At 41.4% G+C, this 57671-nt stretch carries 58 protein-coding genes and 2 pseudogenes (2 of these 60 cut by a window edge); 49 read left to right on the top strand and 11 right to left on the bottom strand.

What is annotated here, in order from left to right; genetic code table 11:
* The 31 genes and pseudogenes from CYCME_RS06455 to CYCME_RS06320 form a co-directional block, all read left to right on the top strand.
* Nucleotides 1-1921 carry the 3' portion of an efflux RND transporter permease subunit gene (locus CYCME_RS06455; RefSeq protein ID WP_020932501.1) on the top strand. Its footprint begins 1220 nt before the window's first position, so the window shows 1921 of its 3141 coding nt (coding positions 1221-3141); its start codon lies off the left edge, out of view; it ends in the stop codon at nucleotides 1919-1921.
* A gap of 77 nt (nucleotides 1922-1998) precedes the next feature.
* On the top strand, nucleotides 1999-2199 hold the full coding sequence (locus CYCME_RS06450; RefSeq protein ID WP_020932500.1) for a hypothetical protein: 201 nt from the start codon (nucleotides 1999-2001) through the stop codon (nucleotides 2197-2199).
* Between the two features lie 136 nt (nucleotides 2200-2335).
* Nucleotides 2336-2755 (top strand): MerR family transcriptional regulator, encoded by a 420-nt coding sequence (locus tag CYCME_RS06445; protein WP_020932499.1) that lies wholly within the window; start codon nucleotides 2336-2338, stop codon nucleotides 2753-2755.
* Between the two features lie 4 nt (nucleotides 2756-2759).
* Complete coding sequence (locus tag CYCME_RS06440) at nucleotides 2760-5030, top strand: heavy metal translocating P-type ATPase (RefSeq protein ID WP_020932498.1); 2271 nt, start codon at nucleotides 2760-2762, stop codon at nucleotides 5028-5030.
* 15 nt (nucleotides 5031-5045) lie between these two features.
* Complete coding sequence (locus CYCME_RS06435; protein WP_020932497.1) at nucleotides 5046-5399, top strand: cupredoxin domain-containing protein; 354 nt, start codon at nucleotides 5046-5048, stop codon at nucleotides 5397-5399.
* Nucleotides 5400-5561: 162 nt separating this feature from the next.
* Nucleotides 5562-5822: a hypothetical protein gene (locus CYCME_RS06430; protein ID WP_020932496.1), complete on the top strand. Its 261-nt coding sequence runs from the start codon at nucleotides 5562-5564 to the stop codon at nucleotides 5820-5822.
* 274 nt (nucleotides 5823-6096) lie between these two features.
* Nucleotides 6097-6345, top strand: a complete 249-nt coding sequence (locus CYCME_RS06425) for a P-II family nitrogen regulator (RefSeq protein ID WP_020932495.1) — start codon at nucleotides 6097-6099, stop codon at nucleotides 6343-6345.
* A 152-nt stretch (nucleotides 6346-6497) separates the two neighbouring features.
* A pseudogene (locus CYCME_RS13315) lies at nucleotides 6498-6584 on the top strand (DUF2933 domain-containing protein); the annotation flags it as partial.
* Nucleotides 6585-6602: 18 nt separating this feature from the next.
* Nucleotides 6603-6755 carry a hypothetical protein gene (locus CYCME_RS13310; RefSeq protein ID WP_420480302.1) on the top strand — a complete coding sequence of 51 codons (153 nt, stop codon included), beginning with the start codon at nucleotides 6603-6605 and terminating at the stop codon, nucleotides 6753-6755.
* Nucleotides 6745-7395 (top strand): methyltransferase family protein, encoded by a 651-nt coding sequence (locus CYCME_RS06415; protein ID WP_020932493.1) that lies wholly within the window; start codon nucleotides 6745-6747, stop codon nucleotides 7393-7395. Before CYCME_RS13310 ends, CYCME_RS06415 begins: the two co-directional genes overlap by 11 nt.
* Before the next feature lie 9 nt (nucleotides 7396-7404).
* The gene (locus tag CYCME_RS06410; protein ID WP_020932492.1) at nucleotides 7405-7809 is read left to right on the top strand and encodes a hypothetical protein; all 405 of its coding nucleotides are present in this window, start codon (nucleotides 7405-7407) and stop codon (nucleotides 7807-7809) included.
* Nucleotides 7810-7891: 82 nt separating this feature from the next.
* Nucleotides 7892-9124, top strand: a complete 1233-nt coding sequence (locus CYCME_RS06405; protein WP_020932491.1) for a phosphate porin — start codon at nucleotides 7892-7894, stop codon at nucleotides 9122-9124.
* A 20-nt stretch (nucleotides 9125-9144) separates the two neighbouring features.
* Complete coding sequence (locus tag CYCME_RS06400; protein ID WP_020932490.1) at nucleotides 9145-9777, top strand: c-type cytochrome; 633 nt, start codon at nucleotides 9145-9147, stop codon at nucleotides 9775-9777.
* Between the two features lie 118 nt (nucleotides 9778-9895).
* Nucleotides 9896-10048 carry a methyltransferase family protein gene (locus CYCME_RS13040; RefSeq protein ID WP_020932489.1) on the top strand — a complete coding sequence of 51 codons (153 nt, stop codon included), beginning with the start codon at nucleotides 9896-9898 and terminating at the stop codon, nucleotides 10046-10048.
* 109 nt (nucleotides 10049-10157) lie between these two features.
* Nucleotides 10158-10460 (top strand): hypothetical protein, encoded by a 303-nt coding sequence (locus tag CYCME_RS06395; protein WP_020932488.1) that lies wholly within the window; start codon nucleotides 10158-10160, stop codon nucleotides 10458-10460.
* Between the two features lie 99 nt (nucleotides 10461-10559).
* Entirely contained in the window at nucleotides 10560-10772 is a 213-nt protein-coding gene (locus CYCME_RS06390) for an SHOCT domain-containing protein (protein WP_144276106.1), read from the top strand.
* A 10-nt stretch (nucleotides 10773-10782) separates the two neighbouring features.
* Nucleotides 10783-11139 (top strand): hypothetical protein, encoded by a 357-nt coding sequence (locus CYCME_RS06385; RefSeq protein ID WP_020932486.1) that lies wholly within the window; start codon nucleotides 10783-10785, stop codon nucleotides 11137-11139.
* Nucleotides 11140-11226: 87 nt separating this feature from the next.
* Nucleotides 11227-12567: a TolC family protein gene (locus CYCME_RS06380; protein ID WP_020932485.1), complete on the top strand. Its 1341-nt coding sequence runs from the start codon at nucleotides 11227-11229 to the stop codon at nucleotides 12565-12567.
* Nucleotides 12560-13861: an efflux RND transporter periplasmic adaptor subunit gene (locus CYCME_RS06375; RefSeq protein ID WP_020932484.1), complete on the top strand. Its 1302-nt coding sequence runs from the start codon at nucleotides 12560-12562 to the stop codon at nucleotides 13859-13861. The genes CYCME_RS06380 and CYCME_RS06375 overlap by 8 nt, the downstream gene beginning before the upstream one ends.
* A complete protein-coding gene (locus CYCME_RS06370) occupies nucleotides 13854-17030 on the top strand; it encodes an efflux RND transporter permease subunit (RefSeq protein ID WP_020932483.1) in 3177 nt (1058 codons plus the stop codon). The genes CYCME_RS06375 and CYCME_RS06370 overlap by 8 nt, the downstream gene beginning before the upstream one ends.
* Nucleotides 17031-17039: 9 nt before the next feature.
* Nucleotides 17040-17495, top strand: coding sequence for an ion channel (locus CYCME_RS06365; RefSeq protein ID WP_020932482.1), 456 nt, complete (start codon nucleotides 17040-17042; stop codon nucleotides 17493-17495).
* Nucleotides 17496-17502: 7 nt separating this feature from the next.
* Nucleotides 17503-17697, top strand: a complete 195-nt coding sequence (locus tag CYCME_RS06360; RefSeq protein ID WP_020932481.1) for an MBL fold metallo-hydrolase RNA specificity domain-containing protein — start codon at nucleotides 17503-17505, stop codon at nucleotides 17695-17697.
* A gap of 11 nt (nucleotides 17698-17708) precedes the next feature.
* On the top strand, nucleotides 17709-18167 hold the full coding sequence (locus CYCME_RS06355; protein ID WP_020932480.1) for a hypothetical protein: 459 nt from the start codon (nucleotides 17709-17711) through the stop codon (nucleotides 18165-18167).
* Nucleotides 18168-18251: 84 nt separating this feature from the next.
* Nucleotides 18252-18503: a DUF5676 family membrane protein gene (locus tag CYCME_RS06350; RefSeq protein WP_020932479.1), complete on the top strand. Its 252-nt coding sequence runs from the start codon at nucleotides 18252-18254 to the stop codon at nucleotides 18501-18503.
* On the top strand, nucleotides 18500-19132 hold the full coding sequence (locus tag CYCME_RS12810; protein ID WP_020932478.1) for an HPP family protein: 633 nt from the start codon (nucleotides 18500-18502) through the stop codon (nucleotides 19130-19132). Before CYCME_RS06350 ends, CYCME_RS12810 begins: the two co-directional genes overlap by 4 nt.
* Nucleotides 19133-19214: 82 nt before the next feature.
* Nucleotides 19215-21614, top strand: a complete 2400-nt coding sequence (locus CYCME_RS06340; protein WP_020932477.1) for a phosphoketolase — start codon at nucleotides 19215-19217, stop codon at nucleotides 21612-21614.
* Nucleotides 21611-24040 (top strand): fatty acid cis/trans isomerase, encoded by a 2430-nt coding sequence (locus tag CYCME_RS06335; protein ID WP_051184136.1) that lies wholly within the window; start codon nucleotides 21611-21613, stop codon nucleotides 24038-24040. Before CYCME_RS06340 ends, CYCME_RS06335 begins: the two co-directional genes overlap by 4 nt.
* 5 nt (nucleotides 24041-24045) lie before the next feature.
* On the top strand, nucleotides 24046-25257 hold the full coding sequence (locus CYCME_RS06330) for an acetate/propionate family kinase (RefSeq protein ID WP_041932916.1): 1212 nt from the start codon (nucleotides 24046-24048) through the stop codon (nucleotides 25255-25257).
* A gap of 352 nt (nucleotides 25258-25609) precedes the next feature.
* Nucleotides 25610-26260, top strand: coding sequence for a methyltransferase family protein (locus CYCME_RS06325; protein ID WP_020932474.1), 651 nt, complete (start codon nucleotides 25610-25612; stop codon nucleotides 26258-26260).
* Between the two features lie 56 nt (nucleotides 26261-26316).
* Nucleotides 26317-26475 carry a hypothetical protein gene (locus CYCME_RS13085; protein ID WP_020932473.1) on the top strand — a complete coding sequence of 53 codons (159 nt, stop codon included), beginning with the start codon at nucleotides 26317-26319 and terminating at the stop codon, nucleotides 26473-26475.
* A 31-nt stretch (nucleotides 26476-26506) separates the two neighbouring features.
* Nucleotides 26507-27826 carry an APC family permease gene (locus CYCME_RS06320; protein ID WP_020932472.1) on the top strand — a complete coding sequence of 440 codons (1320 nt, stop codon included), beginning with the start codon at nucleotides 26507-26509 and terminating at the stop codon, nucleotides 27824-27826.
* A gap of 63 nt (nucleotides 27827-27889) precedes the next feature.
* Here the strand turns inward: CYCME_RS06320 and CYCME_RS06315 are convergent, their stop codons facing one another.
* The 6 genes from CYCME_RS06315 to CYCME_RS06290 form a co-directional block, all read right to left on the bottom strand.
* Nucleotides 27890-28771, bottom strand: a complete 882-nt coding sequence (locus CYCME_RS06315) for a DMT family transporter (protein ID WP_020932471.1) — start codon at nucleotides 28769-28771, stop codon at nucleotides 27890-27892.
* Between the two features lie 574 nt (nucleotides 28772-29345).
* Complete coding sequence (locus CYCME_RS06310) at nucleotides 29346-29939, bottom strand: cupredoxin domain-containing protein (RefSeq protein ID WP_020932469.1); 594 nt, start codon at nucleotides 29937-29939, stop codon at nucleotides 29346-29348.
* A 53-nt stretch (nucleotides 29940-29992) separates the two neighbouring features.
* Nucleotides 29993-30244 (bottom strand): copper resistance protein B, encoded by a 252-nt coding sequence (locus CYCME_RS06305; RefSeq protein ID WP_020932468.1) that lies wholly within the window; start codon nucleotides 30242-30244, stop codon nucleotides 29993-29995.
* A 91-nt stretch (nucleotides 30245-30335) separates the two neighbouring features.
* A complete protein-coding gene (locus CYCME_RS06300; RefSeq protein ID WP_020932467.1) occupies nucleotides 30336-30704 on the bottom strand; it encodes a hypothetical protein in 369 nt (122 codons plus the stop codon).
* A gap of 209 nt (nucleotides 30705-30913) precedes the next feature.
* Complete coding sequence (locus CYCME_RS06295) at nucleotides 30914-32815, bottom strand: cytochrome c/FTR1 family iron permease (protein ID WP_020932466.1); 1902 nt, start codon at nucleotides 32813-32815, stop codon at nucleotides 30914-30916.
* 212 nt (nucleotides 32816-33027) lie between these two features.
* Complete coding sequence (locus CYCME_RS06290; protein WP_020932465.1) at nucleotides 33028-33363, bottom strand: hypothetical protein; 336 nt, start codon at nucleotides 33361-33363, stop codon at nucleotides 33028-33030.
* Between the two features lie 439 nt (nucleotides 33364-33802).
* On the opposite strand from CYCME_RS06290, the gene fabI reads away from it, so the two are divergent.
* The 14 genes and pseudogenes from fabI to CYCME_RS06220 all read left to right on the top strand — a co-directional run bounded on the left by fabI (nucleotide 33803) and on the right by CYCME_RS06220 (nucleotide 48702).
* Complete coding sequence (gene fabI / locus CYCME_RS06285; protein ID WP_020932463.1) at nucleotides 33803-34573, top strand: enoyl-ACP reductase FabI; 771 nt, start codon at nucleotides 33803-33805, stop codon at nucleotides 34571-34573.
* 144 nt (nucleotides 34574-34717) lie between these two features.
* The gene (locus CYCME_RS06280) at nucleotides 34718-35059 is read left to right on the top strand and encodes a potassium channel family protein (RefSeq protein WP_223253228.1); all 342 of its coding nucleotides are present in this window, start codon (nucleotides 34718-34720) and stop codon (nucleotides 35057-35059) included.
* A gap of 561 nt (nucleotides 35060-35620) precedes the next feature.
* Nucleotides 35621-36535: a TIR domain-containing protein gene (locus CYCME_RS06275; RefSeq protein WP_020932460.1), complete on the top strand. Its 915-nt coding sequence runs from the start codon at nucleotides 35621-35623 to the stop codon at nucleotides 36533-36535.
* A gap of 8 nt (nucleotides 36536-36543) precedes the next feature.
* A complete protein-coding gene (locus CYCME_RS06270) occupies nucleotides 36544-37227 on the top strand; it encodes a hypothetical protein (protein WP_020932459.1) in 684 nt (227 codons plus the stop codon).
* Nucleotides 37224-38969 carry a hypothetical protein gene (locus CYCME_RS06265; RefSeq protein ID WP_020932458.1) on the top strand — a complete coding sequence of 582 codons (1746 nt, stop codon included), beginning with the start codon at nucleotides 37224-37226 and terminating at the stop codon, nucleotides 38967-38969. The genes CYCME_RS06270 and CYCME_RS06265 overlap by 4 nt, the downstream gene beginning before the upstream one ends.
* A gap of 32 nt (nucleotides 38970-39001) precedes the next feature.
* Nucleotides 39002-40086 (top strand): IS3 family transposase gene (locus tag CYCME_RS06255; RefSeq protein WP_144276105.1). Its coding sequence is split into 2 segments (ribosomal slippage): nucleotides 39002-39257 and nucleotides 39257-40086, totalling 1086 coding nucleotides; the frame shifts between segments, so codons are not numbered across the junction.
* A 71-nt stretch (nucleotides 40087-40157) separates the two neighbouring features.
* Nucleotides 40158-40364, top strand: a pseudogene (locus tag CYCME_RS12925) (integrase core domain-containing protein); the annotation flags it as partial.
* Between the two features lie 47 nt (nucleotides 40365-40411).
* The gene (locus tag CYCME_RS06250; protein ID WP_020932455.1) at nucleotides 40412-40810 is read left to right on the top strand and encodes a hypothetical protein; all 399 of its coding nucleotides are present in this window, start codon (nucleotides 40412-40414) and stop codon (nucleotides 40808-40810) included.
* A 1-nt stretch (nucleotide 40811) separates the two neighbouring features.
* Complete coding sequence (locus CYCME_RS06245) at nucleotides 40812-42614, top strand: hypothetical protein (protein WP_020932454.1); 1803 nt, start codon at nucleotides 40812-40814, stop codon at nucleotides 42612-42614.
* A 310-nt stretch (nucleotides 42615-42924) separates the two neighbouring features.
* The gene (locus CYCME_RS06240; RefSeq protein ID WP_020932452.1) at nucleotides 42925-44160 is read left to right on the top strand and encodes a tyrosine-type recombinase/integrase; all 1236 of its coding nucleotides are present in this window, start codon (nucleotides 42925-42927) and stop codon (nucleotides 44158-44160) included.
* A 618-nt stretch (nucleotides 44161-44778) separates the two neighbouring features.
* Nucleotides 44779-45090, top strand: a complete 312-nt coding sequence (locus CYCME_RS06235) for a hypothetical protein (RefSeq protein ID WP_015005961.1) — start codon at nucleotides 44779-44781, stop codon at nucleotides 45088-45090.
* Nucleotides 45091-45265: 175 nt separating this feature from the next.
* Nucleotides 45266-45826 (top strand): CBS domain-containing protein, encoded by a 561-nt coding sequence (locus CYCME_RS06230; RefSeq protein ID WP_016390651.1) that lies wholly within the window; start codon nucleotides 45266-45268, stop codon nucleotides 45824-45826.
* A gap of 149 nt (nucleotides 45827-45975) precedes the next feature.
* Nucleotides 45976-47412: a sodium:proton antiporter NhaD gene (gene nhaD / locus CYCME_RS06225; protein WP_020162169.1), complete on the top strand. Its 1437-nt coding sequence runs from the start codon at nucleotides 45976-45978 to the stop codon at nucleotides 47410-47412.
* A gap of 291 nt (nucleotides 47413-47703) precedes the next feature.
* Nucleotides 47704-48702: a dihydrodipicolinate synthase family protein gene (locus tag CYCME_RS06220; RefSeq protein WP_015005964.1), complete on the top strand. Its 999-nt coding sequence runs from the start codon at nucleotides 47704-47706 to the stop codon at nucleotides 48700-48702.
* A 27-nt stretch (nucleotides 48703-48729) separates the two neighbouring features.
* Here CYCME_RS06220 and CYCME_RS06215 read toward each other — a convergent pair whose 3' ends face one another.
* Nucleotides 48730-49791, bottom strand: coding sequence for an alanine dehydrogenase (locus CYCME_RS06215; protein WP_020932450.1), 1062 nt, complete (start codon nucleotides 49789-49791; stop codon nucleotides 48730-48732).
* A gap of 133 nt (nucleotides 49792-49924) precedes the next feature.
* Between CYCME_RS06215 and trxB the strand changes: the two genes are divergently transcribed.
* The 4 genes from trxB to infA all read left to right on the top strand — a co-directional run bounded on the left by trxB (nucleotide 49925) and on the right by infA (nucleotide 52676).
* Nucleotides 49925-50884, top strand: a complete 960-nt coding sequence (gene trxB / locus CYCME_RS06210; protein WP_015005966.1) for a thioredoxin-disulfide reductase — start codon at nucleotides 49925-49927, stop codon at nucleotides 50882-50884.
* A gap of 16 nt (nucleotides 50885-50900) precedes the next feature.
* On the top strand, nucleotides 50901-51593 hold the full coding sequence (aat, locus tag CYCME_RS06205) for a leucyl/phenylalanyl-tRNA--protein transferase (protein WP_015005967.1): 693 nt from the start codon (nucleotides 50901-50903) through the stop codon (nucleotides 51591-51593).
* Nucleotides 51590-52363, top strand: coding sequence for an arginyltransferase (locus CYCME_RS06200; protein ID WP_015005968.1), 774 nt, complete (start codon nucleotides 51590-51592; stop codon nucleotides 52361-52363). Before aat ends, CYCME_RS06200 begins: the two co-directional genes overlap by 4 nt.
* 94 nt (nucleotides 52364-52457) lie before the next feature.
* A complete protein-coding gene (infA, locus tag CYCME_RS06195) occupies nucleotides 52458-52676 on the top strand; it encodes a translation initiation factor IF-1 (protein ID WP_015005969.1) in 219 nt (72 codons plus the stop codon).
* 83 nt (nucleotides 52677-52759) lie between these two features.
* Here infA and clpA read toward each other — a convergent pair whose 3' ends face one another.
* The 4 genes from clpA to CYCME_RS06175 form a co-directional block, all read right to left on the bottom strand.
* The gene (gene clpA / locus CYCME_RS06190; protein WP_015005970.1) at nucleotides 52760-55024 is read right to left on the bottom strand and encodes an ATP-dependent Clp protease ATP-binding subunit ClpA; all 2265 of its coding nucleotides are present in this window, start codon (nucleotides 55022-55024) and stop codon (nucleotides 52760-52762) included.
* Nucleotides 55025-55027: 3 nt separating this feature from the next.
* A complete protein-coding gene (gene clpS / locus CYCME_RS06185; protein WP_015005971.1) occupies nucleotides 55028-55357 on the bottom strand; it encodes an ATP-dependent Clp protease adapter ClpS in 330 nt (109 codons plus the stop codon).
* A gap of 373 nt (nucleotides 55358-55730) precedes the next feature.
* Nucleotides 55731-56294, bottom strand: coding sequence for a hypothetical protein (locus tag CYCME_RS06180; RefSeq protein WP_015005972.1), 564 nt, complete (start codon nucleotides 56292-56294; stop codon nucleotides 55731-55733).
* Between the two features lie 141 nt (nucleotides 56295-56435).
* A protein-coding gene (locus CYCME_RS06175) for an isocitrate lyase (RefSeq protein WP_015005973.1) crosses the window boundary here: on the bottom strand, nucleotides 56436-57671 show its 3' portion. Its footprint extends 363 nt past the window's final position; only the last 1236 of its 1599 coding nucleotides appear in the window; the start codon falls outside the window, past its right edge; it ends in the stop codon at nucleotides 56436-56438.

Genomic DNA, 57671 nt, shown 5'->3' with positions numbered 1-57671 from the left:
CATTGTGATGATTGAAAACATGCACAAACATATGGAACGAACGCCTATAACTCGGGAAAACCGCTGGCAAATTGTGGCCGAGTCTGCAAGTGAAGTAGGGCCTGCACTATTTTTCAGTTTGCTCATTATTACCGTCAGTTTTGTTCCGGTATTTACCTTGGAGGCTCAGGAAGGACGGATGTTCTCACCGCTTGCGTTTACCAAAACCTATGCAATGGCGGCGTCGGCAGCATTAGCAATAACGCTGGTGCCTGTGCTGATGGGCTATTTCATTCGTGGGAAAGTGTTACCCGAGCACAAAAACCCGGTTAATCGATTGCTGACAGCCGGTTATATGCCGGTTTTGAAGAAAGTTCTCAGTTTCCCCAAAACAACGTTATCGCTGGCCTTGTTGGTGTTTGCAGTTGGCTTGTGGCCGTTGGACAAAATTGGCAGCGAATTCATTCCTCCACTGGATGAAGGTGATTTGATGTATATGCCAACGACTTATCCTGGCATTTCAATTGGCAAGGCACGTGAGTTGTTGCAACAAACCGATAAATTAATCCGCACTGTTCCAGAAGTGAAAACGGTTTTCGGTAAGGTAGGGCGGGCGGAAACGGCGACCGATCCTGCGCCGCTGACCATGATTGAAACCTTTATTCAGTTGAAGCCTAAAGATCAATGGCGCGAAGGCGTAACCTCTGAAAGTCTTAAAAAAGAGCTGGATGCGTTGGTGAAATTGCCCGGTGTTACCAATGCATGGGTAATGCCGATCAAAACCCGTATTGATATGTTGGCTACAGGGATCAAAACACCGGTTGGTATCAAAATATCAGGACCGAAGTTATCTGAGATACAAGCGATAGGCCAACAACTGGAAACCATTCTTGCGGATGTTCCAGGTACTGCCTCGGTGTATTCCGAACGTGTTGCGGGAGGGCGTTATATCAAGGTGGATATACAGCGAGAAAAAGCGGCGCGTTATGGTCTTAATATTGCCGATGTGCAACAGGTTGTTGCTACGGCAATTGGTGGCATGAATGTGTCGCAGAGCGTAGAAGGGCTGGAACGTTATCCGATCAATATTCGTTATCCGCAGGATTATCGAAACTCGCCTGAGCAATTGTCTCTGCTGCCGATAGTGACTCCCAGTGGCCAGCGCATACCCCTAGGAGATGTGGCTAATGTCTTCGTTGAAGACGGCCCTCCGGGGATTAAAAGTGAGAATGCGCGACTTAATGGTTGGTCTTTTATCGACATCGAAGGTGTTGATATTGGCAGCTATGTAGAAAATGCACAAAAAGTAGTCGCAGAGCAACTCAAATTGCCAGCCGGTTACGCCATAAGTTGGTCGGGGCAATACGAATATATGCAGCGTGCCAAGGAAAAGTTGACCTACGTGGTGCCGTTAACTCTGGGCATTATTGTCGTTTTGTTATTCATGAATTTTCGTAACTTCGTTGAAGTGGGGATTATTTTGGGAACATTACCATTAGCAATGGTGGGTAGTATCTGGTTGATGTACATACAGGGTTTTAACTTTTCTGTTGCTGTTGGGGTTGGCTTTATCGCATTGGCCGGTGTGGCAGTAGAGATTGGCGTGATTATGTTGGTGTATCTCAATCAATCCTACGTGCAAATGCTGGAAGAGTGTCAGGAGAAAGGCTCTTCGCCCGATGAAGGAACTTTGCGAAGTGCCGTGTTACACGGTGCAGGTATGCGTATACGCCCAGTGATGATGACTGCTGCCGCTATCGTGGCCGGTTTATTGCCAATTTTATACGGCACTGGCACAGGTTCGGAAGTTATGAGCCGTATAGCTGCGCCCATGGTAGGCGGGATGGTCAGCGCGGTCGTGCTTACGCTTGTCGTTGTTCCAGCTATTTATTATCTATGGCGTAAAACATCAATTGATCAAGTAGTGAAGCAAGCACATTGAAAAGGAAAAATCACTGATTTTGTTAATTGAAAACAGACAATATTTAAACAAACAGATTGATTAAAGGAGATCAAATAATGGCTATTAAATTTATTTTTATCTTGGTACTGCTAAGCGGAGCTATTTCAGTAACAGCTTTTGCTGGTGGAGGCTCTCCCTATGATCATGGAGAGAACCACCGGCATGATTCAGAAGGCAGTGCAGTGGGTAAACCAGCTGCCTGCAATGTACCAGGGCACTTTGAAGCGGGGATGTTCCAGACAGTGGACATTAAGTAATGAAAGAAAACGGCTCTGCTATATATGTGCTTGACCTGTGTCCAAGACACAGGTGTAGGCTATTTTTGAAAGAGGTTTTACTCTCAGGTTTTAAACCTGTGTTTTCTGAAGTATTTCTTCAAACGGAGAGGTTGCAATGAAAGTAAGTGAATTGGTTAAAGAAATGAAAACAACTCCAGACACTGTGCGTTATTACACGCGTGTTGGGCTTTTGTCGCCTGTTAAGAGTGAGACGAATGGCTATAAACACTATGGAGTAGATGACCAACATCGATTGCGTTTCATTCTGAGCGCTAGGAAGTTGGGTTTTTCGGTTAACGATATCGATCAAATACTAACAGAAGCAGCTAAGGGTAAGACCGCTTGTCCTTTAGTCAGGGTGATTTTGGAGAAACGCCTTGAAGAAACAGAGGAGGTTTTTCAGCAAACTCTGGCGCTTAGAATCCGAATGAAGTCAGCGATTGGCGAATGGCAAACCAAGCCAAATAAAGCCCCAACAGGCCATATGATTTGTCACCTGATTGAAGGGTTTAATGCTTCATCTGGAAAGGAGTAACAGTATGCAAGAAACAGAAATGAATGCCGAAAATAACTTAACCTTAAACGAGTTAATCATTGAAGGTGCAAGCTGTGCCAGTTGTGTTGGGAAAATTGAAACAGCGCTGAAACAGGTTTCTGGCGTTAGTGATGCGGTGATGAATTTTGCTCAACGGACTGTAACCGTTGAGGGTAACGTGACGACAGAAGCTCTTGTTAAAGCGGTTGAGGGAGCCGGATACAACGCCAGGATCAGCGAAGCAAACTCAGAAGACGAATTACTGGATCAAAAAGAGCAGGCAGATGAGGCATATTATAAGCGCCTGATGCGTGAAATGACTATTGCACTGGGTCTTGGTATACCGTTAATGATCTACAGTGTGGCCGGTGGTCCTATGACGGTGGATACCACGCTAGAACGTGGTATTTGGTTAGTCATCGGCTTGTTATGCGCAGCTGTTATGTATATTTCAGGCAAGCATTTTTATGTCGGTGCATGGAAATCCTTTGCCAATCACAGCGCTAACATGGATACATTAATTGCCTTGGGTACCGGTACTGCGTGGTTGTATTCAATGGTTGTTGTGTTCTTTCCGCTCGCGCTTCCTGAAATGGCCCGACACGTCTATTTTGAAGCCACTGCCATGATCATTGGTTTGATTGACCTTGGCTTGGCACTTGAGGTGAAGGCGCGAGGTCGCACCAGTGAGGCGATAAAAAGGCTCATCGGTCTGCAGCCAAAAACAGCACGCGTTATTCGTGATAACCAAGATATTGATATTTCGATTGAGCAGGTGCTGTTAAATGACAAAGTACGCGTTCGGCCAGGTGAAAAAATACCTGTCGATGGTGTGGTGGTTTTCGGACAGTCTGCAATTGATGAATCCATGTTGACCGGTGAACCGATGCCGGTTGAGAAGCATGAAGGTGATGAAGTGGTTGCTGGCTCGATCAATAAAAATGGCTCCATTATTTTTAAAGCCACTCATGTTGGTAAGGACACGGCGCTCGCGCAAATTATCAAGATGGTCAAGCGTGCGCAAAATTCAAAACCACCTATTGGCCGATTGGCTGATGTAATCTCCGCTTATTTTGTACCGGTTGTGATGATTGTGGCGGTTGTCAGCGCATTGGTGTGGTTGAACGTTGGGCCTGAACCGGCCGTTGCGTTTGCCATTGTTTCGGCAACTACTGTACTGATTATTGCTTGCCCTTGTGCCCTCGGCTTGGCTACTCCGATGTCAGTGATGGTCGGTGTGGGTAAGGCTGCAGAAGCGGGCGTGCTGATTCGTAATGGAGAAGCGTTGCAAACGGCCTCTAAAATTACCGCGATGATCCTTGATAAAACCGGCACCATTACGCTGGGAGCACCCAAAGTCACCAATATTCATTTAATAAATGGATCTGATGATGAAGATGAGGTGCTTCAACTAGCGGCCAGTCTGGAAGCAGGTTCAGAGCATCCATTAGCCCTATCTATAGTTGAATCAGCCGCCGAACGCGGATTAATGCCTGAGAAAGTTGAAAATTTTGCTGCTATTTCAGGGCATGGTGTGGAAGGGGTGGTAGGAGACCTTTCTTTACTTTTCGGTAATGAAAAGTTGATGCACGATAAAAATATTACCGTTGATGCTGCTGCGGTTGAAATTGCCCAGCAAATGGCAGCGGAGGCCAAAACGCCGATGTACTTTGTAATTGATGGGAGTCTAGCTGCTGTTATCGCGGTGGCAGACCCGATTAAAGAAGACTCAATCTCGGCTATTAAACGATTACAGCAAAACGGTATTCGTGTGGTGATGTTGACGGGTGATAACCGAGCAACAGCAGCAGCGGTGGCAAAAAAGGTAGGGATTACAGAGTTTTTTGCCGAAGTATTGCCAGAAGATAAAGCCAAAAAAGTAGCAGAGTTACAAAAGCAAAATGAAACTGTTGGCATGACTGGCGATGGTATTAACGATGCGCCGGCATTGGCTTTAGCAGATGTTGGCTTTGCCATCGGTACGGGTACCGATGTTGCTATAGAAAGTGCCGATATCACGCTAATGAGAGGCTCCTTACATGGTTTGGCGGATGCGATAGCGGTAAGTAAAGCCACGTTACGCAATATCAAACAGAATTTATTTGGTGCCTTTATCTATAACGTGGCGGGTGTACCTTTCGCAGCAGGTGTGCTTTATCCCATTTTTGGCATTTTATTAAATCCCGTTATTGCCGGTGCAGCGATGGCTTTGTCTTCACTTACCGTGGTGAGTAATGCTAATCGTCTGCGTTTATTTAAACCACAAGAACATTAAAAGGAGTACGTAAATATGTTAATTATTAATACGTTAGGGATTCTACTCATTGCTCTCATTGTGTGGTGGTTTTGGTTATATAAACCCAAAGAAGTGAGTATTTCGGAGCAAGGTATCACCGTGCTCGTTGAGAATGGTACATACCAACCTTCTAGACTAAAGGTTGCATCAGGCCAACAGGTCAATATTCAGTTCTTGCGAAAGGATGCATCGCCTTGTGCAGAAATGGTGTTGTTTCCTGATTTTAATATCAGTGAAGAATTACCACTTAAAAAGATGAAGTCCATCATTTTGCCAGCAATGGATAAAGGTGAATACGCCTTCCACTGCCAGATGCAGATGTATAAGGGCACATTGATAGTAGAGTAGAGTAATGTTTTTTATGTGAGGTTGATAAGAGAAATAAAGGATATATGGATTAATAATGATTTCAAACTCTGGTGATGGATATCGTGATAAAATGAAAGGCGCCCATGAGGGGTGCGGTGGCTTGGAATATAGCCATATTTTAAAAAAAGTAAGGATAAGACAATGAAAAAATTATTTGTGACAATTATAGGCGTGTTTTTAATGAATATTTCTTTGGTGGCCGTTGCTGATAAGATGGATAAGCACGAGGATCAGGAAAACTCTAGCTCTGAACAGGCTGAAGAAGCAAAGGCAGTTTTGCATGATCATAGAAAGCAAAAAGGCTTATCTTCCGCGCCCACTAAAAAAGTTATGCCAACGGGTGAAGACGCAGATGTAGAGAAAAAAGCAGAAGGGCATGACCATAAGGAAGAGCATAAGTAGTAAGTCATTTGGAATTATGTAGGAAAGTGCTTGGTTAATCGCCAAGCATTTTCCAAAGTTTCATTTATACATTTATAAATCTATAAATCTATAAAGGAGAGAGTTGATGAAAACTTATAAATTGAGTGCAAATAATATCAATAGGGCTTTGTAAGCTCGGTGTTGAGTAATATTGCTATAGCTGCACCAAAGACGAATACGCCTTTCACTGCCAGATGCAGATGTACCGTGGCACGTTGTTGGTCGATTAATATATTTTATATAGGAGTTTGATATGCCGATTAAAAAAATAACCGCGATCATTGATGAATTACAGTGGGTTAAGGTTGAAAAAGCACTTGAAGTACACGGTGTAACAGGATTTACCGTACATGCAGTCAAAGGGCGCGGCAACTATAGCAATACGTACTCAAAAGACCATTTAGTTGATCATGTTCAAATTGTGATTTACACCGGTGATAAGCCATGCCCGCCGTATTGCAACATTAATTATGCAGACGGCCGATGTTGGTGCCGAGAGTGAAGGGCTCGTAGAAATCACATCGGTCGATGAGTTGTTCTGGGTACATGAACAATCCCTTGCCGTTGCAAGTGAATTTAAGTACTTCGAGGTGAGTCGTGGCGAATAAACAACGGTCTTTCTGGCTTACATCGAATGGACTTGCATCTATCGTGATGATAGGGGTGGCCAGTTATTTTTTACTGGTGGAACACCGACAACATTTATTCCAGTGGTTGCCGTTTTTGCTTCTAGCGTTATGTCCGCTGATGCATGTGTTTATGCATGGAGGTCATGGCGGACACGGTGGTCATAAACATCGTGATACTGGTGAGTCGAAGGACGCGGAAGAAGAAGCTTATCGTCGGGGTGTTGAGGAAGGTAAGAAACAATCTGATCCGCAACCTCGTAAGGAGAATGACCATGCACGGTGAATCAGGTTATGGGCTTTGGATGTTGGTGTTATTGAACTCTGCGATTTTCATCTTCTTTGCCTTCAGTTTTACTAAGCCGCAGTCCAAATCAGATTGGCGCAGCCTAGGAGCTTTTTCAGCTTTTATTGTTGCTCTATTTACGGAAATGTATGGCTTTCCATTAACGATATATTTTCTATCAGGTTGGTTGGCCGAGACTTTTCCAGAAATCAACTTCATGGCCCACAACAATGGCCATCTACTTCATACCCTGCTGGGATTTGAGGGTAACCCTCATTTTGACCCCTTACATATTGCTAGTAATGTCTTAATTATATTGGGCTTCATTTTGCTGTCGGCCGCCTGGAGTGTATTGCATACCGCGCAACAGTCCCGCTCTTTAGCAACAACGGGCTGGTATGCGCGTTGCCGTCACCCCCAGTATGTTGCTTTTATCATGATTATGTTCGGTTTTTTGTTACAATGGCCAACGATCCCAACACTGGTCATGTTCCCAATTTTAGTCGTTATTTATGTACGACTCGCTAAGCGAGAAGAGCAAATAGCGATATCAGAGTTTGGTGATGAATATCGCCAATATATGGAAGAAATACCCGCATGGGTACCTAGGTTTAAAACAGAACTAACTATAACAACATAAGGAAAAAAGATGAAAAAATTAATAACAGCAATTGCATTAACTGCAGCACTATCAACCCCTGTTTTTGCAGTTGACGCTCATCAGCATAGTAGTAATAAGAGTGGCAATCAAACGCAGGTGCAGATGCATGACCATATGAAAAGCATGCAAAAACTAATGGCAGATATTAAACAAGAAAAGAGCTCTGCTAAACGACACAAAATGATGCAAGATCATATGCAAAGTATGCAAAAAGGTATGAACATGATGGGCAATGGAGATATGTCACCTGTGAAGTTGGATACCCGCGTAGGTATGTTAGAAGAGCGCATCAAAATGATGCAGGCGATGATGGTTCAAATGATGGATTATAGTGCTCAAGCAGAAGATCGTGCCTTTAAAGATTCTATTACTGAAGGTGGTTCAGTTCGTTAATAGAACTTATTGGCTGGACATTATCCATTGTATATTGGCGAACCCAAGTGGGGTTCGCCAATACTAAAAATAGGAACTAATTATGAGAAAATTTTCAAAAATGATATCAATTGGTATCGTAGGTTCTGCGCTGTGCAATACAGCAATAGCGGCACCAAGTGTCGAAGAATTGGCGCAGCGATTAGAGCAGATGCAAATTGAGATGAACAAGCTTAAGAGTCAATTGGCTAATAGTGCAACAAAACAAGAGGTTCGGGTGGTAGAGAACAAAGTTTCAGAGGCCAACGAATGGCGCTCACCTGATACACAGGTTCACTTTGCCGGTTATGCGGATGTTGGGTATTCAGATGCAGAATCAGAAGATGGAAGTTTTAATACGGGTACTTTCGCACCCATATTCCATTTTCAGTACCGTGACTTGGTGATGCTAGAAGCTGAATTGGAATTTGGTGTTGGCGACAATGGTGAGACAGATGTGGCGATGGAATATCTGACTATTGACTGGTTTGTAAATGATTATACGACATTGGTTGCCGGTAAATTTTTGAGCCCAATTGGTCAATTTCGCCAAAACGTACATCCTTCATGGATAAACAAGTTACCTTCAGCACCTCCAGGATTTGGGCATGATGGCGCAGCACCCGTATCGGAAGTAGGTGTGCAATTACGCGGTGGCTTCCCAATCGGGAGTGTGCGAACTAACTACGCTTTTTATGTAGGTAACGGACCTGAGTTAAAAGCAGAGTTTGAAGACGGTGAGTACGAATTAGATGGTGTAGAGGCTGAAGGTTTTGGTAGTGATGGAGATGGAGAAAAGGCCTATGGTGGTCGCATTGGTATATTGCCGTTCGCGGATCTAGAAATTGGGTTTTCTGCTGCAACAGGTAAGGCAACGGTTACCTCTGTTGAAGATGGAGACAGTGATCTGTTAAGCCTTGAAGGTGCGCGTGATTATGATGTGATAGGCGCTGATTTTAATTGGCTACTAGGATCATTCCAGTTACGTGGTGAATATGTCGAAACAAAAGTTGGCTCAGCTACTGAAGGAACTGCTGCATCAACTGGTGCAGTCTGGGAAACATGGTATACGCAAGGTTCTTATAGAGTTAAAAACACCAAATTGGAGCTGGTTACGCGTTATACAGATTTTGACTCACCACACAACAGCCAAGATCAAAGCCAATGGGCACTTGGAACAAACTACCTGTTTACGAATAACTTTATAGGTAAGTTTAGTTATGAATTTAATGATGGAGAAAGCGGGAATCTTTCAGATGATGACCGGTTCCTATTGCAAATGGCATATGGTTTCTAGCTAACTAAGGAGAAGTAAAGATGATTATTTTAAATAAAAAATATACCCATAAAGTTGGTTTTATGGCCTGTTTGATTTTGTTTTTTGGACTGTTGTCCCCTGTCGTGTTTGCGTCAGAAGAGGAGAGTGACCCAAAAGCAGGCGATTTCTCTCGAGGAAGTAAAGCGTGGTCTGAAAACTGTATGCGTTGTCATTCTATGCGTAGTCCGACAGAGCTACGAGATGATCAATGGAAGACCACAGTTTTTCATATGCGGGTACGAGCAGGATTAACCGGGCAAGAAACGCGTGATATTTTGGCTTTTTTACAGGCTTCAAATGCACCCATATCAAGTGCAAATACAACAACTGTTAAGCCCACTATTAAAAAGGTGGCGTCATCGTCTGCGATATCAGGAGAAAAGATATACCAAAGCAATTGTATGGCCTGTCACGGTGCTAATGGGAAGGGGGCGTTACCTGGTGTGCCTGATTTTACAAATAAAATGGGGCCTTTAACGAAAACGGATGCTCAATTGCTCAATAACATAATTAATGGTTTCCAGAGCCCCAATAGCAGCATGCAAATGCCTGCGCGAGGAGGTAATAGCAGCCTTTCTGATGCGGAATTATCAGCAGCGTTAGGCTATATCAGAGAAACTTTTTCTAATTGAATGGACTCAATCAAGGTGCTAGAAAATCAATGATTCGTAAGTACGTTGTTTTTATCATGATCATGATCATGATCATGTTTGGTTTTGGTTGCAGTGGCCAACGATTTCGACATTGATCATGTTACCGATTTTAGTTGCTGTTTACGTTCGACTCGCTAAGCGAGAAGAGCAAATAGCGATATCAGAGTTTGGTGATGAATATCGCCAATACATGGAAGAAGTACCCGCATGGGTACCACGGTTCAATACAGAGCCATTAACCACAAAATGAGGAAATAAAGATTAAAAAATTAATAACAGCAATTGCACTAACCGCAGCTCTATCAGCCCCTGTATATGCTGGAAGTGACCATAAACAAGGTAAACATGGCAGCAGCCAGATGCAAATGCAGATGCATGATCATATGAAGGATATGCAAAAACTAATGGCAGATATTAAACAAGAAAAGAACCCTACTAAACGTCACAAAATGATGAAAGATCATATGCAAAGTATGCAAAAAGGTATGCATATGATTGGCGACGGAGGTAAATCTTCTGTGAACCTGACGACCCGCGTAGGCTTGTTAGAAGAGCGTATCAAGATGATGCAAACAATGATGGTTCAAATGATGGATTACAGTGCTGAAGCACAAGATCTAGCTTTTGAAAACTCTATTACAGAGGGTGGTTCAGGTCGTTAATCGGTCAGAATTAAGAGAAAAGTAATAACGAAAATATTAAGGATGTGAGAGTGAATAGTTGTCGGGCTGTGCACGGCCCGACAGTTTTTCAATGAGGTGATGATGGATGATGAAAACTGGACTGGATGGTTGGCTATCAATCTGCTGCTTTGGTTGCTGCTATTGATCGTTTTAATAGTCACAAATGTGAGGTTGTCATTGCAGGATAAAAGTGAGGGTATACCGGCAAAGAAGATTCTAGATAAACGTTATGCAAACGGTGAAATATGCAAAGAAGAATATGAGGAGATATTAAAGAATTTAGGCTATTAGGAGAGAAACTATGAGTAAAAAAGAGCATAGATTGGGTGTATCAGAAGTTAATTTGGTCGTTCGTCACTTAAAACTTGAAGATACAACACCTAAAAATATCAAGGCGACGATAGAGGAAATTGATCAATTATATGGTTTGGATGGCGTGTCATTTGATGAAAAGTCACAGGTTATAAATTTGGCCTACGATGCATCAAGAGTAGGTATTCAGGGAATTGAAGAGATATTTGAAAAGCACGGAGTGGATATTAGCCACGATTGGTGGACTGACTTAAAAGAAGGTTATTATCGGTTTGTGGATGACAATATAAAAGATAATGCAAAACATAAACCGTGGAGTTGTCATAAACCACCGCCAGGTCGGTGAATTTCTGTAGGTTGCGGGTCTGGAGAATTTTGGCCTCGCATCCATTCTGCATTTAAGCTATATTTAGGGGCATGGTTAGGAATATTTATGAAGTTTGATAATCGTAATTTAAGAGTCAATGGTTTTACGCCCAGACGCTGGGCTAGTAGCATGCTTGTCGTTTTGGTTTCGTTAAACGCCAATATCCTACAGGCAGGGGAGCAGGTAGATGATTTAGTATTAACTGAAATGCAAGCCGTTGCTATAGCAGTAAGAGATAACCCAAATCTTGCTCAGATGAAAGAACGTTATAAGGCTTTTGGCGAAGTGCCATCGCAAGTTGGGTCATTACCAGACCCGACGATTAGTTTTAATGCCATGAATTTTCCAACGGATACCTTCGCTAGAGACCAGGAACCGATGACTCAGGTTCAAATTGGTTTTAGTCAAGAGTTACCTTTTCCTGGAAAACTTGGGCTAAAAGAAGAAGCAGCACAATTTGATGCAATAGGTGCGGGGCATTTGGTTGATGAAGTTAGGCTGCAATTAATAAAAAAAGTGAAAAGTAACTGGTGGCAACTGTATTACTTAGATCGTGCACTGGAAACAATTGAGATTAATAAATCATTATTAAAGCAATTTATTACTATTGCCAAAGTAAAATATGAAACCGGGAAAGGGCTTCAACAAGATGTATTGTTGTCTCAACTGGAGTTATCTAAATTGCTTGATCAAGAAATCAAGGTAAAGGCTATTCGCCGGAACCAAGCTATTCGCCTTAATATTCTGATGGACCAGCCTGCCAAGGATACGTTGCTTTTACCCAATCAAGTATCAAAGAAATTACTGAGCCTTCCTATGGAGCAACAGTTGTATGAGGCGGCTGACTTAAAACGACCTGTGCTAAAACAAGTAAGAGTAAAAATTAAGAGTGCAAAAACACGTTTAGATTTAGCAAATCGTGACTACTACCCAGACTTTAAATTGGGCATGACTTATGGTGATAGAACGGGAGATAACACGCCTTTTGTTGGGGGCTCAAGGTCTAATTTCTTGTCACTGATGGTGGGTATAAAAATTCCTTTTTATGCTGATAGTAAACAGTCTAAAGCGGTCAATCAAAAAAGTTACGAATTACAAAAAATTCGTTACGAATTCACGGATCAAAAGAGCGTCGTTCGCGGAGAGATTAGTTCGGCCGTAACGGACTATATGCAGGCCAAGGAGCAGTTTTCTTTGTTTGGCACAGGTATTGTTCCGCAAGCCCAACAAACAGTTAGTTCTATGCTGGCTGGGTATCAAGTCAGTGAGGTTGATTTTCTAAACCTTATTAGAAGCCAAATAACGCTTTTTAATTATGAATTGCAATATTGGAAAGCATTGAGTGATGCAAAACAGGCGTTAGCCAGATTAGAAGCCGCAACAGGTGAGGAAGTAATTAATGAGTAAGGCTAAATTAGTAATTGGAATCTTAATGTTGGCTATTGGTGTGGGTGTTGGATACCAATTATCAAGCAACAATATAGAACAAGGCAATGTTGGTGAACAGGGAAGGGAGATTTTATTTTATAGAAATTCAATGAACCCAGAAGTGACATCTCCTGTACCTGCTAAAGACAACATGGGAATGGATTATGTTCCTGTTTATGCTGATGGAGAACAGAGTGATGTTGCGGGTATGGTGAAAATTGATCCGGTCGTTGTTCAAAACATTGGCGTACGGACTGCATTTGCTAAAAAGATGGCGTTAGGACGAACTGTGCGCGCTGTTGGATTGGTTAGTTTTAATGAAGAAAGGATGGTTAGAATACACCCAAAAGTTGAGGGTTGGGTTGAGAATGTTAGGGTTGATAAGACAGGTGAGCTAGTAAAAAAAGATGATATTTTATTGACTATTTATTCTCCAAAATTGGTGTCAACCCAACAGGAATATTTGTTAGCGTTAAGTAATTTAGCGGCATTAGAAAAAAGTCCCTTTGAACAAATAAGGACAGGCGCGCAAGAACTTGTAAAAAGCTCTCGTGAAAGGCTTGGTTTTTTAGATGTGCCAGAACATCAGATAAAGGCATTGGAACGAACTAAAAAAATAAAGAAGGGTCTTCATATTCATACTTCAACTGCAGGCACGGTGATTAATATTGGCGCAAGACAGGGGCAGTTTGTCACGCCAAAGACAGAGCTGTACATGTTAGTTGACCTGAATCAGGTTTGGGTCTATGCGGACGTTTATGAATACGAATTACCGTGGGTGAAACTTGAGGATGAAGTTGAAATGACATTAGCGTCAGCCCCAGGTAGGCGCTTTACAGGAATAGTGTCCTATATTTACCCCTATGCAGAACCAAAAACACGAACCACTAAAGTTCGAATGGTCTTTGATAATGCTGAATTATTATTGCGCCCAGATATGTTTGCAGACGTTAGTATCAAAGCTAGTGTACGTAAAGATTCGATTGTTGTTCCAGCTGGGGCGGTTGTACGGTCGGGGGGAGGCGCGCAAATTTTTGTGGTGCGTGAGCCCGATAAGTTTGAGCCAAGAAAGGTTAAGGTTGGCATAGAATCGGATGGGCAGGTATCCATACTTAGTGGCATACAGGAGGGTGATGAAGTTGTAACGTCAGCACAATTTTTGGTTGATTCCGAGTCAAAGTTACGTGAAGCGACAAGCAAGATGCTGAGTAATATAAAGCAAAAAAATCAGAAGGGTAAATCACCAATTGTAGCAGGTGATATGAATGATTAATGCCATTATTAGTGCCTCTTTACGTGACCGTTTTATGGTGTTGATAATCACTGTAATCGTTGCACTCACAGGGCTCTATGCCTATAAAAATGCGCCTTTAGATGCGCTCCCTGATTTGTCTGATGTACAAGTTATTATTTTCACTAAGTTTCCTGGGCAGTCCCCGCAGGTTGTTGAAGACCAAGTAACGTACCCTTTAACAACTTCTATGCTAGCGGTTCCAAAGACTAAGGTAGTGCGTGGGTATTCATTTTTTGGGATGTCGTTTGTTTATATTATATTTGAGGATGGAGCGGACATGTATTGGGCCCGCTCTAGGGTTCTTGAATCACTGAATTATGTTAGTGGTCGTTTGCCTCAAGGCGTTACGCCAACACTTGGTCCAGACGCAACGGGTGTAGGCTGGATTTATGAGTACGCGCTAGTAGATAAGACTGGTAAACATGATCTAGCTCAGCTGCGCTCATTACAAGATTGGTATCTCCGTTACCCACTACAAACCGTCAATGGTGTTGCTGAAGTAGCCTCAGTTGGTGGTTATGTTAAACAGTATCAAGTAGAAGTGGATCCAAATGCACTGCTTCGCTACAACATTCCGTTGAATAAAGTAAAAATGGCCATTAAAAGGTCTAATAATGATGTTGGTGGACGTTTGGTAGAAATGGCTGAGACTGAATATATGGTTCGTAGCCGGGGCTATATTCAATCAATTGATGATCTTAATAAGATACCTGTCAGTGTTGATGAAAATGGAACCCCAGTTCGTTTAAAAGACATAGCCCGTGTTCAAATAGGCCCTGAATTACGTAGAGGATTAGTTGACTTAAACGGTGAAGGAGAAGTGGCCGGTGGTGTTGTTATTATGCGCTTTGGTGAAAATGCTCTTGCTACAATACAAGCGGTTAGAAAAAAGCTTGATGAATTAAAAGAAGGCCTTCCGGAAGGGGTTGAAATTGTGCCTGTGTATGATCGTGGCGACCTAATTGAGCGTGCTGTTGATAGTCTTAATACCTCATTGTTACAAGAACTTGTGATAGTTAGTCTGGTTGTTATCTTATTTTTATTACACGCTCGATCTGCTTTTGTGGCCATTATTACATTGCCATTAGGTGTTTTAATGGCGTTTATCGTGATGCGTTTTCAAGGTTTAAATGCAAACATTATGTCGTTAGGGGGCATAGCAATTACCATTGGCACAATGGTAGATGGTGCTATTGTGATGGTGGAAAATGCACACAGTCAATTGGCTATAGCAAACGATAAGAAAGGGCGAGAGTTAACTCGTACCGAGCATTGGCAAGTAATAGGAGAGTCTAGCCGAGAAGTGGGTCCGGCACTGTTTTTTTCACTGTTAGTCATTACGGTATCATTTTTGCCTATTTTTACCATGCAGGCTCAAGAAGGTCGTTTATTTAGCCCATTAGCATTTACAGCTACCTATGCAATGGCGGCATCAGCAATACTTGCGATTACGTTGGTTCCAGTAATGATGGGCTATTTTCTTAGAGGGAAAATAATTGCCGAAGATAAGAACCCTATAAATCGTGCTTTACACGCTTTACATAGCCCCGCATTGAAAATAGCGATGGGCTCACGTAGCGTAACGTTGTTCATCGCCTTGGCTTTACTGGCAGTTACCTATTACCCGTATTCAAAAATTGGCAGTGAATTTATGCCACCACTGGATGAAGGGGATATTTTATATATGCCAACCACATTCCCAGGTATATCGATTACAAAAGCGAAGGAACTGCTTCAACAAACCGATAAAATATTGAAAACTTTTCCAGAGGTTCATCATGTTTTTGGCAAAATAGGCCGAGCTGAATCTGCAACCGATGCTGCTCCATTATCAATGATGGAAACCACAATTAGGTTAAGGCAAACAGAAGAATGGCCGAATCCTGATAAGACAACGAAGGAATTAATGGCTGAAATGGATAAGGCAATAAATTTCCCTGGCGTTGCTAACGCATGGACAATGCCTATCAAAACGCGTATAGATATGTTGTCAACGGGTATTAAGACTCCTATTGGCATAAAAGTATCGGGTCCAGATTTAAATGTATTGCAGAAGGTGTCGCAAGATATTGAACTAGCAATGAAGACATTGCCTGAAACCACCTCTGCCTTTGGCGATAGAGCAGTTGGCGGGTATTACTTGGATATCAATATTGACCGTGAAAGAGCTGCTCGTTATGGGCTGGTTATTAGTGATGTTCAAGACGTTATTCAAAGCGCGATTGGTGGAATGAATATCACAGAAACAGTTGAAGGCCTTGAGCGCTACCCTGTTAATCTGCGTTACCCACGTGGCCTACGTGATGATTTGGAAACTTTAAAGCGCGTTTTGATACCCACCCCGACCGGTGTTCAAATTCCATTAACAATGGTTGCTGACATTGAATATCAACGTGGCCCACCGGTTATTAAAAGTGAAGATGCTAGACCGAACGCTTGGATTTATGTTGATATATCCACATCGGATATTGGTGGTTTTGTCACTAAAGCAAAACGTATTCTGGCTGAAAATGTAACCATTCCAGCTGGTTATACACTAACGTGGTCTGGGCAGTTCGAATACATGGAACGGGCTGCAGCACGGTTACGTATTGTTGCGCCGGTAACATTACTCATTATTTTTTTATTACTGTATTTTAACTTCCGCAATATCATCGAACCGATTGTCGTGATGATGTCAATTCCATTTGGATTGGTTGGTGGTATTTGGTTGATTTATATTAATGGATACAATATGTCTGTTGCTGTTGCTGTTGGTTTCATTGCATTAGCCGGTATGGCGGCTGAAATTGGCGTGCTAGTACTTAGCTTTATTGATGCTGAAGTTAGTAAACGCCGTTCTATAAGCAATACAAGGCTTTCCGTAGAAGAAATTAAAGATGCGGTATTTTATGCAACCTCAAAACGAGTGCGGCCTGTAGCAATGACAGCAATATCAACAATGGTAGGCTTAATACCCATCATGATTAGCAGTGGGACGGGGTCGGATGTTACCCATCGTATTGCTGCACCGATGTTGGGCGGCATGTTAACCGTGACGATACTCAACCTTCTAGTATTACCCGTCGTTTATAGCTTTATTCTTCAACGACAGGAGAACAGCCGGGTGTTGAAGAATGATGAACTTTCTTTGCTGGAAGAAGGGTAGTAGAGCCTTATGTTATTAGCTATAGCACTTTCTTTTGGTCTAGTTGCATTAAGTTTTATTTTTCACTATCGAGTGTTACTTTGGTTAAGTGTCTCGTCACAAATTAAAATGGATAAGCAGGGGAAAGTACTCTTTATTGTGTTTGTTTTGTTTTTAGCACATATTGTTGAAATTGGGTTTTATTCGTTTATTTATAATTTATCAGTGAATACCTTTGATCTGGGGTTTTTTAAAGGGGCACCAATAGGTGGAGCAATGAATTATTTATATTACTCAGGTGTTATTTATACAACGTTGGGCTTAGGTGATATTCACCCTGTGGGGCATATACGCTTTATAACGGCTATAGAGGCGCTGAATGGCTTCTTCTTAATAACATGGTCGGCATCATTTACCTTTTTGGCGATGGGTAGGCTTTGGCCGTGGGAAGGTCAGTGCGTTTCCAGCACTGATAATAAGGATTGATAAGACAATGAGTAGTTTATCGGGACAGGGTGATTATTTGGGTATTAAACATTGGCTAAAACAGTCAAGGCAACCATATGATTTGAAAATTCAACTCGTTCATGGAGATCTGGATGCATTGGGAGGGATGCGAGATCATTTGCGTCATACTACGACCTTTAATGTTGATGTCGCTGGCTATCACAACATATTAACAATATAGAGGATAAAATTATGCAAGTAGAAAACTTAAAAGACGTTATCAATTGGACACAAGAAGCTCATCAGTATTTGGCTAGTTGTATGCAGCATTGTGCTGACCAAAATGAGAGTGCACGGGCTAAACTTTTGCTCGACTATCTTGCCGATCATGAGCAAAAACTGGTGAAAGTTTTAGATGGATTTCAGGAAACAGCGAGTACCAACGCTTTGAATACCTGGTGTATTGAATACATCGATAAACACCTTTTAGAACTTCATGGTGAGTGCAAGAAGGTGTTTGCTCAGATGAACACTGAAGAAATTATTGCCGAGACATTAAGTCAGCATGAACAGGTGATTGAACTCTATCGTTATTTACATAGTAGAGCAGATATGCCTGAGGCTATAGAATTGCTTAGTCAATTATTGGATTTGGAAGAACATGAAGCTATGCAGATGTCGCATAGTGCCAACCGGTTACAAGATATGTAAGGTAAATTAGATGCCGCCTGCTTTCCTTCGGAAATATGGCGCGTGGTGTAGCAAAGGTTAATAGTCTGTGAAAGGAGGTGTTTTATGACGCTTAATGCATACAAATTTGGTTTGGCTTCGGCAATAAGTTTTTCTGTCATATGGCTTGTTTGTAGCCTACTAGTGTGGCTTTTTCCTAAAATGACAATGGGCATTGCAGGTGAGATGCTCCATGCTGATATGACATCATTGGGTTGGCAGATTTCATCTACAGGAGTTGTCACAGGCTTGATTGGATGGGCGGTTACAGCCGGTGTTATAGGTTGGTTTTTAGTTGTGATCTACAACAAGCTATGACTTTTTTTGTGCAAGGGCTTTCTATCCATGAGCAAATGCCATTTGGGAGAGTTTTCAAAAAATCGGCGGTTAAGGAAACCGATGCGGTTGATGCTATTCACGGTCTTGATGAAACAGAGCATCGTAATGATCCTGTGAAGCATGGTCAGCAGCATGATGCTGCGCAGGCCTATCAATCTATCAAACATGTGCCGCGAATTCCTAATGTTGTACTAGCGGAACATATTATGATCTCCCCTGTAGTGACGTTGGACCCGCAAGCGACAACCAGTAATGCATTGACACTGTTCCGATCAAGCCAGTTGCGCCATCTGCCTGTTGTTTCATCAACTGGGGAGTTGATAGGTATTGTTTCGGAAAGGGACGTATTGCGTCACCTGGCCGGCATTACAGAGAGCTATCAACAGCTAGCAGAGGCACATAAAGTTAAGCGCGTTACAGATGTGATGCAGTCACCGGTATTGACGGCAAGCGGGGATACGGACGTTCGCTATGTAGCCCGTTTGTTTGTAGAGCAGCGTATCGGTGCGTTACCAATTGTCACCGAAGGAGTAATAGCTGGAATCATTACGCGTAGTGATGTGTTGAAAGCAGTGATGCGTCATTTTGTGTTGGAGCTATGGGTGTGACAGTCGTACTCGGTCAAATTCATAAATTTTAGTGATCACTGTAGAAACTTAATTTTTAAGGGATGCCTAAAAGGAGGTAATTGTGAGTGATACCACTAGACAGTCAACAAGCATTCAATGTGAGCCTCTTTCAGAAGAAGAGGTGCAGCTAACTAACGCTTATTGGCGTGCTGCCAACTATCTCTCAGTGGGTCAGATCTATTTATTAGACAATCCAATGCTCAAAGAGGCGTTGACACTTGAGCACGTTAAACCGAGATTGCTCGGACATTGGGGCACTACGCCAGGGCTAAATTTCATCTATGTGCATTTGAACCGTGTGATCAAGCGGGATGATTTAAGTATGATTTATCTCGCTGGCCCTGGACACGGTGGGCCGGGTCTGGTGGCAAATACGTATCTTGAAGGGACGTATAGCGAGTTCTATCCCAACATCAGTCAGGATGCCGAGGGAATGAAAAAATTGTTTAGGCAGTTTTCTTTTCCCGGTGGCATTCCCAGTCATGTGGCTCCGGAAACGCCGGGTTCTATTCACGAAGGTGGTGAGCTGGGTTATGTGCTTTCCCATGCTTTTGGCGCGGTGTTGGACAACCCCGATTTAATTGCCGCCTGTGTGGTGGGTGACGGGGAGGCAGAGACTGGTCCGTTGGCGACGGCCTGGCACTCCAACAAATTCCTTAACCCGGTGAGCGATGGTGTTGTGTTACCCATATTGCACCTTAACGGTTACAAAATTGCCAATCCCGCTGTACTTTCACGCATCAGTCATGATGAATTAGAAAAGCTTTTTATCGGATATGGCTATAAACCTTACTTCGTAGAAGGTTCTGAGCCAGAAGCTATGCACCAGAAAATGGCAGCAACAATGGAAACAGTTGTCGCAGAGATCAAAACAATTCAGCAAGAAGCAAGAGTTCATGTCAGCAGGGTTCGGCCACGTTGGCCCATGATAGTACTGCGTTCACCCAAGGGGTGGACGGGGCCAAAAGAGGTTGATGGAAAAAAAGCCGAGGATTACTGGCGTTCTCATCAGGTACCGTTTGGTAATCTTGCTACCCAACCGGGACATCTGCTACTGCTAGAGCAGTGGTTGAAGAGTTATAAGCCGGGCGAATTGTTCGATGATAACGGTGCATTACGTAAAGAGCTTGCCGAGTTGGCACCAGAGGGTGAAAGACGCATGGGGGCAAATCCCCATGCAAACGGGGGTGCGTTACTGAAAGATTTGATTATGCCGGATTATCGTAATTATGCTCTGGACGTGACACACCCCGGTCAGAGTACGGATGAAGCGACACGTGCTATGGGTAAGTTGTTGCGCGATGTCATGAAACTTAATGCGAAGGCGAAAAACTTTCGTGTATTCGGTCCTGATGAGACCGCCTCCAATCGCCTCGGTGCCTTGTTTGAAGTTACCAATCGTGCATGGCAGGCAGAGACCTTGCCGGAAGACGAATACCTTGCAACTGATGGACGTGTCATGGAGATCCTCAGCGAACATACATGTCAGGGCTGGTTGGAAGGCTATCTGCTTACAGGTCGTCACGGCCTCTTTTCCTGTTATGAGGCTTTTATCCATATTATCGACTCCATGTTTAATCAGCATGCCAAGTGGCTCAAGGTGACGAGTAAGGAAATTCCTTGGCGTCGGCCGATTGCCTCGCTGAACTATTTGCTGACCTCTCATGTCTGGCGCCAGGATCACAACGGCTTTTCCCACCAGGACCCCGGTTTCATCGATCATGTGGTGAACAAGAAGGCCGATGTTATTCGAGTGTATCTGCCTCCTGATGCTAATACCCTGCTGTGTGTTAGCGACAAATGTTTACGTTCAAAAAATTTAGTTAATGTCATCGTTGCAGGCAAACAGCCACAACTTCAATGGCTCAGCATGGATGCCGCGATTAAACATTGCAGCGTAGGAATTGGCATTTGGGAATGGGCTAGTAATGATCGAGGCGGCGAACCGGATGTGCTGATGGCATGTGCCGGAGATGTACCCACGCTGGAAATTTTGGCAGCAGTGGATTTGCTGAGGCAACACCTTCCCGAGTTGAAAGTCAGGGTGATCAATGTAGTGGATTTGATGACGCTGCAACCGCAGAGCGAACACCCCCACGGTCTGCCAGACAAAGATTTCGATGCATTATTTCCCGCCAACACACCAGTGATATTTGCCTATCATGGGTATCCGTGGCTGATTCACCGCCTGACCTATCGCCGTCTATGTCATCATCATTTGCATGTACGGGGTTACAAGGAAGAGGGCACGACCACGACGCCTTTCGATATGGCGGTGCTAAATGACCTGGATCGTTTTCACCTGGTTGAAGATGTGATCGACCAGCTGCCGAAACTGGGTGCGGATGCGGCTTATATCAAACAGTTGATGCGTGACAAGCTTATCGAACATAAAAACTACATCGTGCAATACGGTGAGGATATGGCAGAAATTCGTGACTGGAAGTGGTCGCCTCGATGAAATCGTTGCTGCAAAAAATAGTCATCAGCAAACGGGCACAGATAATGGTGTTTGTTTTCCTGTTGTCGATTGTTGTTGTCTATTCCCTGTCGGAGCTACCAGACAGCCAGGAGAGCGAGTTCGTAACTGTTGACATGGAGTTGTCGTTAGCTCAATTGGATGCACCGATGGTCTTGGCAGAGCAAGTCAGACCTATTTTAGACCGACGCTGTGTGGTATGCCACGGTTGCTTTGATGCGCCCTGTCAGTTGAAACTCTCCTCGATCGAAGGCATGCATCGAGGTGCTAGTGAAGAGCGCATATACGAACCTAAACGTATTACAGAAATGCAACCGACACGCCTGTTGGTGGACGCAAAAAGTACTGCAGAATGGCGTTCTCGCGGTTTTTTTTCAATACGCAATGAGGGTGATCAGAGTCCTAAGAATAATCTGAAAAACTCGGTGCTATATCATCTTTTGCGTCTCAAGCAAGAAAACCCACAGCCCCGTGCAGGCTTGTTGCCAGATAGCATTTCCTTGGGACTTGATCGAAAACAGACCTGCCCGACACTGGGGGAGATAAGCGATTATGCCAGGGATCATCCTATGTGGGGTATGCCCTATGCGATGCCAAACCTATCAGCGTTGGAATATCGAACCTTGGTTTCCTGGTTGGCACAGGATATGCCGACAGTGGCCCTACCCGGGCCTTCTGCCGCAGTGTTGCCGCAGATCGAACAGTGGGAGAGTTTCCTAAATCAATCCTCCCGAAAGCAACGGCTGGTCAGCCGCTATCTGTATGAACATCTATTTCATGCTCATATTCATTTTTCGGAATCGCCAACACGAGAGTTCTACCGTTTGGTACGTTCTACTACGCCGTCTGGAGAGACTGTCGATGAGATTCCGACGGTGCTGCCACATGATGATCCAGGGGATACACCATTTTACTACCGGCTGCTGAGATATCACCCGACTATTGTGGCTAAGAACCACATCGTTTACGAGTTTTCCGAAGGGCGTATGCAGCGTTATCGTGAACTTTTCCTAGCAAATGATTATGAGGTGGATCAACTACCGTCCTATGAAACAGAGATTTCTTCTAACCCCTTCAAAGTGTTTGCCGCGATCCCTGCTACATCGCGTTACCGTTTTCTATTGGATGACGCGCACTTTTTTATCGAGGGTTTCATTAAAGGGCCGGCTTGTCGGGGACAGATCGCATTGGATGTGATTGAAGATCAGTTCTGGGTGATGTTCTTTGACCCTAATCAGCCGATTATTACCAACAATACCCAATTCATCGGAACTATGGCCGATGAACTACAGATTCCCGCAGATGGAGGTAGCAACCTAGATTTTCTTCGTATCTGGACGGATTATTGGAAAGGGCAGAGGAGTTACATGGAGAGCAAGCAGGCCTGGTTCAGAACCATCGGTACTCACGATCTGGATCATGCGATGGATTTTATCTGGGACGGTGACGGTAACAACCCCAATGCAGCGCTGACCGTTTTTCGGCATTTCGATAGTGGCTCGGTGGCCTATGGTCTGGTAGGCGGAAACCCAGAAACGGCCTGGGTTATTGATTATCCATTGCTTGAACGCATTCATTATCTGCTGGTGGCCAATTTTAACGTCTTCGGCAACATGGGGCATCGAATGAGTACTAGAATCTACATGGATTTCTTACGTATGGAAGGGGAGGATTATTTCTTGGCTTTTCTCCCCGTAAACCGTCGAAAGGAAGTGCGTGACGCTTGGTATGTTGGTCAGCGCAGTAGTATTCAAAAGTTGTTTTCTGCACCACAAGAATGGTTGAGCACCGAATCTATCAGTGGTTACTTAACGGCTGATCCGCAGCAAGAACTTTATCAGAGTATCAAGGGTAGGCTTGCCAGTATGGCTTATCAGGCAGAAGCCATGAACCAGTGTGGCAGTATTAATTGTGAGAATTTATCATCACAAAAAGCTGAGAAACGTGCTGATCGCGCCATGCAACAGATTGCACAGTTGCAGGGCACAAACTTGCACGCCTTTTCCGATGTCGCCTTTGTGCGGGTCAGGATGGACAGCCCAGAACAGGATCTGGTCTACACACTAGTTCGCAACAAGGCTTACAAGAATGTCACCTCTTTTCTTGCAGATGGACATGAACGAGATCGCTCAGATATCGACCGCGATACGATGACCGTAGTGAAGTGGCAGGAAGGTTCCTACCCTAATTTCTTTTTTTCCGTAGCGCTGTCAGAACTTGATGATTTCGCCAAAAACTGCGCCGCTATCCGTGATCGTGGAGATTATGAAAAGTTTATTGATCAGTACGGTGTTAGACGTACTAATCCCGAATTCTGGGAGATGGCAGACTGGTTTCAGGATGAGTACAAACGAAACAAACCTATTTTATCTGGGTTGTTTGATCTGAATCGCTACGAAAATAGATAACCGAGGTGAACAACATTATTCTGGTAATTAATAGCGGCTCATCGAACATAAAGTTTTCCTTGTTCACCTGCTCGGAATATTTACCATTACTGGGTCATGGTAAGGTTGAGGGTATTGGTCATAACGGATATCTAAGCGCCTTCGATCATGCGGGCATGCCATTACTCGAAACAGCCTTAACTGCCAACTTGACGCATGCTGACGGACTGTATGCATTGATCAAATGGGTTCAGGAAACAGTCGGTCCGGGTGTTATTGTTGCTGTTGGCCATCGTATCGTCCACGGTGGCTTGAGTTTTTCAAGCCCCGCTCTCATCAATGACGATACACTGGCTCAATTGGAGAAATTGATACCACTGGCACCTTTACATCAACCGCACAACCTAGCTGGGGTTCGGATGTGTTCCGATCGGTTTCCCGGCGTACCTCAAGTGGCATGTTTTGATACGGCGTTTCATCGTGGCCAAGCTGAAATAGCCCAACAATTTGCTTTGCCTAGACACCTAATGAATGCAGGTATTCGACGTTATGGTTTTCATGGGCTTTCCTATGAAAGCATCGCCAGTGTTTTGCCTACCTACCTTGGCGAAACGGCTTCTGGCAAGGTTGTTGTTGCACATCTGGGGAATGGTGTCAGCATGTGCGCATTACACAATGCAACAAGTATAGCGACCACTATGAGTTTTACCGCACTTGATGGGTTACCAATGGGTACACGCTGTGGCTCGTTGGATCCTGCAGTAGTGCTTTATCTAATGGATGAAAAAAATATGGACAGTGCTATGGTTGCGGATTTGCTGTATCACCAGTCGGGCTTACTTGGCGTTTCTGGTGTCAGTAATGACATGCGTCAATTACTGGCCAGTTCGAATCCACAGGCGAAGGAGGCTGTCGAGCTATTTGCTTATCGTATAGGCCGGGAATTGGGTTCACTGGCGGCCGCTCTGGGTGGTCTGGATGCGCTGGTGTTTACTGGAGGTATCGGAGAGCATGCAGTACCCGTTCGAGAACTCATTTGTCGACATGCGGCTTGGCTGGGTGTGCAAATTGACCTTTCTGCCAATGCACACAATAGACCTTGTATAAGCGCTGAAGGCAGTGCTGTATCCGCGTGGGTTATCCACACTGATGAGGAACGAGTTATAGCGCAACATACTCGTGCTGTACTTATCGATAAAGGTGCAGCAGAACTTAATCATACCAAAGGAAAGGAATAAAAATGAGGTGTAAAACATGCATTTTAATGATGAACTTTGAGTGTTCTTACTGGCAAACGGAAGCTGCTTTTTTGGACGTAGCTTATGATGATTGAATAAATAAACAGGTATGGAAATACTTTCGATTATGCTGGTCCTTCTAGTAGCGACCTGTTTGTATGGTGCGATTGAGACAACGTGGTACTTTCGCGGCCGGCACTATTCTAGTGCGTAAAGGTCAGGGTGAATAAGTTGCATAATGGAAAATAGGTTTGACTTGCTACCAGCACATAGCTTTATGCTTTGTTTGGCCATGATAAATTTTTTGACTGATTAGCAGTAACGAGTATGAAATTATTAAGAGGAATACTATATGAATGAATTAATCGCGCACTCGGGTGTATGGATTCTTGCAGTTATTATGATTGTAGTGGCGTCATGGGTTTTATATAAATACTTGGCGCCGAAAACATGGCGAGAATGGGCGGGCGCGGGAGTTGTCCAAGCTTTTATTATCGCGCTCTATGCTGAAATGTATGGTTTTCCTTTAACGATCTATTTGTTGGCACGTTTTGGTGGGCTCGACCGCACTGAGCTTAATGCTAATTTATGGTCTTCCCTGCTTGGCATGGGGGAAACAGGGATGATGATTTCAATGGTTTTGGGGTACGGATTGCTTTTTTTGGGTATTGGTCTGTTTTTTCAAGGTTGGCGTCAGGTTTACAAAGCACGAGAAGAGAAAAAACTAGTGACGGATGGCCTTTATGCTTTTGCGAGGCACCCGCAATATACCGGATTGTTTATTGCGCTATTTGGTGAGGGTGTGGTGCATTGGCCGACTCTCTTTTCTGTTGGCCTTTTACCGGTCATCGTGTTCATTTACTACCGGTTATCCAAGCGAGAGGAGCGGGCGGTGATCGCAGAATTTGGTGATGAATACATCGCTTATCAAAAAAAAGTACCGATGTTTTTCCCTAACAAATCTCAGTGGAAAGGTTTTATTGCGCAATCCAAAGCATTTTGATGAAAGTGGCTCACCGATTGAGGACTGTATTTAATATTTAAGCAAGGAGAAATTTTATGACTGAAAAAAAAGATAATAAAAGTATTGAGCAACCTGTGTCACATGGTTGCTGTGGTGGTTCTGAGAAACAAGAGAAGGTGGAGGTAAAAAAAGAATCCAAGCCATGTTGTTGTACAGAAAAAAACGAGGAAGATCATTTGAAGGACGCTACATAGGGTTAATTATAAAACTAAGAGGGTAGTTATAATGGATCATTCAGGACACCAAAATAAATCAGATTACAAAGAAAACAGCCTGACACTTGTAGGCGCAGTATCAATGGGCACAGGGGTTATGATTGGTGCGGGTATACTGGCGCTGACGGGACAGATCGCTGAACTGGCAGGGCCGTTATTTCCTCTCGCCTTTCTGGGTGCAGCCATAGTGACTGCTTTTAGCGCCTACTCTTATGTGAAAATGTCCAATGCTTATCCATCAGCTGGGGGCATCGCTATGTTTCTACAGAAAGCTTACGGCAAAGGAACGATAACAGCCGCAGGGGCGCTACTGATGGCTTTTTCTATGGTGATCAATGAAAGTCTAGTCGCTCGGACTTTTGGGGCGTATAGCGTACAATTATTTGATGCCGATGCCGCTAGCTGGGTCGTATCGTCTTTAGGAGTCGGTGTGCTGGTTTTTGCCTTCCTGATTAATATCTCCGGTAATCGCGCGGTGGGTCTGTTTTCTCTGATAATGGCAATCATCAAGATTGGAGGCATTGTGGCTTTTGCTATTGGTGGCTTGTGGCTTGCCGATTTTTCGTTTGAAAATACCGCCAGCAATATTGAAGAAATACCTGCTGGAGGGTTTGTGGCAGCAATGGCTCTTGCTATCTTGGCTTATAAAGGCTTCACCACGATTACTAATAGTGGCTCAGAGATAGTTGACCCGCATCGTAATGTTGGACGAGCCATCATCATCTCTATTGTTATTTGTGTGGTCATTTATTTCTTGGTTGCCATAGCGGTAGCTGGCAATCTCAGTTTGTCTGAAATCATTGCAGCAAAAGATTTTGCATTGGCAGAAGCCGCACGCCCAGCTTTTGGTGAATACGGCTTGTGGTTCATCGTGGCTCTAGCCATTGTTGCAACGGTTTCCGGTGTGATTGCCAGTATGTTCGCTGTGTCACGTATGCTTACTATGCTAACGGATATGAAACTGGTGCCGCATAGCCATTTTGGAATGACGGGAGGCGTTCAGAAGCATGCACTGGTATACACCGTTACAATCGCTATTTTTCTGACGATATTTTTTGATTTGACGCGCATTGCCTCGCTAGGTGCCATTTTTTATTTGGTGATGGATATTGCTGTGCATTGGGGTGTATTTCGCTATTTACGTAAAGAGATTAATGCTAATGCCTTAATTCTTGTTTTAGCTATGATTTCTGATGTGGTCGTACTTGGCGCATTCCTGGTGATAAAAGCACAAACGGATATGATGGTGATCTATGTGGCAGTGATTGGAATTATTATTATTTTTGTTGGCGAAAGGTTTTTTCTCCATAAATACCAAATAAGGGATTAGCAATACCCTTTGTTTTGATAGAAATCAGCGTGATGGTTTGCTTTGAAAGTCGGTAGTGACTGTTTAAACCAATGTCTTATTTTTACTAAATTTGTTTACCCATAAAATGGCAACAACGATTATAAATACGCCACCCCATTGATACAGCGACAGTGATTCGGAAAAATATACCGAGCCAAGTATAAGGCCAAATATAGGAGTTAAGAAGCTAAATACATTTAACTTATATAAAGGAGCTTTATCCATTAACCAGAACCATAAGATATACGGTAAAGCAGTCCCAAGGAGCGCAAGAGCCAGTAGAACCGATAAATAGCTCAAGTTAAGTGGGATTTGGTAATTGTCGGGCAAGTTAACAGTTAGTAAGCCAAGTGGTATAGCGCCAATTAATAACTGAAACCCTACTGTGTATAAGATGTCGGCTTTATTCGAAAGTTTCTTAAGGAGAACATTACTGATAGCTACTCCTGTTGCAGCTATAAGAATATAGAGGATACCGACAATCATCTGGCTGTTTTCGACTAAAACGGTCTCTACGCTGATGATTAGAATGCCGATAAAACCAGCGATAATACCAACTGCGGATGTCTTACTAAGGCGTTCGTCAAGGAAATACCAACCGAATACAGCAGCTATCATTGGCTGAGTGTTGGTGATTACTGTGGCTAGCCCCGGTGAAATCAAACTACCTGCATAGAACATACCCCAGAACCCAATGCTTGTTGCTGTAAGGCCAATGACGATGATATGTATCCATACCGTTAGTCCCTTTGGCATACTTCTTCCCAGAAGCTTCGCTAAAACAATAAGAATCATTCCGGCTAAGGCCGCTCTCAGAAAGGCTGTTAGCATGATAGGTGCGTAAGGTAGGCTTAAGGTAATTAATGGATAACAAATAGCCCAAAGTAGCATAGCCGTGGTAGCAACCAATGAAGTTTTGAGCAATTAAAAATCCTCTAATAATGGTTGGTAGTTGTTTTCATGTTTTTCAGTCATTGAAATGATCATTTGAGATTTCGCAAAAACCTTATGTCGGTATCTAAGGATTTGTTGCATGTACCTTTAATTTATAAACCACATCAAATCTTTAGAGTTAATAGGTATTTTTCTAAAATATCCACGGATTAAACAACACCAATCACACCGTCATCTTTTATAACTACTAGGTGAAGAGCCATTTTTAATGGCCATTAATTTGATGGCTTTTATAACCGATTGGTAAGGCCCAATTTCTATAACGGGCTCGGAACAGATCAACTATGCCTGCAGCTCATTAGATATCGAACGTTCAAGATTATGAAGTCGAACCAAGTCAAGAGTGCTCAACGTACCGACACACTGAGCGGCATTATCAACAATGGGTAAATATCGCCGCCTGCTTTTCTCATTACTTGCTCAAGAGTTTTAATAGTGCCTGTCATTATGTCTTCAATGACCATTGTCTTAACTCCTTGTCAATTTTAAAAGCCGAACACGTTTTAGATGAATAGCCCAGCACATGTGTACTGGGCCAATTTCATTAATTTAAGGTTATATTTTTAAACATCCCTGCCTCAAAATGTCCTGGAATATTACATGCAATCACAACTCCTGCTGTATTAAACTTCCACGTAAGAACTTCTGTCTTACCCGGCTCTATTGTTACGGTGCTGGCATCTTGATGAACCATTTTGGGCATTTTCTGCATCATTTCACGGTGTTTGGCTTGTTCTTGCTCATCACCAATGGAAAACTCATGAGGAATTCCCCCTTTGTTGGTAATAACAAACTTCACAACATCACCCGGTTTTATATATGGTGCTGGTGAAAACGCATAACGCATCGTATCGAATGCAGCTACGTTTATTAACATTGTCGCCTCTTGCTGAGCAGCAGGCCGCCCTACAGGACTTTCATCTTTATCATGCCCTTCAGCGTGACGCGTATACTTTTCAGAATACACTTGTTTAGCAGGCTTTTTATAGGAGTTCTCTGATCTACTAGAATGCCCACCGTGAGAACCACCTGCATAAGCAGGTGCTGATAAAACGAAACTTAATAATGCGACAAACAGTAGTCTAATCGGTAATGTCGAGTTTTCTTCAGTGTTGTTAATAAAATTTATAATCATCATATTTATCTATCCTTAGTTGTATTGTTTAATTAAAGTTATCTCTAGTAACTGCATTAGAACCACGCTCTAATACCCACTACAAATTGTGTATCCGCCTTATCTTCACCCGCCAACTTCGCTATATCAGCTGTTTTTCCATACTTACTCGTCCAATTGACACCAATATACGGTGCAAATTCGCGCTTTATTTCATAGCGAAGCCTTAACCCCAGTTCGACATCTGATAAACCAGATCCAACGCCTGTAACAAAACGACGACGTGACGAGTTTATGTTTCCCTGAGGGAATAGTTCTTTAAATACCATTGTGATCTCCTGATTATTGAGCCGAAAAGCACGACCCAACTCATTAAACTTTTACTGATTAGGCAAGTAACCAGTAAACCAGTTAAAAAAATCAGGAAATAATAGGGGGAGGTGAGTCTAAAGGAGCAAAGTAACTTAGGTAATTGCTTTCAAAAACAGCAAAAAAGTAGCGATTGATATTTTTCTTTAATACAGCGCTAGGCGTTAGGATAAAAGATGATGAGTGGAAACACTTATTACAATGGTTGTCACCACAATCTATGTCAGCAACAATATCTGTTGACGATAAATCACCCATAGAAGTAGAGCAACCAGACATGTCCATATTGCTCATATCATGAGAAGACATATCCATGTCACATGGCGACATATTTGCCATTGACCACACATTCTGCATGGGCAGAACAAGCATGCTTAAAACAAGCATACTGTAAACAATGATGTGGTTTATATGTTTCATATATGAACCTTTTACTCCGATGCTAGCATCTTTGTCAATTAATTTTTTTAAAATACTTTGGGGGTATCATCACAAAATTTGTACTGTTTTAATGCCATCTATTCAAGCTAGACTCGATAATCGACCGGTTTCTTGTCATAGCTTACTTGTCCCTAGATAAACGCAATTTTTGAAGGCAGAGATAAGCCATAGTTAATACACATTTCGTATTACTCAAGTCGTTTACGCTGCTTACGATTATCTCTGATGATCATGAGGATGGCTAAGATAACCATCATACTTTGTACTATTAAACCTTGGTAATTTGGATATATACCGAGCAATTCAATACTAGGTAAGGGAACAGGGTCTAACGGAATTTTGCCTGCTTCTTGTAAAGCAGAAATACCTTTGCCTGCAAAAACAACAGCTAATATAAACATAAATCCGCCACTAACCGCAAAGAATTGTCGAAGCGGTAGGCGGGTACTGTATTTCATAATCAACCATGCGAGTAGAATTAAAATTGTCGTGGCCACTATCAAGCCATATACAATCATGCTTTGACCATCTCCATTTGTTTGTACCCAGAGAGCCTGGTAAAACAGTACGCTCTCGAATACTTCACGATACACGGCAATAAAAGATAATGCGGCTATTCCCCATAATGTTTCTTTACTGAGTGCTTTTTTGATGCTGCTTTCTATAAAATGCTTCCATTGTGCAGCACTGGTTTTATTGTGCATCCAGAACCCCACATAAAACAGTACCAGAGCAGCTGTTATTGCAGCGACCCCTTCGGTTAATTCACGACTTGCACCACCTATTTCAATAAGCGTTGTAGAAACAACCCAGGTTAACCCGCCCATTAACAAGGCGACTATAAGCCCACCATAAAGATAAATGAGTCCCTCACGTCTGCCCGTTTTTACCAAAAAAGCGGCTAATGCAGCTACAACTAATAGTGCCTCAAGACCTTCACGTAGGATAATAACCATCGCACTCATAAAAGCAGTTTTTTCTGATAGCCTCGTTTTGCTTAGAGATGATTTCGCTGTTTCTAACAGGCTTTTTAAGCTTGTAAAAGCTGCACTTACAGCTGCTTCACTTTTTTGTTTGCGAATTAAGTTTCTGTAGGTAGTCATTTCTGCTTCAATTTGGCGGCGTAGGTCAGAGTCTATAGCATCTAGGCTGTTTTCAATCAGCTCAAAACCTTCTAGATAAGCATTAACTGCTAAGTCATACGCTTTATCAACTTCACCAGAACTATAGGCTAAGCGGCTGGCTTCTAACTCTTGAATACTAAAGTCAAGGGGTGAGCGGTTATTACTCACCAATGCTTCTGGGTGACGACGCAAATAGGCTAACGTTAAGACAGCATCACTACCAGACGATGCTTCAAGTTGCGCGGGTGTTAAGGTCGTTAATTGCTCTACAGTAGATAGTAAATGATGACCTTTTGACTCCCATAACGCAGAGCCCGCAGCGGCTTCTTCTTCCTGAACAGCTATTTGACCAATATAAAAAGCAAGTGACCAGCGCTCGTGTTCTGTTAACTGAGAGAATGCAGGCATACCAGTACCTGATACACCTTGAGTTATGGTGTTAAATAGGCCATAAAGGGTTCTCTCTCGGTAACGCTCACGGTCAAGAAAGTTAGTTGGCAATGGCTCTAAGGTTTGTGAAAGAGGGCCATCACCTTCTCCTTTCACACCGTGGCAAGCGATACAGTTTTTAGCATACAGCTGTTTGGCTATAACAAAATCGGGCTTTTTGAGCGGTATGATTTGAATATTATAGTTAGTAATAATTTGTTGATGCATGGTCGTTGTAAGTTCCGCTACAACACCGGGGTCGGCCTTAGAGTTAACCAGGGACTTCAACGTGGCTGCCTGCTCAATAAGGCTTTGTTCTGTTAGATTTAATCGATCAATGCTTTCTTGTATTGCTAAGACAAAATCCTGCATTTCGCGATACTCTTCAGGGTTAATAACCTGCTCATCCTTTATAGCCTCTCGATAATCGACACCGACATAGTCAATTAGCTGTAGTAATTTTTGAACAGGCATTGAAGCAAATGCCGAAAATGAAAGAGTCAATAACAACATAAAGAGGGCTGTTTTATTAAACATATTTACTAAAAACTGAGATTATAGAAGAAGGTAAATGATAATCATTATCATTTACTAAGTCAATAATGTATAATCACTTAAAAGATTTTGTTATAATTCGAAGCCCGTATCTGATAACATATTTAACATCTACTCTAAGATTAACCATATGACTAAACACTTAACCATATTGCTTCTAATACTCAGTACCCTGAGTTATAGCAGCGTATGGGCTATGGATAGTCATGACGATTTCGGTGTGCAAGAGTACGGTTCATCTCATCCAGCAGCTTCCCAAGACATTGAGTCGCGCCACAATTTAGATGACGATCACTGTTGTCATGCTGGCATTCATTTATTAGGTTTGTTTGAGTCCAATTTTGATATTGAGCCTTTAGCTGTACATTCGGCGGATACTCAATACTCTTTCTACATTTATTCGCACCATAATAGCCCCCCTCAGCGCCCCCCTCTCGTTTAATTTCTAAAAATCGATGGCTTTTGCCGTCATTCAATACGGTTTTATATAATAGGTAAGAGGATATCAAACCACTAAAATATTTTTTCATCGAGGTGGTCTACTGGTATTTTTAACGGGCATTGAACCTCTAGTCTTTCGAAGGGTTTAGCACTTACTAATATTGGGATTAAATCAAGTTCCGCCTATCAGCCTAGACAGTTTTCTTCTATTCCGAACATCATGAAGCTGATAGGCTAGATCACTGGTTCTTCATTGATCTATATTATGGTAAGAAAAGATAGCAGGGTACATAATCGATCAATTTTGGAAAGAATTAGTGATGATGCAAAAACGACGGGGTTAACAAGGGTAGACTTTCTACTTGACCTATGTCGCGGACATAAGTGTATTATGATAATTAGCTTAGACAGCCTAGGCCAGAGTCTAATGCTTATGGTATTTCGTGATGACAAGGTAACGATCTAATTCAGGTGCGGGAACGGATAGGTTATCCGGCAACCGTTATTAACTAATCTAGGAGTTATCTAGTGATTGATACATTGAAGGGTAAAAAAGGGCTGGTTATTGGCATAGCCAATGAAGATTCTATCGCGTGGGGTTGCGCCAAAGCCTTTCATGATGCAGGTGCTGAGCTTGCCATTACTTATGTGCACCCCAAGACAGAAGCTTATTCACGTCCGCTGGCTGAAGAGTTGGACGTGCCAATCTTCATGCAGTGTGACGTTGAGAAAGAGGATGAGCTGGATGCTCTGTTTCAGAGAATAAACGAAGAATGGGGTGAGCTTGATTTTATGCTGCATTCCATTGCGTTCGCGCCGAAGCAGGATTTGGGAGGGCGTGTGACGGACTGCTCACGTGAAGGCTTTGCAAAGGCGATGGATATTTCCTGTCATTCGTTTATTCGTATGGCAAGAAAGGCTGAGCCGCTGATGAAGAATGGTGGATGTCTTTTGACAGTCAGTTATTACGGTGCAGAGAAGGTGGTTGATCACTATAATATTATGGGGCCGGTCAAAGCGGCCTTAGAAGCGTCCGTACGCTATCTTGCTGCAGAGTTAGGTAGTGGCGGCATACGTGTCAATTCGTTATCTCCAGGGCCAATCGCTACGCGTGCAGCAAGCGGCATCGGCCATTTTGATGCATTATTGGAGCAGGCAAAGCAAAAATCACCTGAGCACGCACTCGTATGCATAAATTGTGTGGGAGCATATGCGCGCTTCCTAGTGAGCGACGAAGCTCATCTGGTTACCGGTAGCAATGTCTATATCGATGCGGGCTTCAATATTATGGGAACGTAAATAGGTGAGAAGTACGAATCAATTTACATTTACAGCAAGGTTGAAAATCTCATGCTTGTACTATTCCTAATAAACAGTTTTATTATTGCCCTAGTAGTGATTGTAGTGCTTATTCACTATGAGTTTTTGTATAGGTTATCTATTATGATTCCCAAAATGAAAATAAAACACCGCTTCAGAATCGTTGTTAGTGTTTTTGGTGCGTTAGTCGCACATAGTATTGAGATATGGTTTTTTTCTCTTGCCTATTATTTGGTCCCTCAATTTCAGAACATGGGGCACTTAGAAGGCAACTTTAATGGATCATTAATGGATTGTGTTTATTTTTCATATACTACGTATACAACCTTAGGTTTTGGAGATATCGAACCTCATGGTCATATAAGGCATCTTGTTGGGCTTGAATCTTTAACAGGTCTTTTACTAATAACTTGGACAGCTTCATTTTTATATTATGAAATGCAACGCTATTGGGATAGAGCTTGATCAAAGGGTATTTGATAATATTGGGAGGAGAACAGCCCTCGGTTGACCCTAAGCATTGATACTTAACCTAATACCCAATACTGTTCAGTATTTGAATTAGTAGCTAATGTTGCCGTAGACCAAAAATAATTTACTCTATCTCCTGTCTGGGTTTCATATAGGAGAATACATTCTTAATGGTGAGCAAGATAACGATTGAATTTATGGGTATCTTGGAAACGACACCACCTATGGAGAACATGACTGGGATCTTCATTCTAGGACTTGAGGGCTATGACATTATCTAGGGTGGTATCGATGATGCAGTCTCTGACTTTGTGTTCATCAATAACTGCACAAATCAGCATTGATCAAGGTGGAATAGGGCACAGTCTTTGCGCCAACAATCGTAACTCAAATTAAAAGCAACACAGGTCTTAGCCCGAATACGTTGATTGCTAATGGATCGTTGATTGTGGAGTAGGGTATGAGATTAGCGATGTTAAAAACAAGTATAATTGTCTGACGTCGACCCACAGAGGACGTGTAAGTTGGGATCAAAAATAAGATAAGGATATTCAATTGTTCAATTTATTAATCTCGGGAAATTCTGAAAGCTGGAATACTAATCCTTATGAACTCAGTAAAAGCCGAGTTGCCATTGAATATACTGCAGATCAAATCAGTGAACGCTACAAATCTCTAGATGCGAGGGCAATTGAAGAGCTAAAGAGTTTCCCTTCTCTATTTGTTATAGAAAATGAAGAGATAGAATCTAAGGTTGGTTATATAACTGATATTCGAATTCGCCAAAAAACGATAGTTTTTAATTTTGAGTTCGATCCTATTTTTCCGCCGTTACCTATTGGCGTTATTGAAAGCTTGCGAACGGATATTGATCTTGGGCGGTGGGAGCTATCTAGAACACATTGGGCGGTTAAAGACGAGCCTTTGTTAGAGATATTGTTACAAAAGGGCCATATAACGAGTCAGCAGTTTGATGCCTCTCAAGCAATACGAGAACAAGAAGCTAATGAACCAGAGTTAGTGCTCACAGCTCCTGGTGAATTCAATACGAGTCAAGTGTTTATAGTTCACGGTCATGATGACCTAATTAAGCTGGAGATGAAAGCGTATATTGAAGAGCTAGGGTTTGAGCCAATAATTTTGCATATGCAAGCTAGTTCTGGTCGGACAATTATCGAAAAAATTGAACATTATTCGAATGTAGGCTTTGCTGTTGTTCTATATACCCCATGCGATGTTGGATCAAAGGTTGGTGAGTTAACCGGAAGCTATAGGGCTAGGCAAAATGTAGTCTTTGAACATGGCTACTTAATCGGGAAATTAGGCAGATCAAGGGTTGTTGCGGTTGTTAAAGGCCAAATTGAGACTCCAAACGATATTAGCGGAGTCGTATATGTGTCAATGAACAACAGTGATTCATGGAAACAAGAAATACACAATGAAATGGCGAGTATTGGATATCAACTGTAGGGGTAACAATGAATTTACATATGAAATCAGAGGCGTTATTAGATGAAGATTTTGATTTTTATCAGTCAAGGATAAGGATTTTATTAATTTTGTATTTTTTCTCAGTCCCATATCAGAGCAAAAAACATGTGAATAGAAAAACGCTATTTGAAACAGAGGTTAGAATTCAAAAAATAGATTTTCTAATCCGAAACCCTGACTACTTGGCTTATGAAATGTTGTCCTTAGTAAAAGAAGGAGGTATTGATGATAAAAAGGAAGTAAAGCATATAGTAGATAACATATTTTTAGATAAGGAACCTTTAATAAGAAAGAATGAAATGGAAAGATTCTTTTTTGGGGCATATGAAGATCTGGATGATGTGATAGCTTTTTTGAAGGCTTTTGATTTTATAGAATATGAAAGTGGTAAGAATGTGGCGGGGCAAATTTTCGGGAAAAAATATTATGTCACTTCAAACGGAGCTGAAAGAATTGAAAAGGGTGTGAAAGAAATTAGTAGTATTTCGTGGTATGAGAAAAGATGTAAGCTAATAAAAAAATATTTTGGAGAGTTGTCAGGGAGCGAACTGAAAGTTCGTCAATATCAGATTGAAAAATATAGAGATACTCCCCTTAATCAATATATAGAAAGTGTAATAGATGAAACTAAAAAAATGTACATTGATTTATATGGAGAGGAATTGGCATGAGCATTTCTAAAGAATTAGTTTCTCATCTTTACCCTTCGTATAAAGATGTTTTTGACAAAGAACAAATTAAAAAAATCATACATGTAGAAGGTGATTTTAACGACGAAATCACTACTTCGTCTGGGGTGCATTTAGAGCTTTCAAAAATACAGATTGTAGGAAAAAAAGGAAAAGATAGAAAGGAGGATTTTCAATACGATCGCTTGTTATATCCAGGAGTAAACACCTTAATATCCGATAATTTAAGAGGGAAATCATCTATATTTAAATGTATCAAATATGCTTTAACAGGTAGGGATAGTTTAAAAAAAGATGTGTCTAAATGGATTGATTATATTTATTTAGAGTTCAATATTGGAGACAAGAGGTATACATCTTGTATCGATAAAAGCGCAAGAATAATAAAGGCTGGCTTATACAGAGGATGTATTGAAGATCTGGTTTTAGATGATCTCGATGAGGCTGATAGAGTGTTTGATGCATCTAATAAAGATGAGTTTGAACGTTACCTTGAAATATTTTTCTACAAACAGCTTGGTATTTCCTCCCTTAAATGGACGCAAAAAGATTCTCGTAAAGATGTTCATAAACTTAATGAGGCAGGAACTAGCTGGGCCACTTTTTTTAAGACTATATACCTGGAATCGAAAGATTCTCATGCTCTTGTATATGGGGCGCAGGGGGATTTGCTTGTTCAAATATTACTTGGGCTTGGCTTAACTACAGCAATGAATCGACTGAAAATAAAAAAAGATATGATTCAGTTTGAGTCGACCAGAAATGTTCCGGAAGTTGGTGGAGTAAGCCAGTTAGATAAAGATAAAATGCTAAAAATGTTGAATATTAAGTTGGAATCAGAAAATGAAATCCTAAGTAAAATATACTCTAATAGCTCAAAGAATGATTTGGATCGAATGATAAAGGAGAAGTCTACTTTGATCTCTATTATTCAAAAGCTAGAAAAAGAAAAAATAACTAACATAAAGAACAACTCAATAAATCAGAAGTCGCTTTCTAAGATGGAAGTAGAGAGGAAATCTTTACAGGATGAGATAATAAAGTTAGAAGGGATAGTTAGTAAGATTGATAAAAAATATATTAAAATCAATGAACATATTGAAATTGGATCTTTTTTTTCAAATCTTGAAATTAAATCTTGCCCAAGTTGTAACAAAAGTTTTGGCGTGGATGAACTTCATGCTTCATCAGATAAAAGTTGTCAATTATGCCACCACGATATGAAGGCTTCTGATAGGCAAGAAGATGTATCAAGAATGAAAGATAAGCTGAAGGCTTTATCTGATGAAAAAAAGAAAATTGAAACACAAGTTTCTTTAATTGAGAAATCTATAGAGTCTTTAACTAATAAAATATTAGATTTTGAAAAAAACAATACTCTGACTGATATTTCAGCTAATGATGAAGAAATTATTAGTGCAATATCAAAGGCGGAGTATTTGGAAGGGGAAATAGAAAGTGTTAGAAAAAATATATCAGGGTTCAAAGAAAAAACTAGAGCATCTGAAGATGCAGTAGCAGTTCTAAAGTATAAAATATCAAAGGCTGAAAAGCTGAATGTTGAAGTTGTTTCTAAAGTTAATGATTCTACTCGAAATGAAATTGCGGTTCTAGATAATGCTATTTTATATTTGGAGAAAATTAGATCTGAAAAAAATGACTCAGTTGTTGATAAGTTTAAAGGTTTTGTAATCCCCCCAAAAAACCAAGGGAGTTTTAAGTAGAAAATTCTTATAATGAAATAAAGGAGTTTTCTATGAAGAAATCACGATATACAGACAGCCAAATCCTGTCGATCTTGAAACAAAATGAAGCAGGGGCACTGGTGCCAGACTTATGCCGCGAACACGGCATGAGTAATGCGACGTTCTATAAATGGCGATCCAAGTTTGGTGGCATGGACGCGTCACTGATGAAACGAATGAAAGAGCTTGAAGATGAAAATCGGCGCCTCAAAAAGATGTACGCTGAAGAAAAACTCAAGGCTGAGATTGCCAGAGAGGCCATTGAAAAAAAGTGGTAAAGCCATCCCGAAGACGAGAGATGGCGCAAAGATCAGTATTTCAGAACAAGGCTAATATCAGAATTTCGTGTGCGGTATTTTCTATCAGTGAAACCTGTTATCGCTATCAGGCCAAACTATCTGATGAAAATGCCGAAATAGCCGATTGGTTATTGCGGTTAAGCACCACTCACAAGCGCTGGGGCTTTGGCCTGTGTTTTTTATACCTCCGTAACATCAAAGGCTACGGCTGGAACCATAAGCGTGTATACCGCATCTACAGGGAGTTGGAATTGAACTTGCGCATCAAGCCAAGGCGTTGCATTAAAAGAGACAAGCCGGAGGCCTTAAGCGTACCTGATGCTGCCAATCAAGTATGGTCGATGGATTTTATGAGTGACAAATTAAATGATGGCCGTAGCATCCGTACTTTCAATGTTATTGATGATTTTAACCGTGAAGGGCTCGGCATTGATGTTGATCTTTCATTGCCAAGCGTAAGGGTTATACGCTCGCTCGAACACATCATCGAATGGCGAGGTAAACCATTAGCTATACGCTGTGATAACGGTCCCGAATATATCAGCCAAACCCTGAAAGACTGGACAATAAAACAGCAAATAACGTTACTTTACATTCAGCCTGGCAAACCCACTCAAAATGCGTATATCGAACGATTTAATCGGACAGCTCGACATGAATGGTTAGATTTAAATCTGTTTGAATCCATTGAGCAAGCTCAATTATTGGCAACGCAGTGGCTTTGGACATACAATAATGAACGTCCGCATACGGCAATTGGAGGCATACCACCTAGACAGTTACTGGATGCAGCTTAACCTCTACTTTTAACTTCGGTTATAAATGGGGGGATTACAACTGGACAATAAAACAGCAAATAACGTTACTTTACATTCAGCCTGGCAAACCCACTCAAAATGCGTATATCGAACGATTTAATCGGACAGCTCGACATGAATGGTTAGATTTAAATCTGTTTGAATCCATTGAGCAAGCTCAATTATTGGCAACGCAGTGGCTTTGGACATACAATAATGAACGTCCGCATACGGCAATTGGAGGCATACCACCTAGACAGTTACTGGATGCAGCTTAACCTCTACTTTTAACTTCGGTTATAAATGGGGGGATTACAGTTTCATATTGGAAGTTTTACATTCCCTTGGGTTGAAAAGTTTTACCAATATTTACATAGATTCGAAATTACGTATTAGCTATGAGCAAGGTGGCGAAAAGCTGGTATTTTCAGATATAACGGAAGGAGAGCAGCTTCGAGTAAAAATTGCTCTGTATCTGGCCTTAGTCAAGTTGAACTCTGAGTATGGCGTTGGTAATCATCCAAGAATTCTTATTATTGATTCTCCGGGGAAGGAAGAGGCGGATAACAAGTACTTTGAAGGTTTTATTGAGACATTAAATGTGATCGAGAAGCGGTTTTCGAATAAAATTCAAATATTTATAGGTTCTGCTGATCGAAGGCTCGTAGATATTGTTCCAACTAAAAAGCAGGAAATCAAAAGACAAGGTGAGGCAGTATTTTGATATGCCTTCTTTAAACTACGAACAATTTTCAACCTATACAGAAATTGAAAAACTTGCTCTTTTTGATCAAGGTGTTCCCTTAACCTGTTTTAGTACGGAGAAATGTAAGAGGATATTTCTTCGTGATATAGTGGAAAAAAGTCCTAATGATTTTTTCAGGAAAAAGTCATTAGAAAGGCTCGCTTTAATGATTTTTTTTGGAGAAAGTTCAAATTATAGTACGGCTGTTTCGGTCATTTCTGATATTGAAGAAAATGATGATGATTTTGTTATTTCTTCAAAAATAAAATATCTTTTTTTACTTAATGATAAGTTAAATTTGAATGATAGTAATATCATTAATCAGATTGACAAGTTGAGATTCCACACAAAAGGAGAGGTTTCGTCTCAGGCTTATTACTATGTTGGCCTGAGTGCGCTACTGGATGCAAATTCATCAGACAGTGAATTGGATTTTTTTGAAAAAATAGGTTGTGCAAAAAAATATTTTGATGGCGCCTCTAGTGTAATAGAAAATCGTATAGATGCCGAGTATTTGTTGGAAGTGTGTGAGCTTATACTGGTTATACCTTCTGCAAATAAAGCTGATATAGATAAACAAGTATCCTCAATTAATAAGCTTATTTTTGATAGAAGAAGTTCCTATATTCATTCATCGGTATCTAGTCTTGAGATATGGATATATAAGGCTACGGTCAGTATGTGTGAAGTTGTTTTGTCTAACCCTAGTGAGTGGCTGGATATTAAGGCAGAGTTGAATAATATTTGTTATCTTCACTACAGCTTAGTTGATATCGAATTGAACGGGATGTACTCATCTATTCAGGAAAAAATTGGACCTTCATTTTCAGATAATTTATTAAAGCCGTTCTACAAAAAAAGCCTGAAGCAGTATATTGCTGCAATAAAGCGCTTGTGCCGTGAAAGTCCTGAAAATAAAAAGTTTGTTAATTTCTCATCTATTCTTATTTCAAGTATTGAACAAGGTGGAGATTTAAAAAAAAAGATAGATATTGATATTTTATTAAATTTCAGGAAATCATTTCCGCTTGTTCCAATAGAAACTATAAAGAAAGATGTTTCAGAGTGTTCAGGTGGCTCTCTTAGTGAAATTATTAAGCTTTTTGGAAGGTATAGTGAAGAGTACTTAGCCCCGCCTATCTTATCTTTAACAGGGAGCCGTGTTGGTGACGAGATATTTGATGAAATTGTGGCAAGGATAACTGGATTTATTCCGAATTATAGTCAGAAAAAGCTTTCAGAGTTTAAAGTCGTTCTTTCAGATGTTATTAAGTATTCACAAATAGCCGCTTCGCAGAAAAAGTCTGGGAAAGATTTTTTTAAGTATTTATTTGACGCTAATGCTAGTGAGGATGACTTGCAACAAAGTATGTTCGCATATTTTCAGATGAATTCATGTGTATCAAGTAAATATAAGTTAGAGGTTGATGAGGTTGCTGATGGTGGTCGAGTAGATATTTTGTATTCCAGCGATTCCGTAGTTTTACCGATAGAGCTAAAGAAAACAGATGTAAAGCCAAGTATAGATAATATTGCTGATAGTTATTTAAGCCAAGCTCAAACTTATTGCTATCCGAATGATCAATTAGGTCTATTTGTTCTCTTAGATAATAGCAGTAAGGGCAGCAAACTGAATAATCCTATCAATGATATAAGAGAGTTTTTTGATGTATATCACATGGAGCCATACTACGATTTTGGTGAGAAAGCACCCAATTATGTTGTTAGTGTAATAATTCCTGGGAATAAAGTTTTACCAAGTAAGAGATCAACATATAAGTAAATGTATTGTCGCTAAATTATGCTTCCGTCATTTCATCTATTTCGAGACGTCATTAACTTCAACCCCAAAAGGGGTATGTTTTTTAGACACAGGAGAAAGGGTAATGAGCGAAGAAATAAGAACATACGTTGCCAATATTGATTTTAAATGCAAGTCCAAGTTTTGGTGTTCGACAAGATTGAGAGGACAACAGCCATCGTGTGACGCTAATAACATAGATGACAAAACATTCACTATGTCCAATACGGTTTAGTATTGGACATAGCGAGGTAAGCCTTATATACTCATAAAAACAATTTCTGGGTGAATCATGGCCATACACAAGCCTGTAGCACTGTATCCAACCTTTAAAGAACTTAAAGATATTCCACTGGATGAATTTCCTGAGCTGTCATCTTTTCTAGCATCAGGCCCTGATTGGCGTAAACAAAGCTGGTTGTGGGGACAAGAATTTTTATCCTACATTGGTCGCAACAAATCTCAACACACCTATACACGGTTTCGATCTGAAATCGAAAAGTTCCTGTTGTGGAGCTTCGTCATTAAAGAAAGTCCCTGTGATGAGTTTCGTAAAACGGATATTCTAGACTATGCTGATTTCTGTTGGAAACCACCACAAACCTGGATCAGTTTAACAAACCACGATAAGTTCCAGCCTAAGGGTGATGGCACTTATATACAAAATAAAGCTTGGTCGCCTTATCGGCTGGTTGTTTCTAAAGGCGATAACTCTACGCCTGATAAGAAAAAGTACAGACCATCTCAGCAGACCTTAAGAGCCACCTTTACGGCCATTATTGCTTTTTATAAATACCTGATGGATGAGGAATATTGTGTTGGGAACCCGGCTCAATTAGCAAAAAAGGACTGTCGCCACTTTATCAAAGATGCTCAGGTTAAAGATGTAAAACGACTCTCTGAAGAACAATGGTTATTTCTACTAGAGACCGTAACGGCCATGGCAGACGATAATTCACGCTTTGAGCGTAATTTGTTCTTGATTGCTGCTTTAAAAACCCTCTTTTTAAGAATTTCTGAGTTTTCAGAACGTCCTGACTGGATACCCGTTATGGGCCACTTTTGGGAGGATACTGACAAAAATTGGTGGCTAAAAGTCTATGGTAAAGGCCGCAAATTACGTGATATCACCGTGCCGTCAAGCTTTATGCCTTACCTAAAGCGGTACCGCTTGTATCGAGGCATGAGCAGTTTACCCTTAGATGGCGAAAAGCATCCCATCGTGGAAAAGCTTCGTGGTAGTGGTGGTATGACAGCTCGCCAGTTATCTCGATTGGTACAAGAGGTCTTTGACCACGCATACGAAACGATGAAAAAGCAACAAGGCGAAGAAATAGCCCGCAAATTCAGAGAGGTCTCAACTCATTGGCTGCGCCATACAGGTGCGAGTTTAGAAATTGAACGAGGTCGCGCCTTAAAAGACTTGTCAGAGGATTTAGGTCACTCCAGCATGGCGACTACTGATACCGTGTATGTGCAGTCAGAAGACCGAAAACGTGCTGAAAGTGGGAAAAACCGAGAGGTATAATGATAAGTATATCAATTGGTTAAAGTGATCCTAGGGCTGTTTTTCTCCCAATATTGTCGGACACCGTAAAGTGAGGTCCTAAATTCATTAATCCTCTTAATTTTCAACTGTCGTTTAGGTATTAATTTAACATAATATACATTATACGAAGTATGATATTCGGCAATATCATTAAAGCTAAGGATTACAGCGTGTACTCTTCAGATGCTATGGAAAACTTTTCCAGTTATATAAAAATGCTTTAGGCGACGTTAAACGTTCGATATCTTCTTTTAGCTTGGTGTTCTCGTCAGCTCTAAAATCAATCATCACATTAAGATTAAGGTATTAATGAGCGCGAATTTTACCCAGCGTGACAAACTCATTTTCAGGTGTAACCAGTTCATCATCAATAAACTGAAAGCCGATCCAGTCATCAACCGAATGCGATAAATCGATTTTAATGGCGACTGGGAGCTAATTATTCTTTTCTTTATGTAAACAGCAGGCTCTACGAACAACAAAGGTTTTTATACAAATTCCATTGACAATATCATTAACCTTCAGCAATATTCCTTATTAGGCAATCTACACGCACTGGCCATTAATTTAAGTTGGACTAACCTCATCAGATTCCTCATGTTAATTAAGAAATCAAAGATAGGTCTATTTTTTCTGTCTTTAACACTGATCGCCGTCTCATCGGCGGCTCTAGGTGATACACAGCACCTATATTCAGACAGCTCTTTTAAGCCTGCCTCTTCGCTTGTAGAGTTTGAGTTATCAGATGAAAACAATCCTTTTGATAACGTTGATGATTTTTTATCAACGCACGTCTATCACAACAAAAAACACGCTACTCATAGCGACCGTTCACACCCTATTTACGTTTCAGCACATAATATTGCTGGCAAATTTTCTATCCGCGCCCCTCCCTCCTTCATCGGCTAACGTTATACAGACTAGACTTTTCTGGTCAAAAACAACTATTTTTTAAGGGCTGCCTAATAGCTGCGTATTCGCAATAGCCGTCACAAGCTATGCAATACTGTAAGACAACACGCCTCCCTTAAAGTCATTTTCTGCCTTCCCATGGCATATCATTTAAAAACCGGAGAGCACAACGATGAAAGACTTAGCATTTTACGATACTACTCCCTTCGATGAATTAGCTTGGCCAGAGCTAAACAAACAAATTAGCTTGAAGTCACCAGCGCTCGAAATCTTCACCGATTTTGAAAAAACCCAACCGATGGTTATAAACTCCTCTATGTCTGCCATAGATGCTGAAAAACTCATGCAAACAGAACATGTTCGCTTAAAGTTTGTTGTTAATAGTAACAATCATTTATTAGGTGTCGTTAGCCTAGAGGACTTAAATAGCCGGGAAATACTTAAGCGTGTATCTAAAGGTGAAAACAGAGAAGAACTGTCTGTTACTGACTTTATGAGACCGAGAAATAAATTAAAGTCTTTTGATTATTCGGATCTGGCACACGCCTCTATTAAAGATGTTATTGGTAGCCTTAAAAACAGCGGTTACCGACACTGCCTGGTTGTGGACCATAAGCATCACAAAATTCGAGGAATCATTTCAGCCAGCGACATTGCTAGATCACTTCAATTACAGATAAACATTAAAAGTGACTCCAGTTTTGTTGGGATTTTTAAGGCCATTCAACATTAAATTAAACCTTATAACGGTGAGGCTGGGTTCCCACGATCAATCGTGGGAACCTTTACCTTAATAGAACAGATATCTACGTTCATTTCGTTTCATACTCGATAATTTTTTTAGCATTTTTAACACAGTGCTAATAATAAGGAGCACTTTAGATGAAAATACTTATGATACTAGCCGCTTTACTGCTGCTAATAACCCCCTGCCTTGCATGGTCCTCCTCAGCTACTTACCAACCGATAGACCTTACATCCACTATAGTTGGATATTTATCATTATTAGTTTTTGCTCTCGCCTACACACTAGTGATCTTTGAAGAGCAACTTCACTTACGTAAATCCAAACCGGTCTTATTGGCTGCTGGGCTCATCTGGATCATGATCGCAATCGCATACAAGACCCATGGGTATGATCATGCTGCAGAAATCGCCTTACGCCATAACTTTCTTGAATATGCCGAATTATTCTTCTTTTTATTGGTAGCAATGACCTATATAAACGCGATGATAGAGCGCAAAGTATTTGATGCGCTCCGTGGCTGGTTAATTGATAAAGGCTTCAGTTATAAAAACCTATTCTGGTTAACCGGTACCCTAGCCTTCTTTATATCACCGGTGGCAGACAATCTAACAACGGCACTTATCATGTGTACTGTTGTGCTTACCGTTGGCAAAAACGCTCCTAAATTTGTGTCTATTTCCTGCATCAGCATCGTTGTTGGTGCAAACGCAGGTGGTGCGTTCAGCCCGTTCGGCGACATCACCACGTTAATGGTGTGGCAAAAAGGCTTACTTCAATTTACTGAATTCTTTAATCTTTTTATACCATCACTGGTAAATTATTTAGTACCCGCAGCCATTATGAGTGCTTTCATCCCTGCTGGAATGCCTAACTCTGTCGATGATAATGAAACATTGCTTATTAAACGAGGCGGTCTAACTATTGTTATGCTTTTTGCATTAACCATTTTGACCGCTGTCTGCTTTCATAACTTCCTGCACCTACCTCCTGCCATTGGCATGATGACCGGTTTAGCCTACCTCAAATTTTTTAGTTATTACCTTAAAATTAGCGAGCATTCACGAAACTCACCAGGTTTTGAAGAAAGGTTTCAAGAAGGCAGTAAAGATAACGCACAGACTGATTTTCGTGAATTTGATGTTTTCGACAAGGTTGCAGGCGCTGAATGGGACACCCTATTCTTCTTCTATGGTGTGATCATGGCGGTAGGAGGGTTAGGCTTTCTTGGCTACCTAGGTCTGGCTTCCGAATTCATCTATGGCGACCTAGGACCAACTACCGCAAATGTATTACTGGGCCTTATGTCTGCCATTGTCGACAACATTCCAGTGATGTTTGCCGTTTTAACCATGTCGCCCGATATGTCTCAAGGTCAATGGTTACTGGTTACATTAACCGCTGGAGTTGGAGGAAGCTTATTATCAATTGGCTCTGCTGCAGGTGTTGCCCTAATGGGGCAAGCACGTGGTATCTATACATTTGCTTCACACCTTAAATGGGCACCTGTTATCGCTCTCGGTTACGCTGCCAGTATTTATGTGCATATGTGGATCAACGCGGGGCTTTTTTAAATAACATGTTCTATAAAATAGCTAAAGCTTAATATAAAACATTCGATTAATTAATCCCATGGAGTCACCGCTTAGGCCCAATTTATTAATTTTTTTGCGCACTTTAATAAATAATATTAAGATTTTTATACAGTTAGAATAAAATTAAAATGCGTATTAAATACCTCGACTGTCAGGTTCATGTTGTATATAAGAAAAAACTGATAAAAGTCCTTGGTATATAAAATGTTATCAATATACAATTCTCGCTCTCATATTTATTTTAAAAATAACAAATAGGTGGACATAATTATGGCTAGAAGACAAGACAGGTTAACAGTAGAAGATGTGAATGGTGCGTGGGCAATCATTCCTACACCAGCGATAGAAACTGGTGATCAATGGCAAACAGAAGACAGCGTTGATTATGACGAAATCGCTAGAGCTGTTGACGGCCTTATTGAATCTGGTGTTGACGCCATCATGAGTCAAGGAACTTTTGGAGAAGGCGCTACCCTTACTTGGGAAGAAAAGAAAAAAATGATGGAAGTCATGGTTGAAACTTCAGCCGGACGAGTACCTATCTTTGTTGGTGTTACAACAATGAATACTCGCGAGACTATTCGTCAATTACGTCATGCACGAGATATTGGTGCTGACGGAACAATGTTAGGCTTACCAATGTGGCAGCAAATTGATGTACCTGCAGCTGTTCGTTTCTATCAAGATGTTGCTGAAGCTGTGCCTGAAATGGCAATCGCTATTTACGCTAACCCAGAAGCATTTAAATTTGATTTCCCAGCTCCATTTTGGGCTCAAGTTGCTAACATTCCACAAGTCATCACTTGCAAGTACATAAATATTGGTCAACTACACTTGCACACGATGGTTTCAAAAAAGCAAATTAGATTTTTGCCACTAGAAATCGATCACGCAGATGCTGCTAAAATGGATCCAGAATTCAACACTGCTTTTTGGTCACCACTTGCTTGTACAGGCCCTGAGCTAACCATTCATTGGCGTGACAGTGTTAGAGAAGCGGCTAAAACAGGTGACTGGAGTAGACCAGACGAGCTTTACCCACAAATGGCATTAGCACTGTCTAGCTTATTCCCTCCTGGAGGCTTTGCTGAATTTTCTAAATATAACATTCAGTTAGAAAAAGCGCGTATTAATGCAGCTGGTTGGATGAAAGCAGGTCCATGCCGCCCTCCTTACATGACAGCACCAGAGCACTATTTAGAAGGCGCTGCTAAATCTGGTACAGGTTGGGCTGAGTTAAATAAAAAATTACTTGAAGGCACGCTTTAAGTAAAATATTGATCTCGTCATTAATGTCTAAAGCAGGTCAATAAGTACTTTTCCTGCTTTGACATTAATGGCCGATTTCATAACCGCATCTCGTTCAGACCACTCTTCTTGTGCAAATCGATGAATATATGCGGGTAACACTTCTGAAAGAGCTTGCGTAGCCGTTCTAGGTACAGCTCCTGGCATATTAGCCACACAAAAGTGAGTAACTCCCTCCTCTACAAAAGTCGGTTCGTTATACGTTGTCGGACGAGTTGTTTCAACACATCCCCCTTGATCCACTGAAATATCCACAATGACAGAACCTTCCATCATTAATTTTAAATGGGAACGGTTAATAAAATGCGGCGCTTTCTTCCCGGGAACATGCAAAGCAGCCACTAACAAGTTTGTGGTAGCCATTAACGACAAACATTCCTCTTGATTATTTATAGGGTTAATTAAAGGATCCAGTTGAGTGACTGATGCAAGTGCCTCAAGTGACTTATCATAAACAGACACTTTCGCGCCTATATTTCTTGCTAATAAGGCTGCTTGCCTTCCAGCAGAACCAGCCCCAAGTACCAATACTTGCCCTTTTTCGACACCATCGTCTTGCAAACCGCCTAACAATAAACCAGAACCACCGCGGTATTGATGTAATAAAGTAGCACCTATCTGAACAGATAGTTTTCCGGCTATTTCACTCATGGGTTTAAGGATTGGCAGCTGTTTATTATCTCGCACCGATTCAAAACCAACAGCCGTCAGGCCTATTTTTGATAATTTACTCGCTAGTTCTTCGTTCGCAGCAAGGTGAAGAAAACAAAAAAGAAGGTGATTAGGTGTTAAATATTGAAGGTCCCCCTCTTGCGGCTCTTTTACCTTTACAATTAAATCGCCTGCCTTATAAAGCGTTTGCGCTGTAGGGCAAACAATCACACCAACTTGCCTATATTGGTCATCATCAAAGCCGCTTAAAACACCAGCCTGATGTTCAATATAAAGGCGGTGCCCCTTCGCAATGAGTTCCTGACAAGCCATTGGCGTTAATGCAACACGCCCTTCAGCTGTTTTAATCTCTTTTGGAATACCAATATTCATCAGCATAATACTTTACCTAGTTAGATCTTATCGCCATACTACAGCGCTTTAAAATTAAATTAAATGAGCCAGCGCTCATTTTCAAACATACCCCCTTGGGTATAAGCATAGTTTAAACACAGTTATTTAGGAGCCACTTATGAGCGACAACTCACATCATCGATTAATTATTTTAGGGTCCGGCCCTGCAGGTTACACAGCTGCTGTATATGCTGCTAGAGCCAACCTAAACCCCTTATTAATCACCGGTATTGAACAAGGCGGCCAACTGATGACAACTACTGAAGTTGATAATTGGCCTGGTGATGTAGAAGGCTTGCAAGGCCCAGCTTTGATGGAAAGAATGAAGCAACACGCTGAACGCTTCGATACAAAAATTCAGTTTGACCATATCCATACTACCGAATTACAACAACGCCCATTCACTTTAAAGGGCGATGCAGGCACATACACTTGCGATGCCTTAATAATCGCCACCGGTGCTTCTGCAAAATATTTAGGCTTACCGTCTGAAGAAGCATTTAAAGGAAAAGGTGTTTCAGCATGTGCCACCTGTGATGGTTTTTTCTATAAGAACCAACGTGTTGCTGTTATCGGCGGCGGCAATACTGCCGTTGAAGAGGCACTTTACTTATCTAACATTGCAGAACACGTTACAGTTATTCATCGACGTGACTCATTTCGTTCAGAAAAAATCTTATCCGATAAATTAATGAAAAAAGTGGCCGATGGTAATATTTCAGTCGAATGGTTTAACCAATTAGATGAAGTACTCGGCGACGATATGGGTGTCACGGGTATTCGCATTAAAAACACTCAAGATAATAGTACGAAAGAGATTGACCTTGAAGGTGTTTTTATTGCCATCGGTCATTCACCTAACACTCAAATTTTTGACGGCCAATTAGATATGTCTCATGGGTACTTACATACTGAACGTGGCAGCTCAGGCAATGCAACACAAACCAGTATTCCAGGTATTTTTGCCGCTGGGGATGTCGCTGACTCTATATACAGGCAAGCCATTACATCGGCAGGCTCTGGTTGTATGGCTGCGCTTGACGCCGAGCGTTTTCTTGATGCTTTAGAGGATGCATAAAGATCTGTAATCTATCATGCTCCACTGGTTAGATATAGAAAATGATGCTGAACCATTTCCTTCTCTAGATTACGCATTAGAGGAGCCAAATGGCTTACTAGCAGCTGGGGGAACTTTAAACCCCCAGCGCTTACTAAATGCCTACCGTTGCGGTATCTTTCCTTGGTTTGATGAAGATCAGCCTATTCTTTGGTGGTCACCTGACCCTCGGTTAGTTTTAAAACCGGATGATCTACATATTTCTCGCAGCCTGAAAAAATGTATCAATAAAAATTTATATAGCTGCACCGTTGACAAGGCATTTAATGAGGTCATCGTGGCCTGCTCTACGAGTCGAAAGGATCAACAAGGCACTTGGATTACCGATTCAATGATTGATGCTTATCAAACTCTGTTTACTTTAGGTCACGCTCATTCAGTTGAAGTTTGGGCGGACGAAAAACTAGTTGGTGGTCTTTATGGTGTCAGCATTGGGCAGGTTTTTTTTGGCGAATCAATGTTCAGCCGGTTAGATAACGCATCCAAAGTGGGGTTTGCTTTTTTATGCAAACAGTTAAGTCAATGGGAGTTTCAGCTGATAGATTGCCAAGTCCACTCTGACCATCTAGAGCGATTGGGCGCATCAACCATACCGAGAAAAGAATTTGCTGAACAACTTGCAGTTTATTGTCTAAAAAAACCGTCGACAAACGCGTGGTTACTTTCATGAGCTCACCCTCCCCAGCTGGCAGACAGTTACAACTCTATATATCAACACCACAAGCGTGTGATTACTTAACGGATCGACAATCACAAAATATTTTTATTTCGCCTGATGTCACAGTAACACCTAGCATTTACGAATACCTTATTAGCATCGGTTTTAGGCGAAGCGGACAACATACATATCGCCCACACTGCCCTAGTTGTCGTGCCTGCATTTCTTCGAGAGTGGATGTACAAACATTTAACGCATCAAAAAGCCAACGAAGAGTGTTAACAAAAAATAAAGACCTAAGCGTTAGCTCTGTGCAATCTATTTTCTCAACAGAACACTACGAGCTATACTGCCGATACCAAGCTTTTAAACACCCTGGTGGCTCTATGGAAAGTTTCGGTGAAAATGAATACGAAGAGTTTTTATGTCAATCATTTGGTAACAGTTTGATGTTTGAAACCCGTTTGGGTGAAAAACTATTAGCTGTTTCAGTAACAGATATTTTTGGTGATGCCCTCTCTGCAGTTTATACTTTCTTCGACCCAGAATACTCAGCTAGAAGTCTGGGGACCTTTTCAATTTTGCAGCAGATCAAGGCCACTCAAAACCGCGGGAAAAGGCATTTATACCTTGGGTATTACATAAAAAATTCAGTAAAAATGGCTTATAAAACTAATTTCATGCCCCTTGAGATGTTAATTGAAGGAAAATGGCGTCGTTACACTAAAGATGATGAGCTACCCGATCAAAGCGCATCTTTGGACTCCCCAATAACTTTTTAAACCAATTCGTACTTAACACCGCTCAAATAGTGTAAAATCGCGCCGCATTAGCTTGTTAATCAAGTGTTTAGTTTATTATTTTTTAAAGGAAATCATGGCAAAAGAAGATCAAATTGAAATGGAAGGCGTAGTAAAAGATACGCTACCAAATACAATGTTTCGTGTTGAGTTGGAAAATGGTCACATTATCACAGCGCATATCTCAGGAAAAATGCGTAAGCACTATATTCGTATTTTAACGGGTGACCGCGTTAAAGTAGAAATGACACCATACGATTTAACAAAAGGCCGAATCACCTACCGAGTTAAATAAGCATCACTCTATACGTATTACTTAACGGGGACACACCCCGTTAACTCATACCCGATCAGAACCTTATCATTTGGTAAGCGTTATTAACGCTGCTCAATTAAGTCTTTCGTTGCTTCTGTGATAATAAAATCAATCTTATTATCCTTTACGTAAACCTTCACTGTTCCGCCGTTGGTTAATCGACCAAATAACAGTTCGTTAGCCAATGGTTTTTTGATATGTTCTTGCACAGTACGTTCCATCGGTCTTGCGCCCATTTTAGGATCGTAGCCTTTTTTCGCTAACCAACTACGTGCTTCCGGCTCCAATGTTAACGATACATTCTTATCATGTAATTGAGACTCTAGTTCAAATATAAACTTGTCTACCACATGAATAATGGTGTCTTCGTCTAGTGATTTAAATTGAACAACCGCATCGAGTCTATTTCTAAATTCTGGTGAAAATGACTTTTCAATCACTTGCATACTATCTGATGAGTGCTCTTGTTCAGTAAAACCAATTGAGGCACGACTCGCTTCTTGCGCGCCAGCATTCGTCGTCATCACTAACATGATGTTTCTAAAGTCTGCTTTTCTGCCGTTATTATCTGTTAACGTGCCGTGATCCATAATTTGCAGTAATAAATTAAAGATATCAGGATGGGCTTTTTCAATTTCATCAAGCAACAAAATTGCATACGGGTGCTTGTTCACTTCCTCTGTTAGTAAGCCACCTTGATCATAGCCAACATAACCTGGGGGTGAACCGATCAAACGAGAGACCGTATGACGCTCCATGTACTCTGACATATCAAAGCGAATTAAATCGACACCCATTATTTTGGCTAGTTGATTGGTCACTTCTGTTTTACCTACACCCGTAGGACCAGCGAATAAAAATGACCCTATGGTTCTTTCTTCTTGGCCAAGCCCAGCTCGACTTAAAATAACAGCATCAGACAGTTTCTCAATCGCTTCATCTTGGCCGAAAACAACCATTTTAAGATGGCGCGCCAAGTCCTTCAGCTTGTCTTTATCTTGAGATGAAATGCTTTTCTCAGGAATTCTCGCAATTTGAGCAATGATTTTTTCGATATCGCTAGTTAAGATCACCGGTGGCCGATCCGCTTCAGGCAACAAACGCTGTTTTGCGCCAGCTTCATCAATAACATCAATTGCTTTATCCGGTAAAAACCTATCATTGAGATAACGGTCTGCTAATTTAGCTGCCGTTTCGATACTTTCAGCGCTGTATTCAATATTATGATGTTCCTCATAACGTGGTTTTAAGCCTTTTAAGATACGAATAGTATCGTCAACTGATGGCTCATTGACATCAATTTTCTGAAAACGTCTTGCTAAGGCATGATCTTTTTCAAAAATACCGCGGAATTCTTTATAGGTAGTAGAACCAATACAGCGCAACTCACCCGATGCCAAAGCTGGTTTGATCATGTTTGAAGCGTCCATCACACTACCTGAGGCAGAACCTGCTCCAATGATAGTATGTATTTCGTCAATAAATAGTATGCTTTTTTCTTGTTTTTTAAGTTGATTGACCAAACCTTTTAGTCGTTTCTCAAAATCGCCTCGGTATTTTGTTCCGGCAACTAATGTGCCCATATCTAATGAATAAATAGTGGTTTCTTCAAGTACTTCAGGAACATTACCCTCAACAATCTTTAACGCTAGGCCTTCCGCAATTGCTGTTTTACCAACGCCTGCCTCACCAACCAATAAAGGATTATTTTTACGACGCCGACATAGGGTTTGAATCGTACGTTCTAACTCTTTTTCACGGCCAATTAAGGGATCAATTTTTCCAAGTTTCGCTTGTTCATTCAAATTAACTGCATACTTTGTTAGTGGATCATTTGAAGCCTCTTCTCCCTCTGATGCAGGAACTTCCTCAAAGTCAGACATGTCGTCCTCTTCAATTCTTGCAATACCATGAGATATAAAATTAACCACATCAAGCCGAGTCACATTTTGGCGGCTCATTAAATATACCGCTTGTGAATCTTGTTCGCTAAATATAGCCACCAGTACATTCGCACCAGTCACTTCTTTTTTACCGGACGACTGAACATGAAATACCGCTCGCTGAAGAACCCGCTGAAAACCTAGTGTCGGTTGAGTTTCACGTTCGACATCACTTGGAATAATCGGCGTAGACTCTTCTAAATATGCCTCAAGATCACTGGTCATTGCCTCTACATTGCCACCAGATGCTTCAAACACTTCACACGCAGACTTATTACTCATCATCGCTAACAGCAAGTGTTCTACTGTTATAAATTCGTGACGTTTCTCATGCGCTTGTTTAAACGCATCGTTTAATGACTGTTCTAACTCTTTGTTAAGCATTGTTCACTCCACTTCTTCTAATGTGCACTGCAAAGGATGCTGGTTCTCTTGAGAATGCGCTATGACCTGTTGCACTTTTGTTTCCGCTATATCTTTAGTATAAATACCACATACACCAATACCACTAGTATGCACATTCATGGTGATTCTAACGGCCTCTTCTTTATCTTTATAAAAAATTGTTTGCAAAATAGACACCACAAAATCCATTGGCGTGAAATCATCATTTAACAACAACACCTTATACATCGGCGGCTTTTGCAACTTCGGTTTTGATTCTTGAACAGCTAAATTGCCGTCGTCTTGGTCATCTTCAAAAGGTAAATCAGGCATACGTTTCAATAATTAAAATTAAGTTATGTCATTTTGACAGAAAAAACATCATCTTGTTCTATATAGTCGAACTAAATAGATAGACTTTTTCATCAGGCCGTTGAGCAATGGTATACCATCTGCTTCAAATCTGAACAGCCTTTTAACACCACTATATTTTATTGCTACAAACTCCAGTTAACTTACTAAATGGTGCCTGTGAAATGATTTTTCAAGTTAACTTAAATCATCCGCACGTTCACATAAGTGCACTGCTTGTGTTTATAACACCTTATGCTTTAGAAAAAACAGCTCAACTTAATTTTATAAACACATGTACTGATAACTCCTACAGCACACTATTTAGGCCTATTAATCGCTTCAACCCTTTTTTTCACTCAGACACCAATGAAATAAAGTCTGCCTTAATATCTTCATTAATATAGGCCATTCCGAGCTTATTTAAATAGTCTAAACGAGGTGCGTTCTTCAACTCTATACGCAGTTCTCCGGCCTGACAGTGTTGATAAAGCGCGGCAACATACTCAAGGTAGTCCTGCCCGTCCTTAATCATTAACAAACTGGCTGCGCCAACATCAGGGCGAACAGCTTGATGTTGTTCTTGCGTTAATGCAATAGCAAAAACAACCGGCGATTCTTCAACGTCAACCCGTAAACGTCTACGGCGTACAGTTTGCTGAGCCCAGTAATAGGCCAGTTCTTTACTGGGTGTTAAAAAAACTGGTTCAGTCGTTTCACGATAAGTATTTCCAATAGTCGCCATGGTGCTCTTTGCTGCTTCGTTCATAAGGTGATCACCTGAACGTTTTAAGCCAGCAGACAAAATAGAGTCAACTAAAGATGAGGAGGTACCGTGATACCAAACATGACTAGTAATAAAACCGTTTCTGCTTAGAAGCATGTTGGCATCTTTTAAATAATGGGGTATCTCACGCATTTAATGGTCCTTTCTATCTATACTAACCTTACGTCGAATTTTAAACTCAGCCAAATAAAAAGGCGACTTCAGTAGAAAAAGCCGCCTTTAAAGTACATAAGTTTCAACAAATACGCTTAGCTAACGCATCTCTCTAGGTATTTAAGAAAACTGATTGGAGGTGTTTTTCGCGCCACCCGCTTTCAGTGCATTTTCACCTGCAAAATATTCTTTGTGGTCATCGCCCATGTCTGATCCCGACATATTTTGATGTTTAACACAGGCAATACCCTGACGAATTTCTTTTCGCTGTACGTCCCTTACATAGCCTAGCATTCCAGCCTCACCGAAATACTCTTTAGCCAAGTTATCTGTAGACAATGCGGCTGTGTGGTACGTCGGCAATGTAATCAAGTGATGAAAGATATTTGCTTCTCGAGACGAGTCAGCTTGGAACGTGCGAATTTTATCGTCTGCATCGGCAGCCAATTCCGTTGCATCATATTTAGCATTCATCAGATCTTCTCGGTCGTAAGCCGATACATCCTTACCCTCTTCGACCCATCGATCGTAAGCCTGTTGACGGAAATTAAGCGTCCAGTTGAATGATGGGCTATTGTTGTACACTAACTTCGCATTAGGAATCTCTTTACGTACTTCGTTCATCATGTCTGCAATGTCTTTAACGCTTGGTGTTGCCGTTTCAATCCAAAGAAGATCGGCACCCGCTTTAATAGCTTCGATTGAGTCAAATACGCAACGTTCAGGACCAGTACCTTGACGAAATTGGTATAGACCAGAAGGTAAGCGCTTAGGGCGAACAAGTTTACCGTCACGATTAAAACATACGTCACCTTCAGCCATATCAGCTACGTCAATTTCTTCAACATCTAAGAAAGAATTGTATTGATCGCCTTGGTCACCAGGCTCTTTAACCACCGCGATTTCTTTGGTTAGGCCAGCACCTTCAGAATCTGTACGAGCAACAATTAGCCCATTGTCGATACCCAATTCTAGAAATGCGTGACGTAATGCACGAATTTTGGCATGAAAATCAGCATGAGGAACCGTGACTTTGCCATCTTGGTGACCACATTGTTTTTCATCCGCCACCTGGTTTTCAATTTGTAAACAACAGGCCCCCGCTTCAATCATTTGTTTGGCCATTAAATAAGTCGCTTCCGCATTACCAAAGCCCGCATCAATATCAGCAACAATCGGCACAACGTGGGTCACATGATTATCAATTTCTTCTTGGATTTGTTCGACTGTAGCCTCATCACCTGCTTCGCGAGCCGTATCTAATTGACGAAACAGGCCACCTAATTCACGCGCGTCAGCCTGCCGAAGAAATGTATAAAGCTCTTCGACTAATGAAGCAACCGCGGTTTTTTCATG

Source organism: Cycloclasticus zancles 78-ME, from assembly GCF_000442595.1.
GTDB classification, from domain to species: domain Bacteria; phylum Pseudomonadota; class Gammaproteobacteria; order Methylococcales; family Cycloclasticaceae; genus Cycloclasticus; species Cycloclasticus pugetii.
The sequence above is the reverse complement of the archived record's forward strand: the minus strand, read 5'-3'. Positions and strand labels throughout refer to the sequence as shown.

What these genes read in the sequence shown, in the direction of transcription:
- CYCME_RS06450 (WP_020932500.1), top strand. Translation starts at nt 1,999, where the DNA reads ATGGCTATTAAATTTATTTTTATCTTGGTACTGCTAAGCGGAGCTATT.
- CYCME_RS06270 (WP_020932459.1), top strand. Translation starts at nt 36,544, where the DNA reads ATGAATTTACATATGAAATCAGAGGCGTTATTAGATGAAGATTTTGAT.
- CYCME_RS12810 (WP_020932478.1), top strand. Translation starts at nt 18,500, where the DNA reads ATGACTTTTTTTGTGCAAGGGCTTTCTATCCATGAGCAAATGCCATTT.
- CYCME_RS13085 (WP_020932473.1), top strand. Translation starts at nt 26,317, where the DNA reads ATGACTGAAAAAAAAGATAATAAAAGTATTGAGCAACCTGTGTCACAT.
- CYCME_RS06245 (WP_020932454.1), top strand. Translation starts at nt 40,812, where the DNA reads ATGCCTTCTTTAAACTACGAACAATTTTCAACCTATACAGAAATTGAA.
- CYCME_RS06300 (WP_020932467.1), bottom strand. Translation starts at nt 30,704, where the DNA reads ATGAAACATATAAACCACATCATTGTTTACAGTATGCTTGTTTTAAGC.
- nhaD (WP_020162169.1), top strand. Translation starts at nt 45,976, where the DNA reads ATGAAAATACTTATGATACTAGCCGCTTTACTGCTGCTAATAACCCCC.
- CYCME_RS06365 (WP_020932482.1), top strand. Translation starts at nt 17,040, where the DNA reads ATGTTATTAGCTATAGCACTTTCTTTTGGTCTAGTTGCATTAAGTTTT.
- CYCME_RS06400 (WP_020932490.1), top strand. Translation starts at nt 9,145, where the DNA reads ATGATTATTTTAAATAAAAAATATACCCATAAAGTTGGTTTTATGGCC.
- CYCME_RS06230 (WP_016390651.1), top strand. Translation starts at nt 45,266, where the DNA reads ATGAAAGACTTAGCATTTTACGATACTACTCCCTTCGATGAATTAGCT.
- CYCME_RS06435 (WP_020932497.1), top strand. Translation starts at nt 5,046, where the DNA reads ATGTTAATTATTAATACGTTAGGGATTCTACTCATTGCTCTCATTGTG.
- CYCME_RS06235 (WP_015005961.1), top strand. Translation starts at nt 44,779, where the DNA reads ATGTTAATTAAGAAATCAAAGATAGGTCTATTTTTTCTGTCTTTAACA.
- CYCME_RS06425 (WP_020932495.1), top strand. Translation starts at nt 6,097, where the DNA reads ATGCCGATTAAAAAAATAACCGCGATCATTGATGAATTACAGTGGGTT.
- CYCME_RS06445 (WP_020932499.1), top strand. Translation starts at nt 2,336, where the DNA reads ATGAAAGTAAGTGAATTGGTTAAAGAAATGAAAACAACTCCAGACACT.
- CYCME_RS06200 (WP_015005968.1), top strand. Translation starts at nt 51,590, where the DNA reads ATGAGCTCACCCTCCCCAGCTGGCAGACAGTTACAACTCTATATATCA.
- CYCME_RS06405 (WP_020932491.1), top strand. Translation starts at nt 7,892, where the DNA reads ATGAGAAAATTTTCAAAAATGATATCAATTGGTATCGTAGGTTCTGCG.
- clpS (WP_015005971.1), bottom strand. Translation starts at nt 55,357, where the DNA reads ATGCCTGATTTACCTTTTGAAGATGACCAAGACGACGGCAATTTAGCT.
- CYCME_RS13310 (WP_420480302.1), top strand. Translation starts at nt 6,603, where the DNA reads ATGCATGGAGGTCATGGCGGACACGGTGGTCATAAACATCGTGATACT.
- CYCME_RS06355 (WP_020932480.1), top strand. Translation starts at nt 17,709, where the DNA reads ATGCAAGTAGAAAACTTAAAAGACGTTATCAATTGGACACAAGAAGCT.
- CYCME_RS06295 (WP_020932466.1), bottom strand. Translation starts at nt 32,815, where the DNA reads ATGTTTAATAAAACAGCCCTCTTTATGTTGTTATTGACTCTTTCATTT.
- CYCME_RS06415 (WP_020932493.1), top strand. Translation starts at nt 6,745, where the DNA reads ATGCACGGTGAATCAGGTTATGGGCTTTGGATGTTGGTGTTATTGAAC.
- trxB (WP_015005966.1), top strand. Translation starts at nt 49,925, where the DNA reads ATGAGCGACAACTCACATCATCGATTAATTATTTTAGGGTCCGGCCCT.
- CYCME_RS06430 (WP_020932496.1), top strand. Translation starts at nt 5,562, where the DNA reads ATGAAAAAATTATTTGTGACAATTATAGGCGTGTTTTTAATGAATATT.
- clpA (WP_015005970.1), bottom strand. Translation starts at nt 55,024, where the DNA reads ATGCTTAACAAAGAGTTAGAACAGTCATTAAACGATGCGTTTAAACAA.
- CYCME_RS06350 (WP_020932479.1), top strand. Translation starts at nt 18,252, where the DNA reads ATGACGCTTAATGCATACAAATTTGGTTTGGCTTCGGCAATAAGTTTT.
- CYCME_RS06325 (WP_020932474.1), top strand. Translation starts at nt 25,610, where the DNA reads ATGAATGAATTAATCGCGCACTCGGGTGTATGGATTCTTGCAGTTATT.
- CYCME_RS06375 (WP_020932484.1), top strand. Translation starts at nt 12,560, where the DNA reads ATGAGTAAGGCTAAATTAGTAATTGGAATCTTAATGTTGGCTATTGGT.
- CYCME_RS06395 (WP_020932488.1), top strand. Translation starts at nt 10,158, where the DNA reads ATGCAAATGCAGATGCATGATCATATGAAGGATATGCAAAAACTAATG.
- CYCME_RS06310 (WP_020932469.1), bottom strand. Translation starts at nt 29,939, where the DNA reads ATGATGATTATAAATTTTATTAACAACACTGAAGAAAACTCGACATTA.
- CYCME_RS06240 (WP_020932452.1), top strand. Translation starts at nt 42,925, where the DNA reads ATGGCCATACACAAGCCTGTAGCACTGTATCCAACCTTTAAAGAACTT.
- CYCME_RS06290 (WP_020932465.1), bottom strand. Translation starts at nt 33,363, where the DNA reads ATGAAAAAATATTTTAGTGGTTTGATATCCTCTTACCTATTATATAAA.
- CYCME_RS06380 (WP_020932485.1), top strand. Translation starts at nt 11,227, where the DNA reads ATGAAGTTTGATAATCGTAATTTAAGAGTCAATGGTTTTACGCCCAGA.
- CYCME_RS06280 (WP_223253228.1), top strand. Translation starts at nt 34,718, where the DNA reads ATGATTCCCAAAATGAAAATAAAACACCGCTTCAGAATCGTTGTTAGT.
- CYCME_RS06220 (WP_015005964.1), top strand. Translation starts at nt 47,704, where the DNA reads ATGGCTAGAAGACAAGACAGGTTAACAGTAGAAGATGTGAATGGTGCG.
- CYCME_RS06385 (WP_020932486.1), top strand. Translation starts at nt 10,783, where the DNA reads ATGAGTAAAAAAGAGCATAGATTGGGTGTATCAGAAGTTAATTTGGTC.
- CYCME_RS06360 (WP_020932481.1), top strand. Translation starts at nt 17,503, where the DNA reads ATGAGTAGTTTATCGGGACAGGGTGATTATTTGGGTATTAAACATTGG.
- CYCME_RS13040 (WP_020932489.1), top strand. Translation starts at nt 9,896, where the DNA reads ATGTTACCGATTTTAGTTGCTGTTTACGTTCGACTCGCTAAGCGAGAA.
- CYCME_RS06320 (WP_020932472.1), top strand. Translation starts at nt 26,507, where the DNA reads ATGGATCATTCAGGACACCAAAATAAATCAGATTACAAAGAAAACAGC.
- aat (WP_015005967.1), top strand. Translation starts at nt 50,901, where the DNA reads ATGCTCCACTGGTTAGATATAGAAAATGATGCTGAACCATTTCCTTCT.
- CYCME_RS06335 (WP_051184136.1), top strand. Translation starts at nt 21,611, where the DNA reads ATGAAATCGTTGCTGCAAAAAATAGTCATCAGCAAACGGGCACAGATA.
- CYCME_RS06390 (WP_144276106.1), top strand. Translation starts at nt 10,560, where the DNA reads ATGATGGATGATGAAAACTGGACTGGATGGTTGGCTATCAATCTGCTG.
- CYCME_RS06265 (WP_020932458.1), top strand. Translation starts at nt 37,224, where the DNA reads ATGAGCATTTCTAAAGAATTAGTTTCTCATCTTTACCCTTCGTATAAA.
- infA (WP_015005969.1), top strand. Translation starts at nt 52,458, where the DNA reads ATGGCAAAAGAAGATCAAATTGAAATGGAAGGCGTAGTAAAAGATACG.
- CYCME_RS06180 (WP_015005972.1), bottom strand. Translation starts at nt 56,294, where the DNA reads ATGCGTGAGATACCCCATTATTTAAAAGATGCCAACATGCTTCTAAGC.
- CYCME_RS06370 (WP_020932483.1), top strand. Translation starts at nt 13,854, where the DNA reads ATGATTAATGCCATTATTAGTGCCTCTTTACGTGACCGTTTTATGGTG.
- CYCME_RS06410 (WP_020932492.1), top strand. Translation starts at nt 7,405, where the DNA reads ATGAAAAAATTAATAACAGCAATTGCATTAACTGCAGCACTATCAACC.
- CYCME_RS06440 (WP_020932498.1), top strand. Translation starts at nt 2,760, where the DNA reads ATGCAAGAAACAGAAATGAATGCCGAAAATAACTTAACCTTAAACGAG.
- CYCME_RS06305 (WP_020932468.1), bottom strand. Translation starts at nt 30,244, where the DNA reads ATGGTATTTAAAGAACTATTCCCTCAGGGAAACATAAACTCGTCACGT.
- CYCME_RS06215 (WP_020932450.1), bottom strand. Translation starts at nt 49,791, where the DNA reads ATGCTGATGAATATTGGTATTCCAAAAGAGATTAAAACAGCTGAAGGG.